Raw genomic sequence first — 57,671 nt, forward strand, 5'->3', positions numbered from 1 at the left:
ACGCCAGGCAATGCGGCCACGGCGGCACCCGCCAGGGAAGCACCCAGCATGGTACGGCGAGAAAGGTAGATACCTTCAGGGGTGATCTCCGACGCTTTGCAGTCGGATGGACGAGCGATCTTGATGAGCATAACGGCTCCACAGTACGGGCAACTGATGTACCCGTAAGACTATGGAGCCGGAAGGTTATTCCGTCATTAAATCAACTTCAGTTTTTTTGCCGACGTACCCGCAGCAGATACTGCACCGGGCCCGACACGGCATAACCGAGGAAGATCAACAGCAGAATGCGCGGCGGGTCGCTGAATACCACGGCAAACACCAGCACCACTGCAAGGATCGCCACGAACGGCACCCGCCCACGCAGGTCGAGTTCCTTGAAGCTGTTGTACTTGACGTTGCTGACCATCAGCATGCCCGCAGCCGCCACCAGCAGCGCCACCAGGAACGACAGCTTCGAGCCCTGAATGCCGAAATCGCTGAAGGCCCATACGGTACCCGCCACCACGCCTGCCGCAGCCGGGCTGGCCAGGCCGATGAAGTAACGTTTGTCAGCAGTGCCGACCTGGGTGTTGAAGCGTGCCAGACGCAGGGCAGCACCAGCGACATAGATGAAAGCAACCATCCAGCCGACCTTGCCCATGTCACCCAGTGCCCAGCCGAATGCCAGCAGCGCCGGCGCCACGCCGAAAGCGACCATGTCCGACAGCGAGTCGTACTCAGCGCCGAATGCGCTCTGGGTGTTGGTCATGCGTGCTACCCGGCCATCCAGGCCGTCGAGCACCATGGCCACGAAAATGGCAATAGCGGCAAAGGCGAAGTACTTGCTCGCCTCGCGCGGGTCACCTGCGCTCATGGCGCTCTGCGCGCTGATCGAGCTGATGATCGAGTAGAAGCCGGCGAACAGGTTGGCCGTGGTGAACAGGTTGGGCAGCAGGTAGATACCGCGGTGACGGACCTTGCGCCCTTCGGCGTCATGCCCTTCTTCAACGTGCTCATCTACAGGTAGCAGGCTTTCGGCGTCGGAGGGCGTGTTCGGCTCTTCGGGACGTTCGCTCATGAAAATTACCTTGATTGGAAAATGTTCGATACAGGCTTGCGAAGCACAAACTGACGGCAAGCCACTGGTCGCTTTATACCAGAAGCGCGCCGCTTAAACGAAAAAACGCGGCCTAAGCCGCGTTTTTCATCTCATCGCAAAGACTCAGTTCTTGGTCTTGTCGACGATTTTGTTGGCCGAGATCCAAGGCATCATGGAACGCAGCTGCTCACCGATCACTTCGATACCGTGGGCGGCGTTGTTACGACGCTTGGCGGTCATCGATGGGTAGTTGGTAGCACCTTCGGAGATGAACATCTTGGCGTATTCGCCGTCCTGGATGCGCTTCAGAGCGTTGCGCATGGCCTGACGCGATTCGGCGTTGATGACCTCAGGGCCAGTCACGTACTCACCGTATTCGGCGTTGTTGGAGATCGAGTAGTTCATGTTGGCGATACCGCCTTCGTACATGAGGTCAACGATCAGTTTCAGTTCGTGCAGGCACTCGAAGTAGGCCATTTCTGGCGCGTAGCCAGCTTCAACCAGGGTTTCGAAACCGGCTTTGACCAGCTCGACGGTACCGCCACACAGAACAGCCTGCTCGCCGAACAGGTCGGTTTCAGTCTCGTCCTTGAAGGTGGTTTCGATGATGCCGGTACGGCCGCCGCCGACGCCTGCAGCGTACGACAGTGCAACGTTCTTGGCGTTGCCCGAGGCGTCCTGGTAGATAGCGATCAGGTCAGGGATGCCGCCGCCTTTGACGAACTCGGAACGCACGGTGTGACCTGGGGCCTTCGGCGCGATCATGATCACGTCGAGGTCAGCACGTGGCACGACCTGGTTGTAGTGGATCGCGAAGCCGTGGGAGAAGGCCAGGGTGGCGCCTTTCTTGATGTTCGGCTCGATTTCGGTCTTGTACAGAGTGCCCTGGAATTCGTCCGGGGTCAGGATCATGACCAGGTCGGCAGCAGCGACAGCCGAAGCCACGTCAGCCACTTTCAGGCCGTGAGCTTCTGCCTTGGCAACGGTAGCCGAACCTTTACGCAGACCGACAGTTACGTCTACACCGGAGTCTTTCAGGTTGCATGCCTGAGCGTGGCCTTGCGAACCGTAGCCGATGATGGCGACTTTCTTACCCTGGATGATGGAAAGGTCGCAGTCTTTGTCGTAGAAAACTTTCATGAAATACCCCTGTTAGATCTCGGCCCCTGCGGAGCCATCGCTATTTGTTTAAGTTAGACGCTGAGCACTTTGTCGCCACGGGCAATGCCGGTAACGCCGCTGCGCACGGTTTCGAGAATCGATGCAGTGCCGATCGCCTGGATGAAGCTGTCCAGCTTGTCACTGGTGCCGCTCAGTTGCACGGTATACACACTGGCGGTGACGTCGACGATCTGCCCACGGAAAATATCCGTGGTGCGTTTGATCTCGGCGCGCTGGGCGCCGGTTGCCTTGACCTTGACCAGCATCAATTCGCGCTCGATGTGCGCGCTCTCCGACAGGTCGACCAGCTTCACCACTTCTACCAGCTTGTTCAGGTTCTTGGTGATCTGCTCGATCACCTCGTCATGACCAACGGTAGTCAGGGTCAGGCGCGAGAGGGTTGGGTCCTCGGTCGGCGCCACGGTCAGGCTTTCAATGTTGTAGTTGCGTTGGGAAAACAGGCCGACCACGCGAGACAAGGCACCGGGTTCGTTTTCCAGCAGCAGGGAAATGATGTGCCGCATATCAGGTACGCTCCGTCTTGCTCAGCCACATGTCGCGCATCGAGCCGTCTTTGATCTGCATCGGGTAGACGTGCTCGGTGCGGTCAATCGCGATATCGATGAACACCAGCCGGTCTTTCATGGCGAACGCTTCTTCCAGCTTGGGCTTGAGGTCCTTGAGGCTGGTGATGCGGATACCGACGTGGCCATAGGCCTCGACCAGTTTGACGAAGTCCGGCAGCGATTCGACATACGAATGCGAGTGACGGCCGTTGTAGGCCATGTCCTGCCACTGGCGAACCATGCCCAGCACACCGTTGTTCATGTTGACGATCTTCACCGGCAGGCCGTACTGCATGCAGGTAGACAGCTCCTGGATGTTCATCTGGATGCTGCCTTCGCCGGTCACACAGGCCACGTCCTGATCGGGGAAGTTGAGCTTGATGCCCATCGCCGCCGGGAAGCCGAAGCCCATGGTGCCCAGGCCACCGGAGTTGATCCAGCGGTTCGGCTTGTTGAAGCGGTAATACTGCGAAGCGAACATCTGGTGCTGGCCGACATCGGAGGTGATGTAAGCATCGCCATTGGTCACTTCACACAGGGTTTCGATCACGGTCTGCGGTTTGATCACGCTGCCGTCGCCCTTGTCGTAAGGGAACAGGCCGCGGTCGCCACGCCATTCGTCGATCTGCTTCCACCAGGCATCCAGCGCGGCCTTTTCAGGCTGCTGACCGATTTCCTTGAAGATCGCCAGCATCTCGCTGAGCACGCTGTCGACTGGACCCACGATCGGCACGTCGGCCTTGATCGTTTTCGAGATGGACGCCGGGTCGATGTCGATGTGGATGATCTTGGCATTCGGGCAGAACTTGGCCGGGCCGTTGATCACACGGTCATCGAAACGCGCGCCGACAGCCAGGATCACGTCGGCATGGTGCATCGCCTGGTTGGCGGTGAAGCTGCCATGCATACCGAGCATGCCGAGGAACTGGCGGTCGGTACCGGGGAAGCCACCCAAGCCCATCAGGGTGTTGGTAACCGGCAGGTTCAGCGACTTGGCGATCTCGGTCAGGGTCTCGGAGCCACCACCGAGGATCACACCACCCCCGGAGTAGACGATCGGACGCTTGGCGGCGAGGATCATCTCGGCTGCCTTGCGGATCTGCCCCGAGTGACCACGTACGGCCGGGCTGTAGGAACGCAGCTTGACCTTCTTCGGATAGACGTACTCGAACTTCTCGGCCGGGTTGGTCATATCTTTTGGAATGTCGACCACGACCGGGCCAGGACGACCGGATTGCGCCAGGTAGAAGGCCTTTTTCATGACTTCGGGGATTTCCGAGGCATGCTTGATCATGAAGCTGTGCTTCACGATCGGCCGGGAAATACCGATCATGTCGGTTTCCTGGAAGGCGTCGGTGCCGACCATGGTGCTAGGCACCTGGCCCGACAGGATCACCATCGGAATCGAGTCCATGTACGCGGTGGCAATACCGGTGATGGCATTGGTTGCACCCGGGCCGGAAGTCACCAGCACTACGCCAGCCTTGCCGGTGGCACGGGCATAGCCGTCAGCCATGTGGGTTGCAGCCTGCTCGTGACGAACCAGGATGTGCTCGACTTCCGGCTCTTTGAACAGCGCGTCGTATACATGAAGGAGAGCACCGCCAGGGTACCCGTAGATGTGCTTAACGCCTTCGTCACGCAAGAAGCGGACGACCATCTCAGCGCCAGATAAAAGCTCCACGTTGTTCACCTCTAAAACGCCAGAATACCGTCCCTGATGGACGGGTCTTAATAGGTTTACTGCCAAGCAGAGCACGAGCGAACGTCAGCACTGACTGAGCAAGTATTGGGAGCGCCCCAGAGTGTTGCGGGGTTTTCCCACCCAGCGCGAGGTAACGCGTTGCGGGGTGTTACAAGTCGGCGCGGGTATGCGCCTCATGATCTGCTTAGCGGGTCTGCTTCTGGCAGTCCCTCTAAAGCGGAACCTGATTCTTGTGATTCGCCGAGGTTATGTCAAGAAAAATTATTGCCAATTTTTCCTCGAGATGAATTTGTTCCACCACGAATACAGTTCACAGCAGCAGAAAACCAAACAAAAACCAAAAAAAGAGCCGCAATCTGCGGCTCTAGTCTGAAAAAGAGCAGAAATCAGGCGGATGTGCCGATCAATTGGTCAAATTCAGCCAATAGTCGGCGCAGCTCGCGACTTTGCTCCGGGCGATCACTGAAAACCGTTTCAGCCATTACCAGAATGCCCGAGGCGTTCGGCAGCGGCTGGGCGTGTTCGAGGATGAACGCCATGCGTGGCAGGAAAATCCACTGCAGCCACTGCTCAAAGCTCATCACATCGACCGCAAACGGCGTGACACTGGCCAGTGCTTCGGCACTGGGTGCCTGCTCGCTCCACCAGCCCTGACTGCGCAACTCGTGCTCGATCAGCAGCAAATGGTCGGCGATGTCGAGAATGCGTTGCTCGACCATTACAGATTGACCCGGGCTTTCTGCCGAGCCAGAGCGGCACCGGCGCTGTCACCCTGCTTCTCACGGGCCTGGGCAATGGTGTTCCACAGCTCCGCTTGTAAGCTTGGGCGACCATTGGCGTAGGTCAGCGCGCGGCGTGCGAGTTGCTCGGCCTGGGCCGAATCACCCTGGGCCAGGCGCACCTGGGCCAGGCGGAACAGCACCTGCGGCTCGCGCGGGGCAATGCGCTGGGCGCGCTCAAGGCTCGACGAAGCGCCATTGAGGTCGCCACCGCCTTGTTGCTGCTGGGCCGTGGTCAACAGCGCCAGTACCGGGCCATCGAGCTGCTCGTCAGCCGACAGGCCGCCAGCTGGAGCGCTGCGCGGGATACCGGTAGGCGCACTGGTCGCCGCCGGTGTGCTGTTCATCGAGGCGATGTCGAACGGCTCGTCGGCAATCGGGTTGGGGTTGGTGGTAATCGGCGTGGTATCGATCGGCGCGCTGCTGATCGGCGCCGCGTTGCCAGCCGGGAAGGTCTGGATCGACGAAGCACCGGCGCCTTGCGGGATCATCACGGTCACGCCGGAGTCCTCAGGCAGCGACTGCGCCTGGCTGGTGCCATTGGCGGTAACCGGCGTGCGCTGGTTGGCGGTGACCCGCTCGCTGTTGGATACCCGGGTGCTCGAGTCGACCACCGGAATGTTGCCGCGTGGAACGCTGGCGCAGCCATGGAGCATGGCCAGCGCGGTCAAGGCAGGAAGCCACCACTTGTTCACTTGTTACCCTCTCTAAATGCGGCTACGGGCCAGTGGGTCATCCCCGCCGGCCCGCAGTGCTCAATTCATCCAACCCTTGACCCAATCCATGACCGAGTCGGCCGGTTGCTGTTCACCACCGCAGGCAGCGCCAGCGGCCGGTTCGCTGCCGCGAATATACGGCATCTGCACTGCTCCCGGACAGCTGCTGTCCGAGCCCTGCCCGCTGTATGGGTCGATCCAGGCCTGGACGATGTTGTCCGGCTGCGGCATGTCCAGTGGCAACGGGTCGGCCTTGCGCATGAAGCTGGTCCAGACCTGCAACGCACCGGTGGCGCCGGTGAACGGTGTCTTGCCGTTGTCGTCGCGGCCGAGCCAGACCACCGCCAGCAGATCCTGGCTGAAACCGGAGAACCAGCTGTCGCGCGAATCGTTACTGGTGCCGGTCTTGCCGGCCAGCGTCAGCGAGCTTGGCAGGACACTGTAGACCGAACGCCCGGTACCTTCACGCATGACCCGCTGCATGGCGTTCTGGACCAGATAAATGGCACCTGGGTCGAAGCTCTGCTGGATCTGGAACGGGTAGCGCTTGAGCGGCTCGCCTTCGGCGGTGAGCACACTGCGAATGCCGCGCATCGGCGTGTTGAAGCCACCGTTGGCGATGGTTTGGTACATGGTGGCGACCTGCATCGGCGACATCCCGCCAGCGCCGAGCAACATCGACGGGAACGCCGGCCAGTCGACATTGACGCCGAGCCGACCGATGGTCTTGAGCACGTTCGGCACGCCGACTTCCAGGCCTAGCTTGGCGGTCGACAGGTTGTACGAGTTGGCCAGGCCTTGATACAGGTAGATAGTGCCATGCGCGCGGCGGTCGTAGTTCTGTGGACGCCAGACCTGGCCATCCGCACCCTTGACCGAGAACGGCTCGTCTTGCAGCCAACTGGTCAGGGTGTACTTGCTCGGTTTTTCCAGTGCACTGAGGTACACCGCCGGCTTCACCAGCGAGCCGATCGGGCGTACTGCATCAATGGCGCGGTTGAAGCCGGCAAAGCCGGACTGGCGGCTGCCGATCAAGGCCTGGACTTCGCCGGTTTCCGGATTGGTCACGACCATCGCCGACTCGACCGCATCCGAGCCCTTGCGCCCGGCCAGACGCTTGAACGTCTCGCTCATGGCAGTCTCGGCCTTCATCTGCAGGATCGGATCGAAGCTGGTGAAGATGCGCAGGCCTTCTTCGGTCAAGTCTTCGTCTCGGTAGTCCTGGCGCAGCTGACGCTTGACCAGATCAAGGAAGGCCGGGAACGAGCTATCGGCGAGGCTGCCGCGCTTGGTCACGCCCAGTGGCATTTTCTTCGCCGCGTCGACTACTTCCTGGCTGGCCACACCCTGCTCGGCCAACAGGTCGAGGACCAGGTTACGGCGCACCAGCGCACGCTCAGGCGAGCGCCGCGGGTTGTAGTAGGACGGGCCCTTGACCATGCCCACCAGCAAGGCGATCTGGTGCAGTTTGAGCTCTTGCAGCGGCTGGCTGAAGAAGAACTGGCTGGCCAGACCGAAGCCGTGCACGGCACGTTGGCCATCCTGACCGACAAAGACCTCGTTGAGGTAGGCCTCGAGAATCTCGCGCTTGTCGTAATGCATTTCGAGCAATACGGCCATCATCGCTTCGGTCAGCTTGCGCGTCAGGCTGCGCTCGCTGGTCAGGTAGAAGTTTTTCACCAGCTGTTGAGTCAGGGTACTACCGCCCTGGCGCATGGCGCCGGACGAAGTGTTGACCCAGATCGCCCGGGCGATGCCCTTGGGTGACACACCAAAGTGGCTGTAGAAGTCGCGGTCTTCGGTGGCAACCAGGGTTTCCAGCAGGTACGGAGGCACCTGATCGATCTTGATCAGGATGCGATCTTCGAGGTTTTTCGGGTAGATGCCGCCGATCATCAGCGGCTCGAGCCGGACCACATCGAGCTTGCCACCATTGGCGCCAGTCATGCCGGCCACATAATCGCCCGAGAAGCGCACACGCACGAACTGCGCAGGTTCCAGGCCTTCATAGAATTGGAAGCCGCGGGTGTTGAGGTCGACATTGTTGCCGTTGACCGACGCCGCGCCTGGGCCATTGGCCGCGGTTTCACGGCGGTAGCCAAGGGCGTCGAGCTCAGTGAGGAAGTCGTCCTTGCTCAACTTCTGGCCGACGAACAGCTCCAGCGGCCGGGCATACACCTTGGCCGGGATGGTCCAGCGCTTGCCGGAGAACTTCTCCTGGACGATGGCATCGAGGTAGATAGCAAAGCCGGCGAGCAGCACCAGGCCGACCAGGCTCAGTTTGAGAGCCCAGCCCAGCCAGACGCGCGAGCGACCAGGCGAGCGTTTTTGCGCAGTACGGGAATTTCGGGATCGAGTCATGGCGGCGGATTATACGCACTTTAATCAAGGCAGGCCCGGCGGTATGCAGGGACGGCACCATTGACCATAATGGCGCATTCGAATTCCCTTATCCCGGAAGGATTGCCCGTGAGCCAAGCCCTCATCAGTGCCCTGCAGAACCCCGCCCTTTACCCGCACCCGGTCAGCGGCTTCCAGCTTATCGAGACGCACATCTCCTGGGTCCTGCTCACCGGTGAGTACGCCTACAAGATCAAGAAACCGATGAACTTCGGTTTTCTCGACTTCACCGGCCTCGACCAGCGTGAACACTTTTGTAACGAAGAACTGCGCCTGAACCAGCGCCTGACCGACGACCTGTACTTGGACGTGCTGCCGATCACCGGCAGCGCCGAGGCGCCGCAACTGGGCGGCGCAGGTGCACCGATCGAGTTCGCCCTGCGCATGCGCCAGTTCCCCCAGAGCAACATGCTCAGCACGCTGCAGGCCAACGGTGAACTGACCGCCAGCCACATCGACCAGATGGCGCGGCAGATTGCCGAATTCCACCAGCAGACGCCAAAAGTCGCCGCCGAGCAGCCATTCGGCACCCCGGACAGCGTGATGGCACCGGTCGAACAGAACTTCGAGCAGATTCGCCCGTTCCTCAGCGACAAGGCCGACCTGCAGCAGCTGGACAATCTGCAAGCCTGGGCCCGCAGCAGCTTCGACCGCCTGCATGGCCTGTTCGAGGCGCGCAAGCGTGACGGCTTCATCCGCGAATGCCACGGTGACATCCACTTGGGCAATGCCACGGTGATCGACGGCAAGGTGGTGATCTTCGACTGCATCGAGTTCAACGAGCCATTCCGCATGACCGATGTCTGGGCTGACACCGGCTTCCTCGCCATGGACCTCGAAGACCGTGGCCTGAAGTGTCTGGCGCGGCGCTTCGTCAGCCAGTACCTGGAACTGACCGGCGACTACCAGGGCCTGGAGCTGCTCAACTTCTACAAGGCCTACCGCGCCCTGGTGCGGGCCAAGGTCGCCCTGTTCAGCATGCCGGCCGACGCAGATGGCGTGCAGCGCGCCACCACCCTGCGCACCTACCGCAACTACGCCAACCTGGCGGAAAGCTACAGCGCCATCCCTTCACGCCTGCTGGCGATCACCCATGGCGTTTCGGCTGTGGGCAAAAGCCACGTGTCGATGCGCCTGGTCGAAGCACTGGGGGCGATCCGCGTGCGCTCCGATGTCGAGCGCAAGCGCCTGTTCGGTGAACAACTGGCTCAGGCTGCCGGCCAACTGCAAGGCGGCATTTACGCCGAAGATGCCAGTGCCGCTACCTATAAGCGTCTGCATCAACTGGCCGACGTGATTCTGCGCGCGGGCTTCCCGGTGGTGCTCGACGCCACCTACCTCAAGCGCGAACAGCGCCAGGACGCCGCCAGCGTCGCCAACCAGACCGGGGTGCCATTGCTGATCCTCGATTGCCACGCGCCGGATGCGGTCATCGAAAGCTGGCTGGCACAGCGTCAGGCTGAGCAGCTTGACCCTTCCGACGCCACCCTTGAAGTGGTCAAGGCTCAGCAGGCCAGCCGCGACCCGCTGGACGATCAGGAGCTGCGCGACAGCACCCGCGTCGACACCCAGCAGGGCGCCGCCATGGACGCCGTGATCGAGCAGATTCGTCAGCGCCTGCCCGGCCTGTAACATCTCCAAAGCGCGGGGCAGCAATTGCCCTGTGCTGCCCTGCCCGCCGCGCACGGCGGGCTTTGCGGGCGAATTCGCCAACCCCCGCTACACTCCTGTCTGACCTGCTCACGATTTTCGATATGCCCCCGTTCAGCCATCGCAAGGAGGCTCGATGAACGATGAGTTGCAGCACCTGAAAAATCTCGGCAAGACCTCTGCGCAGTGGTTGCATGCGGTCGGCATCCACAGTGCATCCGACTTGCGCAGGCTCGGCGCGGTCGGCGCTTATCAGGCAGTGAAGAGTAGAGGCTTTCGCGCGTCCAAGGTCCTGCTGTATGCAATCGAGGGGGCGTTGCTCGACATGCATTGGAATGATTTGCCGGCCGAACGCAAGGAAGCTCTGAATCAGCAGCTGGACGCAAAATGCACGCTGCAGAAAAATCTTAAATAAATTGCAGCGAAGGGATTGACGTAGAAATGAGAATCGTTATGATTATCACAACTGGTCGCGAGACTGGTTGGGTAATTTGAAAGACCTTGGTTCGGACTCTCAGATTATCTCCTCATCAGGCTAATCACGGTTATTGACCCGGCTTTTTGCCGGGTCTTTTTTTGCCTGCGATTCGGGCTCAAGCGCCGCCGCTAGCCGCGGATGATCAGTGCTGGCTGCGTAACTGGGCGCAGTAGTCCTGCTCTGGCAGCGCCGCCGTAAACCAGACATAGTCGGCCATGCCCGGCTGCACTTCGCTGCCGACTTCGGCCAGCAACAAGACTTTGCTCGCGCCCTTGGCGCCGAGATCAGCCAAATGCAGCGGCACGCCGAGGTCGTTGCGCACGTGGGCACTGCCGGCGAACAGTAACGCCGGTTGCGCTGCCGCCAGCAACCGCTCGGCGATACGCCGGTCGCGTTGCTGCTGCACCGCGAGCATTGCCGGCAACTGGCTTTCAGGCAGCAGCCCGCAGTGCCCCTCACGCACTTGCTTGAGCAGTTCGGCTTTGACAGCAGGCGCACTCGAGCGCTGGCCACTCAGCGCAGCAGGCTGCCGGTAGGCCTGGCGCATTTCGCTGGTGGACAGATTGGCCGCCAGCAGCGGGGTCGACTGCTGCAACGCCTGGCGCACGATCGGGCCGTACAGCGCCCAGTCCCAGCCGTCCTGCCAGGCCAGGGCTTTGGCCAGGTCGGCCGGCAGTTGCGCAGCGCCAGCCACCGCGTCGACCCGCGCCTGCTGCTCGGGCTGGAGCATTTCCAACAGCAGGCTGCCTTGCGCTCGGCGCGCCTGCAGCGCCTTTAGCAGCCACAGCTGCAGCGCGTGGTGATCAGGGTTGTCGTGCTTCTCTCCAACCAGCACCCGCGGCGCCTGCGCCAACTCATCCAGCAGTTGCTCAGGGCTGAGCAGGCGGCCACTGGCGAGTTCGCGAATCTGCCCCAGTTGTGCACTGGTGCGGCCCTCGCTGGCTTGCCAGACGGGCAGCGGCGGCAGGCTGGCCTGTCGCGCCTGACAGCCGCCAAATACAACCAGCAAACCAAGCAACAACAGACGACAGATCATGGGCAAGCTCCTTAGCGCATGATGATCAGCGGGTGGCCGCGTTCAGGATGATCCTGCACCAGCACATCGATGCCGAACACAGCCTTCAGCGCCTCTGGCGTCAGGACCTCGCGCGGACTGGCCAGGGCGTGGCAACAGCCGTGCTCGAGCAGCATCAGCTGGTCACAGTAGCGCGCGGCCAGGTTCAGGTCATGCAGGATTACCAGTACCGCCGCGCCGCGGTCGGCAAAGCTGCGCACGGCCTGCAAGGTGGTGTGCTGGTGCAGCGGGTCGAGCATCGAGGTGGGTTCATCGAGCAGCAGCGTCGCGCCCGCCTCGCCTGGCCATAATTGCGCCAGCACCCGCGCCAGATGCACACGCTGGCGCTCACCGCCCGACAACGCCAGGTAACTGCGCGCAAGCAGGTGCTGGGCATCTGCGGCGTGCAGCGCAGCTTCGATGATCTCGCGGTCACGCTGCTGGCCGCTGGCATGGGGCAAGCGGCCAAGACCGACCACTTCTTCAACGCGAAAGGCAAAGCCAAGGCTGGACACCTGCGGCAGCACCGCCAATTGCCGTGCCCGCGCCTGCCCGGCCCATTCGGCCAGGCCCCGCCCGCCAAGGCGCACCTGGCCCTGGCTGGGGATCAGTTCACCACACAGCGCGCCGAGCAGGCTGCTCTTGCCAGCGCCATTGGGGCCCAGCACACCAAGGATCTGCCCAGGCTTCACGCTCAGGCTTATATCGTGCAGCACTTCGGTGCTACCACGCTGCAAGTGCAGGCCTTTGGCTTCGAGCATCAGTGGCGCCCCTTGAGCAGCAACAGCAAAAAGAACGGCGCCCCAATGAACGCAGTAACGATGCCGATCGGCAGTTCGGCGGGCGCCAGCGCCAGCCGTGCGACCAGGTCAGCGAACAGTAGCAGCGAGCCGCCGGCAAGCAATGAAGCGGGCAGCAGCAGCCGGTGATCAGGCCCGGCCAGCAGCCGCACCAAGTGCGGCACCACCAGCCCGATAAAGCCGATCAGGCCGGCGGCGGCCACTGCTGCGCCTACGCCCAAGGCCGTGCAGAACACCAGCTCGCGCTTCAGTGACTCGACCTCGACGCCCAGATGCCGCGCCTCCGACTCGCCCAACAGCAAGGCATTGAGTGCCTGCGCCCGCCTGGGCAGCCACAGCGCCACGGCGAGGGTCACCACCAGCAACGGCCACAGCCGGGCATAGCTGGCGCCGTTAAGGCTGCCCAGGTTCCAGAAGGTCAAGGTGCGCAGGGTGGCGTCATCGGCCAGATAGGTGAACAAGCCCACTGCCGAGCCGGCCAGGGCAGTCAGCGCGATACCGGCCAGCAGCATCGTGGCGACATTGGTTTGACCGTCACGCCGGCCCAGCCGGTAGACCAGCGCGGTGACTCCAAGGCCACCGGCAAAGGCACATACCGACAGCAGATACGGCGCAAACCACTCCGGGATACCGCCCAGCCAACTGCCGCCGACAATCGCAATAGCGGCGCCGAGCGCAGCACCGCTAGCCACGCCGACCAGCCCCGGGTCCGCCAGCGGGTTGCGAAACAGGCCTTGCATGGCCACTCCGGACAACGCCAGCACGGCGCCCACCGCCAGCCCGAGCAAGGTCCGCGGCAGGCGGATCTGCCCCAGGATCAGCTCGGCCTGCTCCAGCCCATCAGCGGCAATCGGCACGCCGAGCAGGCGCAAGCCGGCGCGCAGGGTATCCAGCAATGGCAGGCTGACCGGCCCCAGCGCCAGCGACAGCCATACTGCGAGCAGGCAGAGCAGGCTCAGACCGATGAACAAGGTGCGCGGCTGAACCCTCTGTTTCATGGGGCGAAGCTGGCCTTGGCCTGTGGATAGAACTCACCCGCCAGCTGCTGCAGAGTCGCCGGCAGACGCGGGCCGAGGCCGCCCACCAACAGGGTTGGGTCCAGCGACACCAGGCGGTTCTCGCGCACCGCGCGCGAGCTGGCCAGGCCTGGATTTTCCTTGAGCAGCGCTTGCACCGCCTGCTCACCACTCAAGCTGCGGTCGGCAATCACCACCACGTCGGGGTCGAGCGCTGCCAGTGCCTCGACCGAGAAGTTCTTGTAGCCCTGATGCTCGGCCAGGTTACGCCCGCCGGCCTGGCCCAGCAGCCAGTCCCCTGCCGTACCCGCGCCGGCGATCAATGGCTTGGCACCGGCATGGCCGACCAGCAGCAACACACCGGGCGCTTTCTGCGCAGCCTGCGCCTGTTTGACCTTGGTCTGTACGGCGTCCAGCTCATGATGGAACTGTCCAGCGAGCAGCCCGGCGCGGCCGTCTTCGCCAAGCAGACGGCCCAGTTTCTCAAGGTTGGCATCCAGTGCCGCCAGCTCAGGCTTGCTCGAGAACACCTCCACCCGCACCCCGGCCTGGCGAATCTGCGCCAGCACCGGCGGCGGGCCCATTTCGTCGGTGCCGACCAGCAGATCAGGACGCAGGCTGAGGATGCCCTCGGCCGACAATTGGCGCTGATAGCCGATGCTCGGCAGCGCAGTCAGTGCCTCGGGATGCTGACTGGTGGTATCGACACCGACCAGCCGCTGCTCACCACCCAGCGCGCTGATCCACTCACTCAAGGCACCGCCGGCACTGACCCAGCGCTGCGGTAGTTCGGCAGCCGCCGTCTGAGTGGACATAACAAGTGCAGCGCACAGGGCAAGCAGAGCAGCAGGACGGCGCATAAGCGGATTCCTTTACAGAAGACAGGCCGTGCGCCTTGTGGCACACGACAGAACTGCGCACCATAGTCGGCCAACGCAACAGCGCACAGTTTGATAATTATTCTCATTGAGCGTCAAGCGCTGCCTTGTGCCAACCTTTTACCGCAGGACGATTTCCCGCGATGCAGCTTCTATGTACTTCCGAGCAACTTGCTGAAGGCCACAGCCGTGCATTCAACGTAGCAGGCCAGGCGCTGTTTGCCGTGCGTCGCCACGGCCAGGTGTTTGTCTATCGCAACCGCTGCCCGCACAAGGGCATCCCGTTGAACTGGGCAGACGACACGTTTCTGGATGCCAGTGCCAGCCTGATCCACTGCGCCCAGCATGGGGCGCTGTTTCTGATCGAGAGTGGCGAGTGCGTGGCCGGCCCGTGCGAGGGCGAGCAGCTGCACGCCCTGGCCTGCCATGAAGACAGCCAGGGCATCTGGCTCAGCGCGTGAGCAACACCGGCAGCGGGCGGTCGATGCGAATCTGCTGGGCATCCAGGCAGGTGCCGTAGGCGATCACCTCGACGCCTTCGGCAACAGCTGCGCGCAACGCCGTGGCGTAGGCGGCATCGATTTCTTCGGCAGGCCGCACCGCTTCGATCCCGCTGAGATTGACGCAATACAGCTGCACCGCACGGATCCCCTGGCGGGCCAGTGCCGCCAGCTCGCGCAGATGCTTGGCACCGCGCTGGGTGACGGCATCGGGAAACGCCGCCACTGCGCTGTCCGGGTAGCCGAGGGTGACACTCTTGACCTCGACATAGGCAGGCCCACTGGCAAACTCCAGACGAAAATCAATCCGGCTGCGCTCGCTGCCATAGGCCACCTCGCGCTTGAGTGCGGTAAACCCGGCCAGCTCGCTGATCACCCCGGCGTGCAAAGCCTCTTCAACCAGTGCGTTGGCCCGGCCCGTATTGATGCAGGCCAGCCGGCCCTGTGGCGTCTCGCTGATTTCCCAGGTGCCGGGCAGCTTGCGCTTGGGGTCGTTGGAGCGACTGAACCAGACCTGCCCGCCTTCGCGCATGCAGTTGAGCATCGAACCGGTATTGGGGCAGTGAATGGTCAGCAGCTCGCCGTTGGCCAGTTCGATATCGGCCAGAAAGCGCTTGTAGCGGCGCAGCAGGCGGCCCTGTTCCAGTTGAGGAAACTGCGCCATCAGCCTTGCCAACTACGCAGGCCGCGGGCCAACCGCTCAACCGCCTGTTCCAGCCGCGGCAAGCTCTGGGTATAGGCGAAGCGCACATGGTGCCCAGCCTGATGGCGGCCGAAGTCCAGGCCCGGAGTAAACGCCAGATGCTCGGTTTCGAGGAAGTGCCGGCAGAAGGCGAAGGCGTCGCCACCGAACTTGCTGATGTCGGCATATAGATAGAAGGCGCCTTGCGGCTCGACGGCGATGCCGAAGCCAAGGTTGCGCAACGCCGGCAGCAAATAGTCGCGGCGCTTGGCAAATTCGCCACGGCGCTGGTCGAGAATGGCCAGGGTGTCCTCCTCGAAACAGGCCAGCGCGGCGTGCTGGGCCATGCTTGGGGCGCTGATGTAGAGGTTTTGCGCAAGCTTCTCCAGATCGGCCACCGCCTGCGGCGGCGCGACCAGCCAGCCCAGGCGCCAGCCGGTCATGCCGAAATATTTGGAAAAACTGTTCAGCACAAAGGCGTCATCGGCCACTTCGAGCACACTCGGCGCATCCATACCGTAGGTCAGGCCGTGATAGATCTCGTCCACCACCAGATGGCCATCACGGGCGCGTATCGCTTGCGCCAGGCCGGCCAGTTCATCGCGGTCGAGCACGGTACCGGTGGGGTTGGCCGGCGAGGCCACCAGCACACCGACGCTGTCCTGGTTCCAGTGCTGCGCGACCAACTCGGCGGTCAGCTGATAATTGACCTCTGGCCCGACCGGCACCAACTGCGCGGCGCCCTCGACCAGCCGCAGGAAATGCCGATTGCACGGGTAGCCCGGGTCTGCCAGCAGCCAGTGTTTGCCGGGGTCGACCAGCAAGCTGCTGGCCAACAGCAGCGCGCCCGAGCCGCCTGGCGTAATCAGGATGCGCTGCGGGTCGATGTCCAGCCCGTAGCGCTTGCCATAAAAGGCAGAGATCGCTTCGCGCAGTGCGGGTAGCCCGCGCGCGGCGGTGTAACGGGTATGCCCCGCCGCCAGCGCAGCCTGGCCGGCAGCGACGATCGGCGCGGCGGTGGTGAAATCCGGCTCGCCGATTTCCAGATGGATCACGTCATGGCCGGCGGCCTGCAGCTCGTTGGCGCGGGCCAACAGGGCCATGACATGGAAAGGTTCGATGGCGCGGCTGCGCGCGCTGTAGGACTGAGCCATTGTGGGCCTTCTATGAAATGCATCTAGACTGGTGAATCAAGCGTCAACATGCCACTGAACGCGTAGCGCGGGCCGCTGTCAACAGTGAGATCGGCCGGGGTAGCGCACCCCCGATCTATCTGGTAAGTTCGGCGGCTCGCAGTCGCAGGGCCGGCGGTCGCCGGAGATGGAGCATCCTGCGCATTGGATCAGATGAGTGAGAGGCGGTCTATTCATGTCCACCCTAGAAAAGCAAAAAGCCAGTCAGAACCTTTATGGGGTTGAGCCCTATCAGGAGAGCAAGGGTGAAGAGTACATGGGTGAACCCATGCGCAAGCACTTCACCAAGATCCTGAGTGCTTGGAAGCAAGAGTTGATGATCGGCGTCGACAAGACCGTTGACCATATGAAAGAAGAGGCGGCCAACTTTGCCGACCCAGCGGACCGTGCCTCGCAAGAGGAAGAGTTCGCCCTTGAACTGCGCGCCCGCGATCGCGAGCGCAAGCTGATCAAGAAGATCGACAAGACCCTGCAGTTGATTGTCGACGAGGAATACGGCTGGTGCGAAGCCTGTGGCATCGAGATCGGCCTGCGCCGTCTGGAAGCTCGCCCTACCGCTGACCTGTGCTTCGATTGCAAGGAAGTGGCAGAGAAGAAAGAAAAGCAGGTCGGCAAAGCCTGATCGTGCTTTTCATCGAACGGGGCGCTCAGGCGCCCCGTTTTTCATTGTGAAGATGACGTAAACCATGACTGCCTCCCCCTACGTCGGGCGCTTCGCCCCTACCCCCAGTGGTTTCCTGCACTTCGGCTCGCTGGTGGCCGCCCTGGCCTCGTGGCTGGACGCCCGCGCCGTCAATGGCCGCTGGCTGCTGCGCATGGAAGACACCGACCCGCCGCGCGAGATGCCCGGCGCCCGCGATGCGATCCTGCGCACCCTCGAGGGCTACGGCCTGCACTGGGACGGCCAGGTGGTGTACCAGAGCCAGCGCCATGCTGCCTATGCCGACGTGGTCGAGCACCTGTTCCGTCAGGGGCTGGCTTACGCCTGCACCTGCTCGCGCAAGCAACTGGAGGGCAGCAACGGCATCTACCCTGGCACTTGTCGCAACGCCGGTCACGCCCGCGAGGGCGCGGCGATCCGCTTGCGCGTGCCGGAGCTGAGCTATCGCTTCGATGACCGTGTGCAAGGGCCGTTCGCCCAGCACCTGGGCCGCGAAGTCGGCGACTTCATCATCCAACGCCGCGATGGTTTGTACGCCTACCAGCTGGCGGTGGTGTTGGACGATGCCTGGCAAGGCGTTACCGACATCGTGCGAGGCGCCGATTTGCTCGACAACACCCCGCGTCAGCTGTACCTGCAAGAACTGCTGGGGTTTTGCCAGCCGCGCTACCTGCACATCCCGTTGCTGATCCAGCCCGACGGGCACAAGTTGGGTAAATCGTACCGCTCGCCACCGCTGGCACCTGAGCAGGCCACCCCTCTCCTGCTGCGCGCGCTGCGTGCACTGGGCCAAGCGACCGAGCCTGCGCTTGAGCAGGCCAGCCCGGCTGAGGTGCTGGAGATCGCGCGCCAGCGTTGGCGCCCTGAGGCCATCGCCCGCCAGCTGACCCTGGCCGAGGCTGATCTGCGCTAGTTGCCGGTCCCGCGCCGTGGGCTCGCTGCAGCCCTTGGCGCGCGGTAAAAATCGAGCAAATTCAATTTCTTGCCCACAGCCGTAGAATCCCGCTAGCATCGGCCCGGCCATTGGCGCCGATTTGCGCCAATAATAAGTGCAAATCCGCAGCGCCCACTCATCGAGGCCCGCATGTACATCTATCGCTTGGTCCTGCTGCTGGTGGTCGGGATCTACCTGTTCTCGCCGGCCATCATGGACTGGTGGATCGAGCCCACCGGCGCCTGGTACCGCCCGTACCTGCTGTGGCTGATCCTGATCGTCGTCACCTTCATCCTGCAGAGCCAACGAGATGCCGATGAGCTTTAGCCTGACCCAGATGATCCTGATCAGCGCCGGGTACCTGCTGGTACTGTTCGGCGTGGCCTGGATCAGCGAGCGCGGGCTGATCCCGCGTTCGGTCATCCGTCACCCGCTGACCTATACCTTGTCGCTCGGCGTCTATGCCAGCGCCTGGGCCTTCTATGGCTCGGTCGGCCTGGCCTATCAGTATGGCTACGGCTTTCTTGCCTGTTACCTGGGCGTGTCGGGGGCGTTTCTGCTGGCGCCGGTGCTGCTCTATCCGATCCTGAAGATCACCCGCACCTACCAGCTGTCATCCCTGGCCGACCTGCTCGCGTTTCGCTTTCGCAGCACCTGGGCCGGCGCGCTGACCACCATCTTCATGTTGATTGGCGTGCTGCCGCTGCTGGCCCTGCAGATCCAGGCGGTGGCCGACTCGATCAATATCCTCACCGGCGAGCCGGTCAAGGCTCGGGTCGCGTTCGCCTTTTGTGCGCTGATCACCCTGTTCACCATCTTCTTCGGCTCGCGCCATATCGCCACCCGCGAGAAACACGAAGGGCTGGTGTTCGCCATCGCCTTCGAGTCGGTGATCAAGCTGATCGCCCTCGGCGGGGTCGGCCTGTATGCGCTGTATGGTGTGTTCGGCGGCCCACACGGCCTGGAAGTGTGGCTGCTGCAAAACCAGACCGCCCTCGCCGCGCTGCACACGCCACTGCAGGAGGGCCCATGGCGCACGTTGCTGCTGGTGTTCTTCGCCTCGGCGATCGTCATGCCGCACATGTACCACATGGCCTTTACCGAAAACCTCAGCCCGCGCGCACTGGTCAGCGCCAGCTGGGGCCTGCCGTTGTTCCTGCTGCTGATGAGCCTGGCCGTGCCGCTGATCCTGTGGGCAGGGCTGCGCCTGGGCGCGAGCACCAACCCCGAGTATTTCACCCTTGGCCTGGGCATTGCCGCCAATAATGAAGCACTGGCACTGCTGGCTTACGTCGGCGGTTTGTCGGCTTCCAGCGGGCTGATCATCGTCACCACCCTGGCGCTGTCGGGCATGGCCCTCAACCACCTGGTGCTACCGCTGTATCAGCCACCGGCCGAAGGCAATATCTATCGCTGGCTGAAGTGGACCCGGCGCGCGCTGATCGTCGCCATCATCACCGCCGGCTTCGTCTTCTACCTGACCCAGAACAACCACCAGAGTCTGGCCAACCTCGGCATCGTTGCCTTTGTCGCCACCTTGCAGTTCCTCCCCGGCGTGCTTTCGGTGCTGTATTGGCCGACCGCCAACCGCCGTGGCTTCATCGCCGGCCTGCTGGCGGGCATGCTGGTGTGGATGGTGACTATGCTGTTGCCGCTGCTGGGCAACCTGCAGGGCTTCTATATCCCGCTGCTGGACATGATCTATGTGCTTGACGACACCAGCTGGCACATGGCGGCGATTGCGTCGCTGGCCGCCAACGTCTTGCTGTTCACGCTGATCTCGCTGTTCACCAACGCCAGCAGTGAAGAAGTCAGCGCCGCTGAAGCCTGTGCGGTCGACAACGTGCGCCGGCCACAGCGGCGTGAACTGCACGCCGCTTCGCCGCAGGAGTTCGCCACCCAGCTGGCCAAACCGCTGGGCGCCAAGGCCGCGCAAAAAGAAGTCGAGCAAGCCCTGCGCGACTTGTACCTGCCGTTCGACGAACGCCGCCCTTACGCCCTGCGCCGTCTACGCGATCGCATCGAGGCCAACCTGTCCGGCCTGATGGGCCCAAGCGTTGCGCAGGACATGGTCGAAACCTTCTTGCCGTACAAATCCGGCAACGAAAATTACGTAACCGAAGATATCCACTTCATCGAAAGCCGTCTTGAGGATTACCACTCGCGCCTGACCGGCCTGGCCGCCGAGCTCGATGCGCTGCGCCGTTACCACCGCCAGACCTTGCAGGAGCTGCCCATGGGCGTCTGCTCGCTGGCCAAGGATCAAGAGATCCTGATGTGGAACAAGGCCATGGAAGAGCTGACCGGGATTGCCGCCAAGCACGTGGTCGGCTCGCGCCTGGTCACCATCGCCGAGCCCTGGCGCGGGCTGCTGCAGGGCTTTATCGACCTGCCCGACGAGCACCTGCACAAGCAGCGCCTGGGCCTCGACGGCCAGACCCGCTGGCTCAACCTGCACAAAGCCGCCATCGACGAGCCTTTGGCACCGGGCAACAGCGGCCTGGTGCTGCTGGTCGAGGACCTCACCGATACCCAGGCGCTGGAAGACAAACTGGTGCATTCCGAGCGCCTGGCCAGCATTGGCCGCCTTGCCGCCGGGGTCGCCCACGAGATCGGCAACCCGATCACCGGCATCGCCTGCCTGGCGCAGAACCTGCGCGAAGAGCGTGAGGACGATGGCGAGATCACCGAGCTGTCCAGCCAGATCATCGAGCAGACCAAACGCGTCTCGCGCATCGTCCAGTCATTGATGAGCTTCGCCCATGCCGGCGGCAGCCATCAGAACAACGAAGAACCGGTATGCCTGGCTGAAGTCGCCCAGGACGCGATCGGCCTGCTGGCCCTCAACCGGCGCAATTTCGAGGTGCAGTTCTTCAACCTGTGCGACCCGGATCACTGGGCCGAGGGTGACCCACAGCGCCTCGCCCAGGTGCTCATCAACCTGCTGTCCAACGCCCGTGATGCCTCGCCCGCCGGCAGTGCCGTGCGCGTGCGCAGTGAAGTCAGCGAGCACACCGTCGACCTGGTGGTCGAGGACGAGGGCAGCGGCATTCCGAAAAACATCATGGACCGCCTGTTCGAACCGTTCTTCACCACCAAGGACCCTGGCGAGGGAACCGGACTGGGGCTTGCACTGGTCTATTCCATCGTGGAAGAGCATTATGGGCAAATCACCATCGACAGCCCCGCCGATATCGAACGGCAGCGTGGCACCCGGATCCGCGTGACCCTGCCCCGGCATGTCGTAGCGACGTCCCCTGAAATTCGCGACCGTCGAGAGAATTGAATCAATGCCGCATATTCTGATCGTCGAAGACGAAACCATCATCCGCTCGGCCTTGCGTCGTCTGCTTGAACGCAACCAGTACCAGGTCAGCGAAGCGGGCTCGGTGCAGGAAGCCCAGGAACGCTTCAGCATTGCCACATTTGACCTGATCGTCAGCGACCTGCGCCTGCCTGGCGCCCCCGGCACCGAGCTGATCAAGCTAGGCCAGGGCATCCCGGTGCTGATCATGACCAGCTACGCCAGCCTGCGCTCGGCAGTGGACTCGATGAAAATGGGCGCGGTCGATTACATCGCCAAGCCGTTCGACCACGACGAGATGCTGCAGGCAGTTGCGCGCATTCTGCGTGATCGCCAGAACGCCCCGGCGGCCGCCACCAGCAGCCTCGAGCCGCGCAGCAACGGCAAACCGGCTGTTGCCGACAAGGGCAGCCACAATGCTGCCAACGGCGAGATCGGCATCATTGGCACCTGCGCGCCGATGCAGGACCTCTACAGCAAGATCCGCAAAGTGGCACCGACCGACTCCAATGTGTTGATCCAGGGTGAGTCGGGTACCGGCAAAGAGCTGGTCGCACGCGCACTGCACAATCTGTCGCGACGGGCCAAGGCGCCGATGATTTCGGTCAACTGCGCAGCCATCCCTGAAACCTTGATCGAGTCGGAACTGTTCGGCCACGAAAAAGGCGCGTTCACCGGCGCCAGCGCCGGCCGTGCCGGTTTGGTCGAAGCGGCTGACGGCGGCACGCTGTTCCTCGATGAAATCGGCGAGCTGCCACTCGAAGCCCAGGCGCGCCTGTTGCGCGTGCTGCAGGAAGGCGAGATCCGCCGGGTTGGCGCGGTGCAATCGCAAAAGGTCGACGTGCGCCTGATCGCTGCGACCCACCGTGACCTGAAAAACCTGGCCAAGGTCGGCCAATTCCGCGAAGACCTTTATTACCGCCTGCACGTGATCGCCCTCAAGCTGCCGGCCTTGCGCGAGCGCGGCAGTGACGTCAACGAAATCGCCAGCGCCTTCCTCGCCCGCCAGAGCGCACGCATCGGTCGCGATGACCTGCACTTCTCCAGCGAGGCCGAGCAGGCGATTCGTCATTACAGCTGGCCGGGTAACGTGCGCGAGTTGGAAAACGCGGTCGAGCGCTCGGTGATCCTCAGCGAGAGCCCGGAAATTTCCGCCGAGCTGCTGGGCATCGACATCGAGCTGAGTGACCTGGACGACGATGACCTGCTTGACGGCATGTCCGCCCTGGGCAGCGTCAGTGCCGGTAACGCCAGCCACGAGCCGACCGAGGATCTGTCGCTGGAAGACTACTTCCAGCACTTCGTGCTCGAGCATCAGGACCACATGACCGAGACCGAACTGGCGCGCAAGCTTGGCGTCAGCCGTAAATGCCTGTGGGAGCGGCGCCAGCGCCTGGGCATCCCACGGCGCAAGAGCAACGCCACCAGCGACAATTGATCGGCGCCCAATAACGGGGCAAGCCGTCTACCACGGGGTTACCGTGGCAGAGGGCTTGCCCCGTTTGCGTTTGTGCAGGTAACACCCCAGCGCACCTGCAAAAATCTGTTACCCATCCCCGACCGCCGTAACAGCTACCGAGGCGTACGGTAACGAAATTTCTACATTTGCTCCGCTCTCGACCTGAGCAAAACCCGGAAAACCCCCGTATTTGCTGGGTTTTCAAAAGTTGGCACGGCACCTGCTATATCTTTGGTACAAGAACAATAACAAGCATTGCAACTCAGAATAAGAACAAGACGAAACGGCTCACGCACAATAAAAACAAGACGGCGGAGGCGCAGCTAACTGATTCTTTTGGAGAGGAGTTGTGTTTGGGGCTTGCCCCACGACCAGGCAGAGAACAACAAAAACTGCACTAAAGCAGCGCCTACACTGGTTGGATCGACAGATCAGCATCACCTCAGCGGCCAAAGCAATCCGTTTGCTCTTTACCCCCGGTTTGGGGGTCGTCCACAAGTTTCGCGCTTTGTGGGCAGGGCACTCAACAAAAACAAGAAGCCCAGCAGAAAAACAATAAGAGCACGCAACGACTTCTTGGGGAGCTTAGGCTCCCCTTGTCGTTTCCGCCTCCCGCGCAAGCACCCGTGGCATACCGCCTACACCATCCCCGAAGTAAATGCTAGAATCCCCGCCCATCATGCGGCCATTCTCTATCCCTTGGCCGAACATTCCTTCAAACAGTGCATCCCATGCTGAAGAAGTTGTTCCAGTCGTTCCGTCCTCCCGTTAGTGGTCAACACCACAGGCGCACCACGCCTGAAGTGATCAACAAGAGCCAGCACTCGCTGCAGCGCAGCCAGTTCAGCCGCCATGCGGTGGGCATTGTCGATCGCCTGCAGGCTGCCGGATACCAGGCCTACCTGGTTGGCGGCTGTGTGCGTGACATGCTCCTGGGCATCACGCCCAAAGACTTCGATGTCGCCACCAGCGCCACGCCTGAACAGGTCCGTGCCGAGTTTCGCAATGCGCGAATCATTGGCCGCCGCTTCAAGCTGGTTCACGTGCATTTCGGCCGTGAAATCATCGAAGTGGCCACTTTCCGTGCCCACCACAGCGATGAAGACGAGGGCGACAGCCACCGTTCGTCGCATAATGCCAGCGGTCGTATTTTGCGCGACAACGTCTACGGCACCCTCGAAGACGACGCCCAGCGCCGCGACTTCACGGTCAATGCGCTGTACTACGACCCGGTCAGCGAGCGCATCCTCGACTACGCCAACGGCATGCCCGATGTGCGTAACCGCCTGCTGCGCCTGATTGGCGACCCGGTCCATCGTTACCAGGAAGACCCGGTGCGCATGCTGCGCGCGGTGCGCTTTGCGGCCAAGCTCAACTTCGGCATCGAAAAGCACACGGTGCAGCCGATCCGCGAGCTGGCACCGATGCTGCGCGATATCCCGCCAGCACGGCTGTTCGAGGAATGCCTCAAGCTGTTCCTCTCCGGCCACGGCGCCATCGCCTTCGAAATGCTGGTTGACCTGCATCTGTTTGAACCGTTGTTCCCAGGCAGCAGCCACGCCCTGGAAGAGCGCCCAAGCTACACCCACACGCTGATCAGCAACGCCTTGATGAACACCGACCTGCGCGTCAAGCAGGGCAAACCGGTAACGCCGGCGTTCCTCTTCGCGGCCATGCTCTGGCCGGCCCTGCCGGGCCGTGCACTGTACCTGCAGAGCCAAGGCGTACCGCCGATCCCGGCAATGAACCAGGCCGCCCACGACCTGATCGCCGAACAGTGCCAGCGCATTGCAATCCCCAAGCGTTTCACCCTGCCGATCCGCGAGATCTGGGACATGCAGGAGCGCCTGCCACGGCGCAGCGGCAAACGCGCCGACATGCTCCTGGACAACCCGCGCTTCCGCGCTGGCTACGACTTCCTGCTGCTGCGCGAGAGCGCCGGCGAGGAAACCGAAGAGCTGGGCCAGTGGTGGACCGACTACCAGGACGCCAACGACAGCGAACGCCGCGCCATGATCGCCGAGCTGGGTAGCCGTGATGACGGCAGCGGCGCCGCGCCACGCAAACGCAAGCGCAGCGGTACCAAGCGCAAGCGCAGCGCTGACGAAGCGTTCGACTGAGCATGAGCGTGCGCGTGTACATCGGCCTGGGCAGCAACCTGGCCGAACCTGCCGAGCAACTGCGCAGCGCCCTCGATGCCTTGGACAAGGCCGAGGGCACGCGCCTGGCAGCGGTTTCCGGCTTCTACGCCAGCGACTCGCTGCTGCCCGGCCAGCCGCGCTACACCAATGCCGTAGCCGCGCTCGACACCACGCTCGAGCCGCTGCAGCTGCTCGATGCGCTGCAGGCGATCGAGAACGATCAAGGGCGCGTGCGTCAGGAACGCTGGGGCCCACGCACCCTCGACCTGGATGTACTGCTGTTTGGCCAGCAGGTGCTCGACAGCCCACGCCTGACCGTGCCGCACTACCACATGCACGCGCGCCCGTTCGTGCTCTACCCGCTGGCTGAGCTGGTGCCTGCCGACTTCGTCCTCGCCGATGGTCGCAGCCTTGCGCTAATGCTCGCCGCCTGCCCGTTCAGCGGCCTCGAACGCCTGTAATTCGGGCGATCTTGACGGCGGTAACGCCAGTAACACCCTTGCCGTAACAATGCGGTAACAGGGTGATTGACTTCCCTCCCCTCGCTCACGACTATAGGCATCCCGTGGCCTCGACGCGCCACACTTAACCTATTTGGGCCCGGGCGGGTCTGAACATCACGAACGATGATGTGCCGCTCCGCATGGCACCTGCGCAAGGTTGTACGCAGGTCGATTGCACAGCGCCTGAACGAGGATTTTCTACATGCCTGAAGTAACCCTGACCACCCTGCATGGCCTCAAGGCCAAGGGTGAGAAAATCGCCATGCTGACCTGCTATGACGCCACCTTCGCCAAGGCTGCCAGCCAGGCCGGGGTCGACGTGTTGCTGGTGGGTGACTCGCTGGGAATGGTCCTGCAAGGGCATGACAGCACGCTGCCGGTGACCACTGCAGAAATGGCCTACCACACGGCCTGCGTCAAACGCGGCAACGACGGCGCACTGATCCTCGCCGATCTGCCGTTCATGGCCCACGCCACGCCTGAGCAGGCCTTCGCCAACTGCGCCAGCCTGATGCAGGCCGGCGCGCACATGATCAAGCTCGAAGGCGCGGCCTGGCTGAGCGAGACCATTCGCCTGCTGGCCGAACGTGGCGTGCCGGTGTGCGCGCACATGGGCCTGACCCCGCAGACGGTCAACGTGCTCGGCGGTTACAAGGTGCAGGGCCGGCAGGAAGCCCAGGCGCGGCAGATGCGCGCCGACGCGATTGCTCTGGAGCAAGCCGGTGCGGCCATGCTCCTGCTCGAATGCGTGCCCAGCGAGCTGGCTGCGGAGATCACCCAGGCCGTGGCCATTCCGGTGATCGGCATCGGTGCCGGTAACGCCACCGACGGCCAGGTGCTGGTGCTGCACGACATGCTCGGCCTGTCGCTGACCGGGCGCATGCCCAAGTTCGTCAAGAACTTCATGCTCGGCCAGGCCGATATCCAAGGCGCCCTGAGTGCTTACGTGGCGGCGGTCAAAGACGTCAGCTTCCCGGCTGCAGAACACGGGTTCAGCGCATGAATACCGTCAAGAGCGTCCGTGAACTGCGCGCAGCCGTGGCCCGCGCCCGCAGCGAAGGCAAGCGCATCGCCTTTGTCCCGACCATGGGCAACCTGCACAGCGGCCACGTCGCCCTGGTGACCAAAGCCACCCAGCGCGCCGACTTCGTCGTGGCGAGCATCTTCGTCAACCCGCTGCAGTTTGGCGCCGGCGAGGACCTCGACAGCTACCCGCGCACCCTTGCCGCTGACCAGGAGCGCCTGCTCGAGGCAGGCTGTCATTTGCTGTTCGCGCCGACCGTGGATGAAATGTACCCCGACGGCACCACAGTGCAGACCCGGGTCAGCGTGCCGCAACTGTCCGAAGGCCTGTGTGGCGCCAGCCGCCCGGGGCATTTCGAAGGCGTGGCCACGGTCGTCAGCAAGCTGTTCAATATGGTCCAGCCCGACCTGGCCGTGTTCGGCGAAAAGGACTACCAGCAACTGGCGGTGATCCGCGCCATGGTGCGCGACCTGAACATGCCGATCCAGATCATCGGCGAGCCGACCGTACGCGCCGACGATGGCCTGGCGCTGTCCTCGCGCAACGGCTACCTGACGCCCGAGCAACGCGCTGCAGCGCCGGCGCTGTACCGCGAGCTGAGCGTGATGGCCGACGCCATCCGCCATGGCCAGCGCGACTTTGCCGAGCTGATCGTGGCCGGTCAGGCCCAACTGCTGGCGGCAGGCTTTCGCCCGGACTATCTGGAAGTGCGCCACGCACTGACCCTGCGCCCGGCCATGGCCGATGACCGCGACGTGGTGGTAATTGCCGCAGCGTACCTGGGCACCACACGCCTGATCGACAACTTGTACCTGCATCTGGACGAGCCCACCGCCTGATTGCAACCCGGGGCCGCCACGCGGCCCCAAATTATCCCCGCCCGACCCCATTCCCCCCGCGCCAGCCATGCCTATAATGATCAACTGCCTGCAACTGCCAGCGGCTGCCAGTTGTCCAAGGCCAGATCATGCATCAAGGAAACCCTTCGCAATGGCGTATTACCGTACCCCCCATGATGTGACGACGCTGCCAGCCTGGCAGGCGCTGCAACAACACCGCGACGCCATGCAGGATTTCAGCATGCGCGACGCCTTCGCGGCCAATCCGCAACGCTTCGATCAGTTCTCCCTGAGCAGCTGCGGGCTGTTTCTCGATTACTCGAAAAACCTGATCAACGATGAGACCCGCAAGCTGCTGGTCAACCTGGCCACCGACGTCGACCTGGCAGCAGCCATCAAGTCGATGTTCAGCGGCGAGATCATCAACGCCTCCGAAGGCCGCCCCGTACTGCACACCGCCCTGCGCCGCCCGGTTGGCGACAAACTCAGCGTCAACGGCGTCAACGTGATGCCCGAAGTGCACAAGGTACTCAACCAGATCACCGAGCTGGTCGGCCGCATTCATGACGGGCTGTGGCGCGGCTACAGCGAAAAACCGATCACCGACGTGGTCAACATCGGCATCGGCGGCTCGTTCCTCGGCCCTGAGTTGGTTTCCGAAGCCTTGCTGCCGTACGCCCAGCGCGGCGTGCGCTGCCACTACCTGGCCAATATCGACGGCAGCGAATTCCACGAGCTGTCGGCCAAGCTTGCGGCCGAGACGACCCTGTTCATCGTTTCGTCGAAGTCGTTCAACACCCTCGAAACCCTGAAGAACGCCATGGCCGCCCGCACCTGGTACCTGGCCCAGGGTGGCTCCGAAGCCGAGCTGTACCGTCACTTCATCGCGGTCTCGAGCAACAAGGCCGCAGCCGTCGCGTTCGGTATCCGCGAAGAAAACATCTTCCCGATGTGGGACTGGGTTGGCGGGCGTTACTCACTGTGGTCGGCGATTGGTTTGCCGATTGCGCTGGCCATCGGCACGGCCAACTTCAAGGAGCTGCTGTCGGGCGCCTACACCATGGACCAGCACTTCCAGACCGCGCCGTTCGAGCAGAACATGCCGGTGCTGCTGGCCCTGCTTGGCGTCTGGTACGGCAACTTCTGGGATGCGCGCAGCCACGCGATCCTGCCGTACGACCATTACCTGCGCAACATCACCAAGCACCTGCAGCAGTTGGACATGGAGTCCAACGGCAAGAGCGTGCTGCAGGATGGCTGCCCGGCGCCAACCGCGACCGGTCCGGTGATCTGGGGCGGCGTTGGCTGTAACGGCCAGCATGCCTATCACCAGTTGCTGCACCAGGGCACCCAACTGATCCCGGCCGACTTTATCGTGCCGGTGGTGAGCTTCAACCCGGTGGCCGACCATCACCAGTGGCTGTACGCCAACTGCCTGTCGCAGAGCCAGGCACTGATGCTCGGCAAGACCCGCGAAGAAGCCGAGGCCGAGCTGCGTGGCAAGGGCCTGAACGAAGCCGACGTGGCCAAGCTGGCACCGCACAAGGTCATCCCTGGCAACCGCCCGAGCAACACCCTGGTGGTCGAGCGGATCAGCCCGCGTCGCCTCGGCGCGCTGGTGGCGATGTATGAGCACAAGGTGTTCGTGCAGAGCGTGATCTGGGGCATCAATGCCTTTGACCAATGGGGCGTCGAGCTGGGCAAAGAGCTCGGCAAAGGCGTGTACCAACGCCTGGTCGGCGCTCAGGAAGAAGCCGCTGAAGACGGCTCCACCCAAGGCCTGATCAATTACTTCCGCGGTCGTCACCGCGGCTGATCAAGCCCTGCTGCAAGCCCCGGCGCGGGGCCAGCTTGTCTCCTGCAGTAGCGTTCGATTGAGCGGTACTGCAGGGGGCAAGCTGGCCCCGCGCTTTGCATTGCGCCGGCAACCCCGGAGGAACACCCGCGCCGACTACACTGTCCATCGAATAGCCGTTGCACTTCATCCTGCCTTGCGCGCCGCGGTGAGGTGCAGTCCCTTGCCACGACAAGAGCAGGACCACCCGCCATGTTCGATCTCAGCAAGTATCCCACCGCCCTCGCCGTCAGCCAGGCCGCCGAGCTCAGCGCCGACGACTATCAACGCCTCTATCGACAGTCGATCGATGACCCGGACAGCTTCTGGGCCGAGCAAGCCAAGCGGCTGGACTGGATCAAGCCCTGGAGCAGCGTGCAACAGGCCGACCTTGCCAGCGGCGATGCCAAATGGTTCGCCGGCGGCAAGCTCAACGTCAGCTACAACTGCATCGACCGCCACCTGGCCAAACGGGGTGAGCAGACCGCGCTGCTCTGGGAAGGCGACGACCCCAAGGATTCGCAGGCCATCAGCTACCGCGAGCTGCACCGCCAGGTCTGCCGCCTGGCCAACGCACTGAAGGCGCGCGGGGTGAGCAAGGGCGATCGGGTGTGCATCTACATGCCGATGATCCCTGAGGCGGCTTACGCCATGCTTGCCTGCAGCCGCATCGGCGCGATCCACTCGGTGGTATTTGGTGGCTTCTCGCCCGACGCCCTGCGCGACCGCATCCTGGATGCCGACTGCCGCACGGTGATTACCGCTGATGAAGGCGTGCGGGGCGGCAAACGTGTACCGCTCAAGCAGAACGTCGACAAGGCCCTGGCCAGCTGCCCGGCCGTCAGCAGCGTATTCGTGGTGCGCCGCACCGGTGGTGAAGTGGCCTGGGACAACCAGCGCGACCTCTGGTACCACACCGCCACCGAGCTTGCCGGTGACGAATGCCCACCCGAGCCGATGGATGCCGAAGACCCGCTGTTCATCCTGTATACCTCCGGCAGCACCGGCAAACCCAAAGGCGTGCTGCACACCACCGGCGGCTATCTGCTGCAGGCCGCGATGACCTTCAAGGTGGTATTCGATTACCGCGACGGCGAAGTGTTCTGGTGCACCGCCGATGTCGGCTGGGTCACCGGCCACAGCTATATCGTCTATGGCCCGCTGGCCAACGGGGCGATCTCGCTGATGTTCGAAGGCGTGCCCAACTACCCCGACAGCTCGCGTTTCTGGCAGGTCATCGACAAGCATCAGGTGAATATCTTCTACACCGCCCCTACCGCCCTGCGCGCCCTGATGCGCGAAGGCCCAGGTCCCTTGCAGGACACCTCGCGGGAAAGCCTGCGCCTGCTCGGCAGTGTCGGCGAGCCGATCAACCCGGAAGCCTGGGAGTGGTACTTCCATCAGGTCGGCAAAGAACGCTGCCCGATCGTCGACACCTGGTGGCAGACCGAAACCGGCGGCATCATGCTCAGCCCGCTGCCGGGCAATGGGCAGATCAAACCGGGTTGCGCCACCCAGCCGATGTTTGGCGTGCAACCGGTACTACTCGATGACAAAGGCGCAGTGATCGACGGGCCAGGTTCGGGCCTGCTGGCAATCAAAGCCAGCTGGCCGGCGCAGATCCGCAGCGTCTACGGCGACCAGCAACGCATGGTCGACACCTACTTCAAGCCCTTCGCCGGCTACTATTTCACCGGCGACGGCGCCCGCCGCGACGCCGATGGCGACTACTGGATCACCGGGCGAGTCGATGACGTGATCAACGTCTCCGGCCATCGGATCGGTACGGCAGAAGTGGAGAGCGCGCTGGTGCTGCACGACGGCATCGCCGAGGCGGCCGTGGTCGGCTATCCGCACGACCTCAAGGGCCAGGGTATCTATGCCTTCGTCACGCCGATGAATGGCGTGAGCGCAGACGACGCCCTCAAGGCTGAACTGCTGGCGTTGGTCAGCAAGGAGATCGGCAGCTTCGCCAAACCGGAGATGATCCAGTGGGCACCGGCCCTGCCCAAGACCCGCTCGGGCAAGATCATGCGGCGTATACTGCGCAAGATCGCCTGCAACGAGCTGGACTCGCTGGGTGACACCTCGACCCTGGCCGATGCCAGCGTCGTGCAGGGCTTGATCGATACTCGCCTCAACCAATAGCTAGAGGTGGCCCATGGCGGGCTGCCGCGCATTGCAGGTCGCCATGGAAGCCTTACGCCGTCGTATCGAAACCCAGGTCATGAGCCTGACTGGCCTGGCCCTCGGCCAGCTTGACCTGGAGTCACCCAAGGGTGACCCCGGCCTGTTTGGCCCCGACAGCGTCAGCTGGCAGGTCCACGGCGACTTCCCGAGCATGCTGGTCGGCGGTATCAGTGCCTTGATGCTGCAACTGCTGCACCCGCTGGCCCTCGCCGGGGTGTGGGATCACTCCAACTTTCGCGAAGACCTGCTCGGGCGCCTGCGCCGCACCAGCCAATTCATCTCCGGCACCACCTTTGGCTCGACCCGCGACGCCAACTGGTTGATCGAGAAGGTACGCACCATCCACCTCAGAGTCGTCGGCACCGCCGCCGATGGCCGGCCTTATGCCGCCAGTGACCCGGACCTGCTGACCTGGGTGCACGTTGCCGAAGTCAGCAGCTTCATGGCCGCCCACCTGCGTTACCGCAACCCGCATCTGGCGCAGTCTGATCAGGACGCGTACTACAACGAAATCGCCCTGATCGCCGAGCGCCTCGGCGCGCGCGACGTGCCACGCTCCTGTGCGCAAATCGAGGCCTACCTGCAACGCATGCGTCCGCAGTTGCACTGCGATGCGCGCAGCCTGGAGGTGATCGATATCCTGCTCAAGGCACCGGCGCCAAGCCGCTTGGCAGCCCCCGTGGGCAAGCTGATGCTGCGGGCAGGCATCGAACTGTTACCAGGCTGGGGCCGGGATATGCTTGAGCTGCAGCAAGGGCCGCTGAGTCGGCGCTTGATCCGGGCAGGTATCGAGCGCACCGCGCCAGTCCTGCGCTGGGCCATGCGCGACAGCTCGGCGCACCGCGCGCGGAGGCGAATGGGCATCGAATAAGGTAATTCGGCTGATTCTGCGGAACCGATGTAACGTGCCATACTCCAAGCACTCCCGCTCGGACAGACGATGCTGCACATGCCCAAAGGATTGACTCGCGCCCTCGGCGCCATGCTGGCCCTCGTGGCCTTGTACAGCCTGCTCGGCTTCTTCATCCTTCCAGGCATTGGCCTACGCATTGCCAATCAACAGCTGGCCCAATACGCGACGGTGCCGGCGCAGCTGCAACGCATCGAATTCAACCCGTTCAGCCTAGAGCTGACCCTGTGGGGTTTGCAGGTCGGCGAGCCGGGCAAAGAGCAACTGGGTTTTGAGCGTTTGTACGCCAACCTGTCGCTGGACAGCCTGTGGAGCGGCGCCCTGCACCTGGATGCAGTGGAGCTGGACAAACCGCGCAACGAAATCCTCTTCGGCAAAAACGGCAGCCTCAACCTGACTCAGCTGTTCAAACTGCCGCCCAGCGAAGCCAAGCCAGACGAGCCAGCCAGCGACCCGTTCCCGCTGCGTATCGGCAGCATCAAGCTCACGGAAGGCTACCTGCACTTCCAGGACCTGCGCCCGAGCGAGCCGATCGAGTTTCTTTACGACTCGATGAATTTCGAGCTCAAGAACCTCAGCACCCTCCCCGACGACAGCGCCGACATGACCTTGGTCGCCATCGGCCCCGCCGGTGGGCGGATCGATTGGAAAGGCACACTCGGCCTGGCGCCGATCAGCTCGCAAGGCACCCTGAAAATCACCGACGGCAACATGAAGGCGTTCTGGCCTTACGTGCGTGACGCGGTGCCGCTGGTACTGGAAGAAGGCGTGATCAGCCTCGATACCCACTACACGCTCAACCTGTCGAAACAGACCGAGCTGCTGCTCGACAACACACAGGTACGCATCGCGCCGTTCGCCATCAAGGCACCGGACGGCAGGCAACTGGCGCGGCTGGCCAGTCTCGAAGTCAGCGAAACCTCGATCGATCTGGCCAAGCAACTGGTCACCGTAGGCAAGATCCGCAGCAGCAAGCTGGAGACCTGGGCCGCCTTGGAAAAAGACGGCCAGCTCGACTGGCAGACGCTGTTCGCCAGCCAGCCAGCCAAAGCTACCCCCCAGGAGAAAGCCGAACCTGCCGCGGCCGAGCCGACAGCGCAGGAAAAAGCAGCCGCCGCGCCGAGCAAGCCGTGGCAAGTACTGCTCAAGGACGTTCAAGCGCGTGATTACATGATTCACCTGGCAGACCGCAGCCAGAAAGAACCGGTCACCCTGGATGTCGGCCCGCTCAACCTCGACATGCAGGGCTATGACAGCCTCAACAAGTCGCCGTTTACCCTCAAACTGGATACCGCCGTCGGCAAGCAAGGCAAACTGCAAGCCTCCGGCCAGGTCAACCTGGCCCCGGTCACCGCCAAGCTCGATGTCAGCACCCGCGACATCGACCTGCGCATCGCCCAGGCCTACATCAGCCCGTTCATTCAGCTTGAACTGCGCAGCGGCATGCTCGCCAGCGAGCTCAAGGTCGATCTGCAAAATACGGCGCCGCTGGCCTTTACCGTCACCGGTACCGCCACCGTCAACCAGTTGCATACCCTCGACACGATCAAGGACCGCGACTTCGTCAAATGGCAGCAGCTCGACCTCAATGGGTTGTCATACGTGCACGGCGATGCGCTGACCATCGACCAAGTCAAGCTGCTGCAGCCATATGCGCGTTTCATCATCAACGAAGACCGCACCACCAACGTTGATGACCTGCTGATTCCGCAGCCAGCCGGTGCTACCAAAAGCACCGCAGAAAAACCGGTGACTCCTAGCAACAGCAAGCCACTGGGCATTCGTATCGGCAAGATCGACATCAACGACGGCTCGGCCAACTTTGCCGACCTGACCCTGACACCAAACTTCGCCACAGCCGTGCAGCAGCTCAATGGCCAGGTCGGCACCATCGACAACCGCCAGCCAGCGCCGGCCAAGGTCGATATCAAGGGCAAGGTCGACCGCTATGCACCGGTCACCATCAAGGGCGCGCTCAACCCGTTCAACCCAATGGCCAGCCTGGACATCGCCACCAGCTTCAAACGCGTCGAGCTGACCACACTGACGCCCTACTCCGGCAAGTTTGCCGGCTTTCGCATTCGCAAGGGCCGGCTCAACCTGGACGTGCACTACCTGATCACCAATGGCCAGCTCAAAGCAGAAAACAAGCTGGTGATCGAGCAACTGCAACTGGGTGAGAAGGTCGACAGCCCCGACGCCGTCGACCTGCCGATCCGCCTGGCGGTGGCGCTGCTCAAGGACACCGACGGCACCATCTCGATCGAGCTGCCGGTGACCGGCGACCTCAACAACCCGCAGTTCAGCGTCATGCCGATCGTTTGGCAAACCCTGCGCAATCTGGTCCTGCGTGCCGCCCAGGCGCCGTTCAAGTTCATTGGCGGGCTGGTCTCCGGCGGCAGCTCGCAGGACCTGGGTACGGTCGCGTTCAGCGCCGGCTCCAGCGACCTCAGCGGCGATGCCCAAGCGGCCCTGGACAAACTGGCGACCGCGCTCAACGAACGCCCTGAATTGCGCCTGGAGATCGAAGGCACCAGCGCCCAGACCAGCGATGGCCCGTTGATCGCCGAGCAGCGCCTGGAGCGTGAGTATCAGTCGATCTGGTACAAGATCCTGCAGCGCCGCGGCGACAAGGTGCCGGCCAATGCGTCGATGCTGGTGGTGGATGCTGACGACAAGCCGGCGATGCTCGAAGGTATCTACCGCACCCGCCTGAAACAACAGCCGCCTGCTGAATGGCAGCAGCTGGGGCGTGAAGAGCGTAGCGCCAAGCTGCGTGAGGCGGTGATCAAGTCCTGGGCCGAGAGCGCTGCGCTGCTGCGCCAGTTGGGCCAGGCGCGGGCCGGTAATATCAAGGATTACCTGGTCGACAAAGGCAAGTTGGCGGATGACCGGGTGTACTTCATCGATACCACGCTGGGCCAGGCCGAATCGGATGGGCGCGTGATCACGCCGATGCACCTGGATGCTGAATAAGCGTCTGCATTGAGCGCAACAACGAAAAAGCCCCGGCATGTGCCGGGGCTTTTCGTTATGCGTTGGCCAGATCCATCTGGCCTGCGCAGCAATCCTTATTCGGCTTTCAGACCAGCAGCCGAGACGTCTTTAACGCCTTTGATAGCCTTGGTGATTGCTACTGCACGCTCTTTTTGCGAATCGGTGACTTTCACATCGGACGACAGCGAAACTACGCCTTGATTGGTTTCGACTTTGATATCGCCGCCTGGGATGCCTTTCTCGGTCAGCAGATCAGCTTTGACCTTGGTGGTGATCCAGGTATCGGAGCCATCTTGCTTGGCGCTGTCGACAGTGTTGGCAGCCAGCATAACTGGAGCCTGAACGGCTTGCTGAGCGAAAGCAGCGTTAGCCATGGTCAGAGTCAGAGCGGTAGCAGTAGCGGCAGCAATAGCGAACTTCTTCATACGGGTCACTCCTGTTGTCGAAAGGTCTGCGCCGAGTCAGTTGGCGTCAGATGAATAGACTATTGCAGGGGCTGTGCCAACTTTTCAAAGGCCATAAAACCAATATAAATCAGTAACTTATCAATTTGCTGGAATCCACTCTCTCGTGCATTTTGCAAGCCGGAGCAAATTCCTGCATGCAAGATGCATGTACCCCAGAGTTTTCGCTATCTCGAAATGGGCGCGGAAAATGTAGGAGCGGCCTTGTGTCGCGAAAGGGCTGCGTAGCGGCCCTACGATTTAGGCAACGCCGCAGAACTGCCGGGGGCGCTGCGCACCCCTTTCGCGACACAAGGCCGCTCCTACACGGGGCAGTGTTTGACAAATAAAAAGGGCCTCTGTGTGACCCATCGCGACCCAAGATCGCAATGGGCCGCACAGCGGCCCCTATGCGCTGAACATCAGCGCAACCCCAAAGGGTTTATTTCATACCACTACAGCTGGCTTAAACGCCGGAAGCCTTGGCTGCCGCAACGTCTTTGATCGACAGCTTGATACGGCCGCGGTTGTCCACGTCCAGTACCAGTACTTCAACCTCTTCGCCTTCTTTCAGCACGTCGGTGACCTTCTCTACGCGCTCATTGCTGAGCATCGAGATGTGCACCAGGCCGTCTTTGCCAGGCAGGATGTTGACGAATGCGCCGAAGTCGACGATGCGCTCAACCTTGCCGACGTAGATCTTGCCGATCTCGGCCTCGGCAGTGATACCCAGGACGCGCTGGCGAGCTGCTTCAGCGGCTTCTTTGGTTTCGCCGAAGATCTTGATCGAGCCGTCGTCTTCGATATCGATCGAAGCCTTGGTCTCTTCACAGATACCACGGATGGTCGCGCCGCCTTTACCGATAACGTCACGGATCTTGTCGGTGTCGATCTTCATGGCGATCATGGTCGGCGCGTTGGCCGACAGCTCGGTACGCGAAGTACCAATGATCTGGTTCATCTGGCCGAGGATGTTCAGGCGCGCTTCCAGGGCCTGGCCCAGGGCGATTTCCATGATCTCTTCGGTGATGCCGTTGATCTTGATGTCCATCTGCAGCGCGGTAACACCTTTGGCGGTACCGGCTACCTTGAAGTCCATGTCGCCGAGGTGGTCTTCGTCACCGAGGATGTCGGTGAGGATGGCGAACTTGTCGCCTTCCTTGACCAGGCCCATGGCGATACCGGCAACTGGCGCCTTCATCGGCACACCAGCGTCCATCAGGGCCAGGGAAGCACCGCAGACCGACGCCATCGAGCTCGAACCGTTCGACTCGGTGATTTCCGATACCACACGGATGGTGTACGGGAACACGTCAGCAGCAGGCAGCATGGCCTGAACCGAACGACGGGCCAGACGGCCGTGACCGATTTCGCGTCGGCCAGCACCACCCATACGACCACACTCACCTACCGAGAACGGTGGGAAGTTGTAGTGCAGCATGAACGGGTCTTTCTTCTCGCCTTCGAGGGTGTCGAGCAGCTGAGCATCACGCGCAGTACCCAGGGTCGCAACGACCAGGGCCTGGGTTTCGCCACGGGTGAACAGTGCCGAACCGTGGGTCTTCGGCAGAACGCCGACTTCGATGTTCAGCGGGCGTACAGTCTTGGTGTCGCGACCGTCGATACGTGGCTTGCCGTTGACGATGTTTTCGCGCACGGTGCGGTATTCGATTTCGCCAAAGATTTCTTTGACCACGGAAGCCGAAGGCTGGCCTTCTTCACCGGAGAACTTGGCGATCGCCTGATCACGCAGCTCGCCCAGACGCGCATAGCGGTCGGCCTTGACGGTGATGGTGTAGCCCTGCGAGATGCCTTCGCCGAATTCAGCGCGGATGGCGTTGAACAGCTCGGTGTTGGCAACGGCTGGTTTCCAGTCCCAGGTCGGCTTGGCAGCTTCGGCAGCCAGCTCTTTGACAGCCTGGATGACCGACTGGAATTCGTCGTGGGCGAACAGTACGGCGCCCAGCATCTGGTCTTCGGTCAGCTCTTTGGCTTCCGATTCAACCATCAGCACAGCGCTGTCGGTACCGGCTACGACCATGTCCAGGCTCGAGGCAGCCAGTTGCTCGTAGGTTGGGTTCAGCAGGTAGCCGGTGCTTTCATGGAAGGCAACACGGGCGGCGCCGATCGGGCCTTCGAACGGGATGCCGGAGATTGCCAGGGCAGCCGAAGTACCGATCATCGCAGCGATGTCCGGATCGGTTTTCTTGCTGGTCGACACGACGGTGCAGACAACCTGCACTTCGTTCATGAAGCCTTCTGGGAACAGCGGACGGATCGGACGGTCGATCAGGCGCGAGGTCAGCGTCTCTTTCTCGGAAGGACGGCCTTCACGCTTGAAGAAACCACCAGGGATCTTGCCAGCGGCGTAGGTTTTTTCCTGGTAGTGCACGGACAGCGGGAAGAAGCCTTTGCTTGGGTCTGCGTGCTTGGCACCGACCACGGTCACCAGCACGGTGACATCGTTATCGACGGTGACCAGGACTGCGCCGGTGGCCTGACGGGCAATGCGGCCCGTTTCGAGGGTAACGGTCGATTGACCGAACTGGAATTTCTTGATTACCGGGTTCACGGTTTCCTACCTTTTCAATGGCTCTGGGGGAACTGGTTTCTTGCGAATTCTTGGGCAGAACGGGGAATCGGCCCCATTGACCGTCCAGATACAACTCGAGGCTGGGAGCCTGGTTGCCGGGCGGATAAACCGCTCGGCAACACCAGGCTGCCAACCTCGAAGATACGCATGACGAGCCCGTCGGCAACGCTGAAGCAGCGCTGCCAAAGCTTGCGACCCGCCACGCCCACCACTAGCCAGGCCGCTATTAGCGACGCAGGCCCAGACGACCGATCAGGGTGCTGTAACGGGTGGTGTCTTTGCCCTTCAGGTAGTCCAGCAGCTTACGACGCTGGTTAACCATACGGATCAGGCCACGACGCGAGTGGTGGTCTTTACCGTTGATCTTGAAGTGACCTTGCAGTTTGTTGATGTTGGCAGTCAGCAGTGCAACCTGCACTTCTGGGCTACCGGTGTCGCCGACGGCTTGCTGGTAGTCGGTAACGATTTGTGCTTTTTCTTCAACGCTGAGGGCCATTTGGCATCTCCAGTTAAACGGATCCCGCAAGCGGGGTCCAATAGGCCAGGGACGAACCCTGTATTAATAAAAGAGCTGTGACCGTGCCTACTGACAGCCACCCTCGTGTCTTGCGCTGTCGGCTCATGCCGGCAACGCAAGTATCGGTCATTCCGACCGAATCAAGCGACGTGGCGCAACGCGCCCGTCTTCGCTCACTTCACCGATACCGATGAAGCGACCATTGTGATCCTGCACCCGGACCATGCCGAATTGCGGCGCATCCGGTGCACGTACTGCCTGGCCATGCAGCCAGTAGAACGAGCTGTGCTCTGACAACTGCACCACAGGCCAGTCGAGCAGACCGCTGTCGGACGGCATCAGGAAGCGATCGAGCGCTTCGTTGCCACCGTCGGCGTGGGCTTGCTCGAGCTCTTCGAGCGTCACTGTCTGTGCCAGCTCGAAGGGCCCAGCCTGGGTCCGACGCAGCTCGGCAACATAAGCGCCACAGCCCAACACTTCACCGATATCCTCCACCAGGGTGCGGATATAGGTGCCTTTGGTGCAATTTACCGTCAGACGCGCACGGGTGCCTTCGCACTCGAGCAGCTCCAAGCGGTTAATAGTAACAGAACGCGCCTCGCGCTCCACTACCTCTCCCGCACGGGCCAGTTTGTACAAGGGCTGGCCATCACGCTTGAGGGCCGAGTACATCGGCGGTATCTGGCTGATCGGGCCGCGAAATTGAGGCAGGGCTGCCTCGATGTCGGCGCGACCAACGGTCACCTCACGGGTCTGCAGGACCTCACCTTCGGCGTCTGCCGTGGTGGTGGTCTGCCCCATCTGCATGACAGTTTCGTAGCCCTTGTCGGAATCGAGCAGGTACTGCGAAAACTTGGTCGCTTCGCCAAAGCACAGCGGCAGCACGCCACTGGCCAGTGGGTCGAGGCTGCCGGTGTGACCGGCCTTCTCGGCATTGAGCAACCAGCGGACCTTTTGCAACGCTGCGTTGGAGGTAAACCCCAACGGTTTGTCGAGCAGGATGATGCCGCTGACGTCGCGGCGGATTCGTTTGACCTGGGCCACCGATTACTCCTTGGTGTCCGGCTCGACGGGATCCTGGTGCTGGCGGTCTTCTGCCACGGCACGCTCGATCAGTGCCGACAGGTGAACCCCGCGGCTGACGCTCTCATCGTAATGGAAGTGCAGTTGCGGCACGCTGCGCAGCTGCATCGAGCGGCCCAGGTGCAGACGCAGGAAGCTCGCCGCGTTGTTCAACGCCTTGACCGACTGCTTGACCGCATCAGGTTCCTCTTCCTGGCCCATGACGGTGATGAACACCTTGGCATGGCCCACGTCGCGGCTGACGTCGACGGCGGTGATGGTCACCAGGCCGACGCGTGGATCTTTCACTTCACGGCGGATCAGCTCGGCAAGCTCGCGCTGCATCTGATCGCCAATGCGTTGGGTACGGCTGTATTCTTTTGCCATTCGTTGCTACCTGTAACTTAAAGCGGCAAACGCCCGGCCAGGCGTGAAGCCTGACCGGGCGCTACCTGCAGAGGCGTTGCCAACCGCCCTGGGGCGGGGCATCTGCCAGCTCGACCCTTACAGGGTACGAGCCACCTGGACTTTCTCGAAGACTTCGATCTTGTCGCCGACCTTGACGTCGTTGTAGCTCTTGACGCCAATACCGCACTCCATGCCGGCACGAACTTCGGCAGCGTCGTCCTTGAAGCGACGCAGCGATTCCAGCTCGCCTTCGAAGATCACAACGTCTTCGCGCAGAACGCGGATCGGACGGTTGCGGTACACGGTACCTTCGATGACCATACAGCCAGCGACGGCGCCGAACTTCGGCGAACGGAACACATCACGTACTTCTGCAACGCCCAGGATGTTCTCGCGAACATCACTGCCGAGCATGCCGGTCAGGGCTTTCTTGACGTCTTCGATGATGTCGTAGATCACGTTGTAGTAACGCATATCCAGACCTTCCTGCTCGACGATCTTGCGCGCGCCGGCATCGGCCCGCACGTTGAAGCCGAACAGCACCGCGTTGGACGCCAGGGCCAGGTTGGCATCGCTCTCGGTGATACCACCGACACCGCCACCAATCACACGGACCTGCACCTCGTCGTTGCCCAGACCGCCGAGCGAACCCTGCAGTGCTTCCAGGGAGCCACGAACATCGGTCTTGAGGACGATGTTGAGGGTCTTCTTCTCTTCCTGACCCATGGTCTCGAAGATGTTTTCCAGCTTGCCGGCGTGAGCACGGGCCAGCTTGACCTCGCGGTATTTGCCTTGACGGAACAGGGCAACTTCGCGGGCTTTCTTCTCGTCGCCAACTACCGACAGCTCGTCACCGGCTTCCGGAGTGCCATCGAGGCCGAGGATCTCGACCGGGATCGATGGGCCGGCTTCTTTGACTGGCTTGCCGTTCTCGTCAAGCATGGCACGCACGCGGCCATAGTTGGAGCCGACCAGGACCATGTCGCCCTGACGCAGCGTACCGTCCTGAACCAGGATGGTAGCGACCGGGCCGCGGCCCTTGTCCAGACGCGATTCGACGACCACACCACGACCAGGCGCGGTTGGGGTAGCCGACAGCTCGAGGATCTCGGCCTGCAACAGAACGGCTTCAAGCAGTTCGTCGACGCCGGTACCCATCTTCGCCGAAACCTTGACGAATGGAGTGTCGCCACCCCAGTCCTCGGAGGTCACGCCTTCTACCGACAGTTCGTTACGAATGCGGTCGAGGTCAGCGCCTGGCTTGTCGATCTTGTTCACTGCAACAACCAGTGGCACGCCAGCGGCTTTCGCATGCTGAACAGCTTCACGGGTCTGCGGCATCACGCCGTCGTCCGCCGCCACCACCAGGATGACGATGTCGGTCGCCTTGGCACCACGGGCACGCATCTGAGTAAACGCGGCGTGACCAGGGGTGTCGAGGAAGGTGACCATGCCACGGTCGGTTTCGACGTGGTAGGCACCGATGTGCTGGGTGATACCACCGGCTTCGCCAGCAGCAACCTTGGCACGACGGATGTAGTCGAGCAGCGAGGTTTTACCGTGGTCGACGTGGCCCATTACGGTCACGACCGGAGCACGCGAGGTGACTTCACCTTCGAACTTCAGCGATTCGGCCAGGGAATCTTCCAGCGCGGTGTCGCTGACCAGCGTGACCTTGTGGCCCAGCTCTTCAGCTACCAGCTGTGCAGTTTCCTGGTCGAGGACCTGGTTGATGGTGACCGGAGTACCCATTTTGAACATGAACTTGACCACTTCAGCGCCTTTGACGGACATCTGGTTGGCCAGCTCGGAGACGGTGATGGTCTCGCCGATGCTCACGGCACGGATAACCGGGCCGGTAGGGCTCTGGAAACCATGCTGGTTGCGCTTCTTCAGCTTGCCCTTGCCACGGCCACCGCGTCGGAAGCCATCGCTTTCTTCTTCGGTGGTACGCGGAGCAGCACGCGGAGTCGGGGTCTTTTCTTTCTCTTTGACCTTGACCTTGACCGACACGCGCGGCGCTTCGCCACGGCCGCGACGGTCTTCGTTGCGGGCACGGTCTTCGGTGCGGCGCACTTCTTCTTTCTTGCGCTCGGCGGCGCGAACCGCTGCCTCCTCGGTCAGAGGCTCTTGCGGCGCAGCTGCCGGGGCCGGTGCAGCGGCTGCAGGAGCAGCGGCGGCAACAGGCTCAGGCTTGCTCGCAACAGCACCCTGCGGGGCGTCACGCTCGGCGATACGCTGACGCGAATCGATGTTGGCTTTTTCGCGTGCGGCGTTTTCAGCCACGCGACGCTCTTCCAGCTCACGCGCCTGCTCAGCCTGGATTTCTTCCGGGCTGCGCTGAACGAAAACTTTCTTCTTGCGTACTTCTACGCTGATGCTCTTGCTACCGGCTACACGCAGGGTGCTAGTGGTTTTGCGCTGCAAGGTAATCTTGCGCGGCTCTTCCGCTTTAGCCTTGTGGCTGCTCTTCAGATGAGTCAGCAAAGCCTGCTTCTCATTGTCGGTCACTACCTGACCGGCGTCGGTGTGCGGCAAACCCGCCTCACGCATCTGCTGCAGCAGGCGCTCAACCGGTGCAGCGACCTCTTGGGCCAATTCTTTCACCGTGACTTGCGTCATGCACTTCTCTCCTCAGGCCGCGCCTAATTACTCGAACCAGTGGGCTCGGGCGGCCATGATCAACTTGCCGGCACGCTCTTGGTCGATGCCGTCGATGTCGAGCAGGTCGTCAATCGACTGCTCGGCCAGGTCTTCGCGGGTAACCACGCCGCGCACCGCCAGTTCAACCGCCAGGTCATTGTCCATACCCTCAAGAGAGAGCAGGTCTTCGGCCGGATGGGCGTCTGCCAGTTTTTCCTCGGTAGCGATGGCTTTGGTCAACAGGCGGTCCTTGGCACGAGCGCGAAGCTCGTTGACGATATCCTCGTCAAAGCCATCGATGTTGAGCATTTCTTCCAACGGTACGTAGGCAATTTCTTCCAGGCTGGTGAAGCCTTCGTCGACCAGCACCTGGGCGAGTTCTTCATCGACTTCCAGCTCGTCGACAAAGTTGCGCAGGATGTCGCCAGTCTCGGCTTGCTGCTTGGCCTGGATGTCCTTCTCGGTCATCACGTTCAGGGTCCAGCCGGTAAGCTGGCTTGCCAGACGAACGTTCTGACCACCACGACCGATGGCCTGGGCCAGGTTGTCCTCGCCAACAGCGATGTCCATGGCGTGGGCATCTTCATCGACGATGATCGCCGCGACTTCAGCCGGCGACATGGCGTTGATGACGAACTGCGCTGGGTTCTCGTCCCAGAGGACGATATCCACACGCTCACCGCCCAACTCGCCGGACACCGCCTGCACACGCGAACCGCGCATGCCGATACAGGCACCTTGCGGGTCGATGCGCTTGTCCTTGGAGCGAACGGCGATCTTGGCGCGCGAACCCGGGTCACGGGAAGCGGCCATGACCTCGATGAGGCCTTCGGCAATTTCCGGCACTTCGATAGTGAACAGTTCGATCAGCATCTGTGGCGCAGTGCGCGACAGGATCAGCTGCGGACCGCGGTTCTCGGTGCGGATTTCCTTCAACAGTGCGCGCAAGCGCACACCGACACGGAAGGTCTCACGTGGAATGATGTCTTCACGAGCCAGCAATGCTTCGGCATTGTTGCCCAGGTCGACGATAACGTTGTCGCGGGTGACCTTCTTGACGGTGCCGGAGATGATCTCGCCCACGCGTTCGCGGTAAGCGTCGACCACCTGGGCGCGCTCGGCCTCGCGGACTTTCTGCACGATGACCTGCTTGGCGGTCTGAGCGGCGATACGACCGAACTCGATCGAGTCGATCTTCTCCTCGATCACGTCACCAACCTTGGCTTCAGGGTGGGTCTCGTGGATCTTGTCCAGCCAGGTTTCGATCGCCGGATCATCAAGATCCTGCTCATCGACCACGGTCCAGCGACGGAAGGTCTCGTAGTTACCGGTGTGGCGGTTGATTTCCACACGCAGGTCGACTTCGTCTTCAAAACGTTTTTTGGTTGCAGTGGCCAGAGCCACTTCCAGCGCTTCGAAGATCACGCCCGGTGGGACGCCCTTCTCGTTGGATACCGATTCAACAACCAGCAGTACTTCTTTGCTCATCGTACGCCTCGCCTTGCGCAAGCCATTGGGTCCGGTCTAGTCACCGGGCCCGGCACGTCTCAGTCAAAACTGGGAATAATATTGGCCTTTTCGATCGAGTCGATCGGTAGCAGGAACTCTTGATCATCGACCTGGACGATCACATCCTGTTCCTCCACGCCGCGGAGAAGGCCCTGGAAGTTGCGACGACCCTCGAAGGGTGAACGCAGCTTGATCTTCACTTGTTCGCCGGCATGCGAGGCATACTGTTCAAGCGTGAACAGTGGGCGTTCCATGCCAGGAGAGGACACCTCGAGGGTATATTCGGAAGTGATCGGGTCTTCGACATCGAGAACACCGCTGACCTGACGACTGACAATTGCGCAGTCATCCACCAGCACGCCGCCTTCCTTGTCGATATAGACACGCAAGACCGAATGCTTGCCCTGGGCGATGAATTCCACCCCCCAGCATTGATAGCCCAGACCCTCGACAACCGGGGCCAACAAGGCCTGCAACTGTTCTAGCTTGCTCGACACCTGAACCCCCTCGTGCATGCTGTGCAAATAAAAAATGGGCGAAGCGCCCATCCCTGAAAGCGCCGTTGGACAACGACGCCAAAACTGTTCGGCTAGCAAAAAGCCCCTGAAAAGGGGCTCCGCTCAAAACTGGTTGCGGGGGCTGGATTTGAACCAACGACCTTCGGGTTATGAGCCCGACGAGCTACCAAGCTGCTCCACCCCGCGACAAAGCTGGGGCGAAAGTATAAGACTGAACCCCTGGCGGGGTCAATCAGACTTCCACCGACAAGAAAGCCCGCTAAAGCGGGCTCTCTTGCTTCAATTGGTACCGAGAAGGGGACTCGAACCCCTACACCCTATGGGCACAACCACCTCAAGGTTGCGTGTCTACCAATTCCACCACCTCGGCAATACTACAATTTGAAACCCGTTACTTCTGCTCTTCGGTTGGAGGAACTACATCACCCGCTGGGGCAGTGTTGCTCTTCTGTTCCTGGAGCACCGGTACATCATCATTAACTGCCGGCTTAGGCTGCTGAACTTCCAATACTGCTGGATTTGGCAAACCTGCTTGAGTCAGCTCGTGAGCCTTCTCCTTTGCGAAGTATCCTAACCCAAGTGCAGTTAAAAAGAAAGTGGCAGCGAGTACAGCAGTGAATTTACTTAGGAAGGTTGCCGAGCCCTGGCTTCCGAACACAGTGTTTGAGGCCCCTGCGCCGAAAGATGCTCCTGCTTCTGCACCCTTACCTTGTTGCAACAAGACCAACGCTACCAACGACAGCGCAGCCAACAGATGAAAAACAACTACGACGGTTTCAATCATTTGATCAGTGTCCTGCGGCGCGACAAATTGCACCGAATTCGTCTGCGTTCAGGGAAGCTCCACCAATGAGCCCCCCATCGATGTCCGGCATGCCGAACAGTTCGGCCGCATTGGCCGCTTTCACGCTACCGCCGTAGAGAAGTCGCATATTATCAGCAACTTCCGCGTCCAGCACCTGCAATTGAGCGCGGATGGCAGCGTGCACATCCTGAGCTTGTTGCGGCGTGGCCGTCAAACCTGTGCCAATCGCCCAAACAGGCTCATAAGCAATTACCGCATTGGCCAAAGCCTTAACACCGCACGCGTCGATGATACTGCTTAGTTGACGCCCAACAACTTCAAGCGTCTTGCCCGCTTCACGCTCTTCGAGGGTTTCCCCTACACAGAGCACTGGCGTTAAACCACCAGCCTGTGCCGCTGCAAACTTGCGATTGAGCACTTCATCTGTTTCGCCAATGATCTGACGACGCTCCGAGTGACCAATCAACACCAACTTGCAACCGACTTCAGCCCACTGACTCGGTGCAACTTCGCCGGTCAGCGCGCCTTGCTCAGGCTGTATAGCAGAATTCTGTGCACCTACGGTAATCCCTTTACCCTGCAGGCCGTTAATCACCTCAGTGACAAACAGCGCGGGTGGAAATACCGCAACTTCGACACCGGCTGGCAGGGACAAATTGCCCAGGCCTTCGGTCAGCTCAGCGACGCTAGCGCGGGTACCATGCATCTTCCAGTTACCAGCTACCATGGGGCGACGCATGCTTTACCTCGTCGGTCAAAGTGGGCGCAGATCTTACCCAACCAGATCTGCGCTGGCAAGAGCCTTTCAAGCACAAACTTCAGCAACCACCTTGGCCAGGGCTTCGGCATGGCCGCGGACCTGACTTTCGTCGTCACCTTCGACCATGACCCGCACCAGCGGCTCGGTGCCGGACTTGCGCAGTAACACACGGCCACGACCAGCCATCGCCTCGGTCGCCTTGGCACTGGCTTCGATCACTGCCGGGTGCTCCAGTGGGTCGGCCTGGCCAGCGGCAAAGCGCACGTTGATCAACACCTGTGGGCACTTGCGCAGGGCCTGACGGGTTTGCGCCAGGTTCTCGCCGCGGCGCTTGAGCGCCATCAGTACCTGCAGCGCTGCGATGATCGCGTCGCCAGTGCTGGTGTGGTTGCAGCACACCACGTGACCGGAGTTTTCGCCGCCGATCAGCCAGTCGCGCTCGGTCAGCTCGGCCATCACGTAACGGTCACCGACCTTGGCCCGCACGAACGGGATGTCCAGGTCCTTGAGGGCCAGCTCCAGGCCGAGGTTGCTCATCAGGGTACCGACAACTCCGCCCTGCAGCTTGTTACGCTCCTGCAGGTCTCTGGCGATGATGAACAGCAACTCGTCGCCATCGACGATGGCCCCGGTGTGGTCGACCATCAGCACGCGGTCGCCGTCACCATCGAAGGCAATGCCCAGATCGGCATGACCGACCAGCACCGCCGCCTGCAGCGACTCGATGTGCGTCGAGCCGCAGTTGAGGTTGATGTTGAGCCCGTTTGGCTCGGCATGCAGCACGGTGACATCCGCCCCCAGCTCACGGAACACGCTTGGCGCGACTTTGTAGGTGGCACCGTGGGCGCAGTCGATGACCAGCTTGAGGCCTTCGAAACTGGTGCTGCTGGGCACGCTGCTCTTGCAGAATTCGATGTAGCGACCGGCAGCGTCGTTGATGCGCGAAACCTTGCCCAGCTTGCTCGACTCGACTACCTGCATCGGCTGATCGAGCAGCTCTTCGATCATCAGCTCGACTTCGTCAGGCAGCTTGGTGCCCTGGCCGGAGAAGAACTTGATGCCGTTGTCGTCGTGCGGATTGTGCGAAGCACTGATGACGATCCCCGCCTCGGCGTGGAACGTGCGGGTCAGGTAGGCGATGGCCGGAGTCGGCATCGGCCCGAGCAGCATCACATCGGCGCCGGCCGCAGACAACCCGGCCTCCAGCGCAGACTCGAACATGTAACCGGAAATCCGCGTGTCCTTGCCCACCAGCACGCGGCAGGCGCCCTGCTTGCGGAAGGCCATGCCGGCTGCCCAGCCAAGCTTGAGCATGAAGTCAGGAGTAATCGGAGCGACGCCAACGCGACCGCGGATACCATCGGTACCAAAGTATTTTTTGCTCATAGGAACTCCAATGTTCTTATTCGGCGTTTTGCACGGCAGCGATCATGCGCACCACGTCGACGGTCTCAGCCACATCATGCACACGCAGGATGCTTGCACCCTTGGTCATGGCCAGCGCGGCCAGGGCCAGGCTGCCATACAAGCGCTCACCGACCGGGCGATTCAAGGCCAGGCCGATCATGCTCTTGCGCGAGACACCGACCAGCAACGGCCGCCCCAGGCGATAGAGCGCTTCCATGTGCTTGAACAGGCTGAGGTTGTGATCCAGCGTCTTGGCGAAACCGAAACCGGGGTCGAGCACGATGCGCTCGGCACTGATTCCAGCCGCGGCACAGGCGGCCATACGCTGCTCAAGGTAACGCGTCACGTCGACGGTCACGTCGTCGTAATGCGGGTTGTTCTGCATGTTGTCCGGGTCGCCGCGCATGTGCATCAGACACACCGGCAGGCCGGTCGCGGCGGCAGCATCGAGTGCCCCATCACGCTCCAGCGCGCGCACATCGTTGATCAGCCCGGCACCAAGCCTGGCTGACTCACGCATCACTGCGGGCGTTGAGGTATCGACCGAGATCACCACATCGAGGCGGCTGCTGATTGCCTCGACCATGGGCGCAACGCGCTCGAGCTCTTCGGTAACCGATACCGCACGGGCACCCGGACGAGTCGACTCGCCACCGATGTCGATCAGGCTTGCGCCGGCGGCGACCATGGCTTCTGCATGACGCAGGGCCTCGTCACGCCGACTGAAGCGACCGCCATCAGAGAACGAATCAGGGGTGACATTGAGGATACCCATGACATGGGTATGCGACAAATCAAGAACCCGGTTGCCGCAAGGCAACCGGGTCGGGTACAGCTGTGAGGTCATGATAAACCTTAGATTTGAGCCGCTGGACCGCCGATCGGCGACTCCGGACGATCATCCTGGGAGGCCGACGTACCCGATGGACCGGTATCGTTGTTATCCCAATCACGAGGTTCACGCGGGGTACGGCCATTCATGATGTCGTCGATCTGATCGGCATCGATGGTTTCGTACTTCATCAAGGCCTCGGCCATGGCGTCGAGCTTGTCGCGATTGTCGGTGAGGATCTGCTTGGCCGTGGCGTAGCAGTGGTCGATGATGCTGCGCACTTCAGAGTCGATCAGCTTGGCGGTTTCGCCGGAAACGCTGGTCTGCTGTGCACCGGCACTGCGACCAAGGAACACTTCGCCGTCTTCTTCGGCGTACATCAGCGGGCCGAGTTTTTCCGACAGGCCCCACTTGGTAACCATGTTACGAGCGATCTGGCTGGCACGCATGATGTCGTTGGAGGCACCGGTGGTGACGCCATCGAAGCCCAAGGTCATCTCTTCGGCGATACGGCCGCCGTACAGCGAGCAGATCTGGCTGATCAGGGCACGCTTGGACAGGCTGTAACGGTCTTCCTCGGGGAGGAACATGGTCACACCCAGGGCACGGCCACGCGGAATGATCGAGACCTTGTAGACCGGGTCATGCTCAGGCACGACGCGACCAACGATGGCGTGACCGGCTTCGTGGAAGGCCGTGTTGCGCTTTTCTTTCTCGGACATGACCATGGTTTTGCGCTCGGCGCCCATCATGATCTTGTCTTTGGCCAGCTCGAATTCTTTCATCTCGATGACGCGCTTGCTCGAACGTGCGGCAAACAGCGCGGCTTCGTTGACCAGATTGGCCAGGTCGGCACCGGAGAAGCCTGGAGTACCACGGGCAATCACAGCGGCATTGACGTTGTCGCCAATCGGCGCTTTGCGCATGTGCACCTTGAGGATCTGCTCACGACCACGGATGTCTGGCAAACCAACCACGACCTGACGGTCGAAACGACCAGGACGCAGCAGCGCCGGGTCAAGCACGTCAGGGCGGTTGGTTGCAGCAATGACGATGATGCCATCGTTGCCTTCAAAGCCGTCCATCTCGACCAGCAATTGGTTGAGGGTCTGCTCACGCTCGTCGTGACCACCACCCATGCCGGCGCCACGGTGGCGACCGACGGCATCGATTTCGTCGATGAAGATGATGCACGGCGCGTGCTTTTTAGCTTGTTCGAACATGTCGCGAACGCGGCTTGCACCGACACCCACGAACATTTCGACAAAGTCGGAACCGGAAATGGTGAAGAACGGCACCTTGGCTTCGCCGGCAATGGCCTTGGCCAGCAGGGTTTTACCGGTACCTGGTGGGCCTACCATCAGCACGCCACGCGGGATACGGCCGCCCAGGCGCTGGAACTTGCCCGGATCGCGCAGGAACTCGACCAGCTCGCCGACTTCTTCCTTGGCCTCGTCGCAACCGGCGACGTCAGCCAAGGTGGTTTTGACCTGATCTTCCGACAGCAGCCGCGCCTTGCTCTTGCCAAAGCTCATCGGCCCGCCCTTGCCACCGGCACCGCCCTGCATCTGGCGCATGAAGAACATGAACACCGCAATGATCACCAGGATCGGGAAGCTGGCAACCAGCAGTTGAGTCCAGATGCTTTGCTGCTCAGGCTGCTTGCCTTCAACAACCACGTTGTTGTTGACCAGGTCACCGATCAGGCCGTTGTCGGCGATGGCCGGACGCACGGTCTTGAAGGTGTCGCCGTCAGAGCGTTTGCCGGTAATGATGGCGCCGTCGACGGTGACGCGCTCGACCTTACCGTCCTTGACCTGCTGAATGAAGTCAGAATAGTTGAGGGTTTGCGGCTCGTTCGGGCTGGAGAAGTTGTTCATCACTGTCACAAGGACAGCAGCGATGATCAACCACAGGATCAGATTCTTTGCCATGTCGTTCAATTAGCTACCCTCTGAGGCCGGCGCAACGACGCAGCCGTGCCTCGCATGATATTCATCGCCCTAACTTACTACATTACCTGCGCAACCGCAGGCACCGTCTGTAACCCTTTGTGAAACCAGACTACACGAAGTTCGGACGATCCTGACGCAGCGGCTGATTGGATTTACCTATCGGCAGCTGCTCAAGCCGCTATCTCACGCCCCTTTGAAGCCTTTAGCCACCATGTATTGCTCACGGGAGCGATCTCGGGACGAGCTCGGCTTGCGCATCTGTACCTTGTCGAATTTGCGACGCACGTCTTTGAGGAACACATCAAAACCTTCACCCTGGAAGATCTTGATCACGAAATCTCCGCCTGGGCGCAACACCCGAGTGCTCAGATCAAGTGCCAACTCGCAGAGGAACATGGCTTTGGGCATGTCTACCTCAGGCGTACCACTCATGTTGGGGGCCATATCGGAAATCACAAGGTCCACATGCGAATCACCTACCGCGGCAAGAATGCTCTGCAGTACCGAATCCTCGGTAAAATCGCCGTGAATGAAGGTGACATCCGGGATCGAGTCCATCTCGAGAATGTCGGACGCGATCAGGCGGCCCTTGCCACCAATCAGACGACTGGTCACCTGCGACCAGCCACCTGGCGCTGCGCCGAGGTCGATCACGCTCATGCCAGGACGGATCAAACGGTCCTTTTCCTGGATCTCCAGCAGTTTGTAGCTCGCACGCGAGCGGTAGCCGTCCTTCTGCGCCTGTTTGACGAAAGGATCGTTGAAATGCTCTGTCAGCCAGTTCTGGCTGCTTTTGGAACGCTGTACCAAGGGGCACCTCGATGAATAGCTTCGTGATTGACTGGGCGCAGCCACGGGCGCTCGGGTAAAATGGCTTCCAATTTTACAGAATCAGACGAAAAGGGTCAGATTATGCCGCTCAACAACGAGCAGAAGAAGCAGTACAAGTCTATTGGTCACGACCTCAAGCCGGTCCTGATTGTCGCCGGCAACGGTCTTAATGAAGGCGTGATCGCCGAACTGGATCGTGCTCTGGCTGACCATGAGCTGATCAAAGTCGAAATTCGCTCGGAAGATCGCGAAGAACGCAAAGCCGCGATCGCCGGGCTGTGCAAGGCTGGCCGTGCTGAACTGGTGCAGACCATCGGCAAAAAAGCGCTGATCTACCGCAAGAACCCACAGCCAAACAAGCAACTCTCGAACATCCACCGCAACAAGTGACGGTGGCTCCGCTCAGCGGCGCGCCTGGCGCGCCCTGACCGGGACGGGCTGGGCTACCAGCACGATGCCGGAAAAGCCCAATACCAAAAAGCAGAACATCTGCCAGCGCTCACCTACGGATATACCGTAGCGTAGCGTGTAATAGCTGACGCAGGCAGCAAAGCCGAGCAACAACATCTGCCCGCGAAACTGCCGCCACCAGGCCGGCAGGCCATCGACCCTCGCCAGCACCGCCAGCTGCACCATCAAACCCAACCAGGCCACGCCGACCAACCAACGGTCGATCTGCGTTGCGACGTCCTGCACCAGCAACGGCGCAAGCCCGGTGACCTTGAGTGCGGGCACCAGCCCTACATGGAATACCCACAGGCCGCCGACCCAGAAAACCTGGGACAGCTGCCAGAGAATCCCTTCGAGGGAAGGCGCCCGCAGGCGCCGATCAGATGTGTTTGACTTCGACAATCTCGTACTCGACCGTGCCGCTAGGCGTCTTGATCACGACAGTATCGCCTTCTTCCTTGGCGATGATGGCGCGAGCGATAGGTGCACCGACCGAGAGTTTGCCGAGTTTCACGTTGGCTTCATCTTCACCAACGATCTGATACGTCACACGCTCGTCGGTTTCGGTGTTGGCCAGCTCGACGGTGGTGCCGAAAATGACCTTGCCCGTATGCGGGATGGTCGTCACGTCGATCACCACGGCGTTTTGCAGACGGCCTTCGATGTCGCGGATACGCGCCTCGACCATGCCCTGCTCCTCACGGGCGGCATGGTACTCGGCGTTTTCCTTGAGGTCGCCCAGCTCGCGCGCTTCACCAATCGCTTGGCTCAGGCGTGGACGCTCGGTCTTGCTCAGAAACAGATGCTCTTCTTCCAGGGCGCGAGCGCCCTGGACGGTCATCGGGTATTTGGTAATGCTCATGCTTTGAGTCCTGCATGCAGATCCTGCAAGCGCCGCACGGTCTTTTCAGGGCCGAACTTCAGCGCTTCACAGATGGCTTCACCGGCCGCAATGGTAGTGGTGCAGTAAATCTTGTGCTGCAGCGCATTGCGACGAATCGAATAGGAGTCGGCGATCGACTGGCGGCCTTCGGTGGTGTTGATGATCAGCGACACTTCGTCGTTCTTGATCATGTCGACCACGTGCGGGCGACCTTCGGTCACTTTGTTCACGCGACGTACTTTCAGGCCAGCGGCTTCGATGAGCTTGGCGGTGCCAACGGTGGCAACCAGCTCAAAGCCGAGGTTGATCAGGTCGCGGGCAACGCCAGCCACTTGTGGCTTGTCGTCGTCACGTACGCTGATGAACGCAGTGCCGCCGGTTGGCAGTACTTCGCTGGCACCCATCTGGGCCTTGGCGAAGGCTTCACCGAAGCTGTCGCCGACACCCATGACTTCACCGGTGGATTTCATCTCAGGGCCGAGGATCGGGTCAACCCCTGGGAACTTGGCGAACGGGAACACCGCTTCCTTGACGCTATAGAAGTTAGGAATGATCTCCCTGGTGAAGCCGATTTCCTTGAGGGTCTTGCCGGCCATGACGCGGGCGGCAATCATCGCCAGCGAGGTGCCGATGCACTTGGACACGAACGGTACGGTACGCGAGGCGCGCGGGTTGACTTCGATCACGTAGATCTTGTCGCCCTGCAGGGCCAGCTGCACGTTCATCAGGCCAACCACGCCCAGTTCCAGTGCCATCTTCTTGACCTGCTCGCGCACTTCGTCCTGCACATGAGCCGGCAGCGAGTACGGTGGCAGCGAGCACGCCGAGTCACCGGAGTGAACGCCGGCCTGTTCGATGTGCTGCATGATCGCGCCGATAACCACGTCGGTGCCGTCGCAGACCGCATCCACGTCCATCTCGATGGCGCAGTTGAGGAAGTGGTCGAGCAGCACCGGGCTGTCGTTGGACACTTGCACCGCTTCACGCAGGTAGCGCTTGAGCTCGTCCAGTTCGTAGACGATTTCCATGGCGCGGCCGCCGAGCACGTACGAAGGACGTACCACCAGCGGGTAACCGATCACGCCGGCAGCGCGGATCGCTTCTTCTTCGCTGCGCACGGTAGCGTTAGGCGGCTGCAGCAGGTTCAGGCGCTGCACCATCTGCTGGAAGCGCTCACGGTCTTCGGCGCGGTCGATGGCGTCAGGGCTGGTACCGATGATCGGCACGCCGGCTTCTTCCAGAGCGCGAGCCAGTTTCAGCGGAGTCTGGCCACCGTAGTGGACGATCACGCCTTTTGGCTTCTCAACGCGGCACACTTCCAGCACGTCTTCCAGGGTCAGCGGCTCGAAGTACAGGCGGTCGGAGGTGTCGTAGTCGGTGGAGACGGTTTCCGGGTTGCAGTTGACCATGATGGTCTCGTACCCGTCTTCGCGCAGCGCCAGGGCTGCGTGTACGCAGCAGTAGTCGAACTCGATGCCTTGGCCGATACGGTTCGGGCCGCCACCGAGGATCATGATCTTGTCACGGGTCGACGGGTTGGCCTCGCACTCTTCCTCGTAGGTCGAGTACAGGTAGGCGGTGTCGGTGGCGAACTCGGCGGCGCAGGTGTCAACGCGCTTGTACACCGGGAACACTTCCAGCTTGTGGCGGTGGCGACGCAGGGTCTTGTCGGTAACACCCAGCAGCACAGCCAGGCGCTGGTCGGAGAAGCCCTTGCGCTTGAGGCGCAGCATCAGGTCTTTGTCGATGGCCGACAGGGCCAGGGTCTTGACCCTCTCTTCGTCCTTGATCAGGTCTTCCATCTGCACCAGGAACCAGTGGTCGATACCGGTCAGGGCGAAGATTTCGTCGCAGGTCATGCCCGAGCGCATGGCGTCGGCGACGTACCAGATACGCTCGGCGCCTGGCACGGTCAGCTCGCGCTTGAGGATGCTGGCGGCTTCAGGGCTGCTCAGGTCGACTTTCGGGTCGAGGCCGCACGCGCCGACTTCCAGGCCGCGCAGGGCTTTCTGCAGGGATTCCTGGAAGGTCCGGCCGATGGCCATGACTTCACCGACCGACTTCATCTGCGTGGTCAGGCGGGCGTCGGCTTTCGGGAATTTCTCGAAGGCAAAGCGCGGCAGCTTGGTCACTACGTAGTCGATCGACGGTTCGAACGACGCTGGGGTACGGCCGCCAGTGATGTCGTTGGTCAGCTCGTCGAGGGTGTAACCGACAGCCAGCTTGGCGGCGATCTTGGCGATCGGGAAGCCGGTGGCTTTCGAGGCCAGCGCCGAGGAGCGGGAAACCCGTGGGTTCATCTCGATCACGACCATACGGCCGGTGTCCGGGCAGATACCGAACTGAACGTTGGAACCGCCGGTTTCGACACCAATTTCACGCAGCACCGCCAGCGAGGCGTTGCGCATGATCTGGTATTCCTTGTCGGTCAAGGTCTGTGCTGGCGCCACAGTGATCGAGTCACCGGTGTGCACGCCCATCGGATCGAAGTTTTCGATCGAGCAAACGATGATGCAGTTGTCCTTTTTGTCGCGGACAACTTCCATCTCGTACTCTTTCCAGCCGATCAGCGATTCGTCGATCAGCAGCTCTTTGGTCGGCGACAGGTCGAGGCCGCGAGCGCAGATTTCTTCGAACTCTTCACGGTTGTAGGCGATGCCGCCGCCAGTGCCGCCCATGGTGAACGACGGGCGAATGATGCACGGGAAGCCGAGTTTCTCGAGCACTGCGTTGGCTTCGTCCATGCTGTGGGCGATACCCGAACGCGGGCACTCAAGGCCGATGGCCTTCATGGCCTTGTCGAAACGCGAGCGGTCTTCAGCCTTGTCGATGGTGTCGGCGTTGGCACCGATCATCTCTACGCCGAACTTTTCCAGAACGCCTTCGCGCTCCAGGTCCAGGGCGCAGTTCAGAGCGGTCTGGCCGCCCATGGTTGGCAGCAGCGCGTCCGGACGCTCGGTCTCGATGATCTTGGCAACGGTCTGCCACTTGATCGGCTCGATGTAGGTGGCGTCGGCCATGGCCGGGTCGGTCATGATGGTGGCTGGGTTGGAGTTCACCAGGATGACGCGATAGCCTTCCTCGCGCAGCGCTTTACACGCCTGGGCGCCGGAGTAGTCGAATTCGCAGGCCTGGCCGATAACGATCGGGCCAGCGCCGAGAATCAGGATGCTTTTAATGTCTGTACGTTTTGGCATTGGGTGCTCACTCAAATCCGCGGGTCAGTCGGCAAGCCGGCTTGAACATGCTCAGGTCAGGCGCTGCCGGACGCAGCCAGGGCTGGTCCGGGGCCTGGATGGCGAATGCTCAGCGGCGCTTGGCCATGGCATCGATGAAACGATCGAACAGCGGCGCGACGTCAGTCGGGCCAGGGCTTGCCTCAGGGTGACCCTGGAAGCTGAAGGCGCTCTTGTCGGTGCGCTCGATGCCCTGCAGGGTACCGTCGAACAGCGACTTGTGGATCGCCCGCACGTTGCCTGGCAGGGTCGCTTCGTCAACAGCAAAACCGTGGTTCTGGCTGGTGATCATGACAACGCCGGTGTCGAGGTCTTGCACTGGGTGGTTGGCACCGTGGTGGCCGTGACCCATTTTCACCGTCTTGGCGCCGGAGGCCAGGGCCAGCAGCTGGTGGCCGAGGCAGATGCCGAACACCGGAATCTCGGTCTCGAGCACTTCCTTGATCGCCTGGATGGCGTAGTCGCATGGCTCAGGATCGCCTGGGCCGTTGGACAGGAACACGCCGTCCGGATTGAGCGCGAGGACTTCGCTGGCTGGCGTTTGCGCAGGAACCACGGTCACGCGGCAGCCACGCGCAACCAGCATGCGCAGGATGTTCAGCTTGACGCCATAGTCGAAGGCAACCACGTGGTAAGGCAGGTCGGCAGCGGCGATTTCGGCATGGTCGTTGGTTTTCAGGTCCCACACGCTGGAGCGCCACTCGTAACGCGCTTTGGTGGAAACTTCTTTGGCCAGGTCCATGCCCTTCAGGCCCGGGAAGCCGCGGGCAGCTGCGATGGCGGCTTCTTCGCTGATGTTGTCACCGGCCAGGATGCAGCCGTTCTGAGCGCCCTTCTCACGCAGGATGCGGGTCAGGCGACGGGTGTCGATGCCAGCGATGGCAACCACGTTGTGCTCTTTCAGGTACTCGGACAGCGACTGGGTCTTGCGCCAGTTGCTGGCAACCAGCGGCAGGTCACGGATGACCAGGCCAGCCGACCAGACGCGGTCGGATTCTGCGTCGCCCGGGTTGGTGCCGGTGTTACCGATGTGCGGGTAAGTCAGGGTAACGATTTGCTGGGCGTAGGAAGGGTCTGTAAGAATTTCCTGGTAGCCGGTCATAGCGGTGTTGAACACCACCTCTCCAACAGTCTGGCCGTCGGCACCGATGGCTTCACCGCGAAAAATGCTGCCATCAGCAAGGGCGAGTATGGCTGGCTTAGTCAAGAAGACCTCCCGTAAATAAAGCCTGAAAGGGCGATCGCAGGTTGCAAAAAAGCGGAGTGACGTATGGACACGTCACCCCGCTTCATGTGCTGAATATCTCTGCGCGCTTTTAGTGAACACACTAAAGCTGTAGCTTACAGAAATTGATGATTTTGGT

At 61.7% G+C, this 57,671-nt stretch carries 49 protein-coding genes and 2 tRNA genes (1 of these 51 cut by a window edge); 17 read left to right on the plus strand and 34 right to left on the minus strand.

Annotation, left to right across the window (positions count from 1 at the left end; translation table 11 throughout):
- The 8 genes from msrP to mrcB all read right to left on the minus strand — a co-directional run.
- A protein-coding gene (gene msrP, locus CXQ80_RS20045) for a protein-methionine-sulfoxide reductase catalytic subunit MsrP (protein WP_101322123.1) crosses the window boundary here: on the minus strand, positions 1-131 show its 5' portion. The gene continues 883 nt to the left of window position 1, outside the view; only the first 131 of its 1,014 coding nucleotides appear in the window; its start codon is at positions 129-131; its stop codon lies beyond the left edge, outside the window.
- 77 nt (positions 132-208) lie between these two features.
- The gene (gene pssA, locus CXQ80_RS20050; RefSeq protein ID WP_101322124.1) at positions 209-1,060 is read right to left on the minus strand and encodes a CDP-diacylglycerol--serine O-phosphatidyltransferase; all 852 of its coding nucleotides are present in this window, start codon (positions 1,058-1,060) and stop codon (positions 209-211) included.
- Positions 1,061-1,204: 144 nt separating this feature from the next.
- A complete protein-coding gene (gene ilvC / locus CXQ80_RS20055) occupies positions 1,205-2,221 on the minus strand; it encodes a ketol-acid reductoisomerase (RefSeq protein WP_101322125.1) in 1,017 nt (338 codons plus the stop codon).
- A 53-nt stretch (positions 2,222-2,274) separates the two neighbouring features.
- Positions 2,275-2,766: an acetolactate synthase small subunit gene (gene ilvN, locus CXQ80_RS20060; RefSeq protein WP_101322126.1), complete on the minus strand. Its 492-nt coding sequence runs from the start codon at positions 2,764-2,766 to the stop codon at positions 2,275-2,277.
- A gap of 1 nt (position 2,767) precedes the next feature.
- A complete protein-coding gene (locus tag CXQ80_RS20065; protein ID WP_101323108.1) occupies positions 2,768-4,492 on the minus strand; it encodes an acetolactate synthase 3 large subunit in 1,725 nt (574 codons plus the stop codon).
- A 407-nt stretch (positions 4,493-4,899) separates the two neighbouring features.
- Positions 4,900-5,232 (minus strand): YqcC family protein, encoded by a 333-nt coding sequence (locus CXQ80_RS20070; protein WP_101322127.1) that lies wholly within the window; start codon positions 5,230-5,232, stop codon positions 4,900-4,902.
- Positions 5,232-5,987, minus strand: coding sequence for a M48 family metallopeptidase (locus tag CXQ80_RS20075; protein WP_101322128.1), 756 nt, complete (start codon positions 5,985-5,987; stop codon positions 5,232-5,234). Before CXQ80_RS20075 ends, CXQ80_RS20070 begins: the two co-directional genes overlap by 1 nt.
- 60 nt (positions 5,988-6,047) lie before the next feature.
- On the minus strand, positions 6,048-8,369 hold the full coding sequence (gene mrcB, locus CXQ80_RS20080; RefSeq protein WP_101322129.1) for a penicillin-binding protein 1B: 2,322 nt from the start codon (positions 8,367-8,369) through the stop codon (positions 6,048-6,050).
- 108 nt (positions 8,370-8,477) lie between these two features.
- On the opposite strand from mrcB, the gene CXQ80_RS20085 reads away from it, so the two are divergent.
- Both CXQ80_RS20085 and CXQ80_RS20090 read left to right on the plus strand, forming a co-directional pair.
- On the plus strand, positions 8,478-10,040 hold the full coding sequence (locus CXQ80_RS20085; protein ID WP_101322130.1) for a bifunctional aminoglycoside phosphotransferase/ATP-binding protein: 1,563 nt from the start codon (positions 8,478-8,480) through the stop codon (positions 10,038-10,040).
- A gap of 154 nt (positions 10,041-10,194) precedes the next feature.
- Positions 10,195-10,473, plus strand: coding sequence for a TfoX/Sxy family protein (locus CXQ80_RS20090; RefSeq protein WP_101322131.1), 279 nt, complete (start codon positions 10,195-10,197; stop codon positions 10,471-10,473).
- A gap of 205 nt (positions 10,474-10,678) precedes the next feature.
- Here CXQ80_RS20090 and CXQ80_RS20095 read toward each other — a convergent pair whose 3' ends face one another.
- The 4 genes from CXQ80_RS20095 to CXQ80_RS20110 are packed head-to-tail and all read right to left on the minus strand — an operon-like array spanning position 10,679 to position 14,266.
- Positions 10,679-11,572 (minus strand): ChaN family lipoprotein, encoded by an 894-nt coding sequence (locus tag CXQ80_RS20095; RefSeq protein WP_101322132.1) that lies wholly within the window; start codon positions 11,570-11,572, stop codon positions 10,679-10,681.
- An 11-nt stretch (positions 11,573-11,583) separates the two neighbouring features.
- The gene (locus CXQ80_RS20100; protein ID WP_101322133.1) at positions 11,584-12,351 is read right to left on the minus strand and encodes a heme ABC transporter ATP-binding protein; all 768 of its coding nucleotides are present in this window, start codon (positions 12,349-12,351) and stop codon (positions 11,584-11,586) included.
- Complete coding sequence (locus tag CXQ80_RS20105; protein WP_178080846.1) at positions 12,351-13,334, minus strand: iron ABC transporter permease; 984 nt, start codon at positions 13,332-13,334, stop codon at positions 12,351-12,353. Before CXQ80_RS20105 ends, CXQ80_RS20100 begins: the two co-directional genes overlap by 1 nt.
- Positions 13,335-13,384: 50 nt before the next feature.
- Complete coding sequence (locus CXQ80_RS20110; RefSeq protein ID WP_101322135.1) at positions 13,385-14,266, minus strand: hemin ABC transporter substrate-binding protein; 882 nt, start codon at positions 14,264-14,266, stop codon at positions 13,385-13,387.
- 161 nt (positions 14,267-14,427) lie between these two features.
- Here CXQ80_RS20110 and CXQ80_RS20115 point away from each other — a divergent pair, with 161 nt between their 5' ends.
- Positions 14,428-14,745 (plus strand): Rieske 2Fe-2S domain-containing protein, encoded by a 318-nt coding sequence (locus CXQ80_RS20115; protein WP_101322136.1) that lies wholly within the window; start codon positions 14,428-14,430, stop codon positions 14,743-14,745.
- Here the strand turns inward: CXQ80_RS20115 and sfsA are convergent.
- A complete protein-coding gene (sfsA, locus tag CXQ80_RS20120) occupies positions 14,735-15,448 on the minus strand; it encodes a DNA/RNA nuclease SfsA (protein ID WP_101322137.1) in 714 nt (237 codons plus the stop codon). The genes CXQ80_RS20115 and sfsA overlap by 11 nt on opposite strands.
- The gene (locus tag CXQ80_RS20125) at positions 15,448-16,620 is read right to left on the minus strand and encodes a pyridoxal phosphate-dependent aminotransferase (RefSeq protein WP_101322138.1); all 1,173 of its coding nucleotides are present in this window, start codon (positions 16,618-16,620) and stop codon (positions 15,448-15,450) included. Before CXQ80_RS20125 ends, sfsA begins: the two co-directional genes overlap by 1 nt.
- 214 nt (positions 16,621-16,834) lie before the next feature.
- Here CXQ80_RS20125 and dksA point away from each other — a divergent pair, with 214 nt between their 5' ends.
- The 13 genes from dksA (at position 16,835) to CXQ80_RS20195 (ending at position 35,434) form a co-directional block, all read left to right on the plus strand.
- Positions 16,835-17,281, plus strand: a complete 447-nt coding sequence (dksA, locus tag CXQ80_RS20130; RefSeq protein WP_101322139.1) for an RNA polymerase-binding protein DksA — start codon at positions 16,835-16,837, stop codon at positions 17,279-17,281.
- A gap of 64 nt (positions 17,282-17,345) precedes the next feature.
- Positions 17,346-18,233 (plus strand): tRNA glutamyl-Q(34) synthetase GluQRS, encoded by an 888-nt coding sequence (gene gluQRS / locus CXQ80_RS20135; protein WP_101322140.1) that lies wholly within the window; start codon positions 17,346-17,348, stop codon positions 18,231-18,233.
- A gap of 171 nt (positions 18,234-18,404) precedes the next feature.
- The gene (locus CXQ80_RS20140; protein ID WP_003250005.1) at positions 18,405-18,581 is read left to right on the plus strand and encodes a hypothetical protein; all 177 of its coding nucleotides are present in this window, start codon (positions 18,405-18,407) and stop codon (positions 18,579-18,581) included.
- A complete protein-coding gene (locus CXQ80_RS20145) occupies positions 18,565-21,540 on the plus strand; it encodes a sensor histidine kinase (RefSeq protein WP_178080795.1) in 2,976 nt (991 codons plus the stop codon). Before CXQ80_RS20140 ends, CXQ80_RS20145 begins: the two co-directional genes overlap by 17 nt.
- A 4-nt stretch (positions 21,541-21,544) precedes the next feature.
- Positions 21,545-22,996, plus strand: coding sequence for a sigma-54 dependent transcriptional regulator (locus tag CXQ80_RS20150; RefSeq protein ID WP_101322142.1), 1,452 nt, complete (start codon positions 21,545-21,547; stop codon positions 22,994-22,996).
- 752 nt (positions 22,997-23,748) lie between these two features.
- Positions 23,749-25,137 carry a polynucleotide adenylyltransferase PcnB gene (locus CXQ80_RS20160; RefSeq protein WP_101322144.1) on the plus strand — a complete coding sequence of 463 codons (1,389 nt, stop codon included), beginning with the start codon at positions 23,749-23,751 and terminating at the stop codon, positions 25,135-25,137.
- A 2-nt stretch (positions 25,138-25,139) separates the two neighbouring features.
- Positions 25,140-25,619, plus strand: a complete 480-nt coding sequence (gene folK / locus CXQ80_RS20165; protein ID WP_101322145.1) for a 2-amino-4-hydroxy-6-hydroxymethyldihydropteridine diphosphokinase — start codon at positions 25,140-25,142, stop codon at positions 25,617-25,619.
- Positions 25,620-25,863: 244 nt separating this feature from the next.
- Positions 25,864-26,664, plus strand: a complete 801-nt coding sequence (gene panB / locus CXQ80_RS20170) for a 3-methyl-2-oxobutanoate hydroxymethyltransferase (RefSeq protein ID WP_101322146.1) — start codon at positions 25,864-25,866, stop codon at positions 26,662-26,664.
- Positions 26,661-27,524, plus strand: coding sequence for a pantoate--beta-alanine ligase (gene panC / locus CXQ80_RS20175; RefSeq protein WP_101322147.1), 864 nt, complete (start codon positions 26,661-26,663; stop codon positions 27,522-27,524). The genes panB and panC overlap by 4 nt, the downstream gene beginning before the upstream one ends.
- Positions 27,525-27,675: 151 nt before the next feature.
- Positions 27,676-29,340 carry a glucose-6-phosphate isomerase gene (gene pgi, locus CXQ80_RS20180; protein ID WP_101322148.1) on the plus strand — a complete coding sequence of 555 codons (1,665 nt, stop codon included), beginning with the start codon at positions 27,676-27,678 and terminating at the stop codon, positions 29,338-29,340.
- A 231-nt stretch (positions 29,341-29,571) separates the two neighbouring features.
- Positions 29,572-31,506: an acetate--CoA ligase gene (gene acs, locus CXQ80_RS20185; protein WP_101322149.1), complete on the plus strand. Its 1,935-nt coding sequence runs from the start codon at positions 29,572-29,574 to the stop codon at positions 31,504-31,506.
- 43 nt (positions 31,507-31,549) lie between these two features.
- Entirely contained in the window at positions 31,550-32,419 is an 870-nt protein-coding gene (locus CXQ80_RS20190) for an oxygenase MpaB family protein (protein WP_101323109.1), read from the plus strand.
- A 78-nt stretch (positions 32,420-32,497) separates the two neighbouring features.
- On the plus strand, positions 32,498-35,434 hold the full coding sequence (locus CXQ80_RS20195; protein ID WP_101323110.1) for a DUF748 domain-containing protein: 2,937 nt from the start codon (positions 32,498-32,500) through the stop codon (positions 35,432-35,434).
- A 95-nt stretch (positions 35,435-35,529) separates the two neighbouring features.
- On the opposite strand, the gene CXQ80_RS20200 is transcribed toward CXQ80_RS20195, so the two are convergent.
- The 16 genes from CXQ80_RS20200 to rlmE all read right to left on the minus strand — a co-directional run bounded on the left by CXQ80_RS20200 (position 35,530) and on the right by rlmE (position 51,717).
- Positions 35,530-35,880: a BON domain-containing protein gene (locus tag CXQ80_RS20200; RefSeq protein WP_101322150.1), complete on the minus strand. Its 351-nt coding sequence runs from the start codon at positions 35,878-35,880 to the stop codon at positions 35,530-35,532.
- A gap of 484 nt (positions 35,881-36,364) precedes the next feature.
- Positions 36,365-38,470: a polyribonucleotide nucleotidyltransferase gene (gene pnp / locus CXQ80_RS20205; RefSeq protein ID WP_101322151.1), complete on the minus strand. Its 2,106-nt coding sequence runs from the start codon at positions 38,468-38,470 to the stop codon at positions 36,365-36,367.
- A 247-nt stretch (positions 38,471-38,717) separates the two neighbouring features.
- A complete protein-coding gene (gene rpsO, locus CXQ80_RS20210) occupies positions 38,718-38,987 on the minus strand; it encodes a 30S ribosomal protein S15 (protein ID WP_101322152.1) in 270 nt (89 codons plus the stop codon).
- Positions 38,988-39,134: 147 nt separating this feature from the next.
- Positions 39,135-40,052 carry a tRNA pseudouridine(55) synthase TruB gene (gene truB, locus CXQ80_RS20215; protein ID WP_101322153.1) on the minus strand — a complete coding sequence of 306 codons (918 nt, stop codon included), beginning with the start codon at positions 40,050-40,052 and terminating at the stop codon, positions 39,135-39,137.
- A 3-nt stretch (positions 40,053-40,055) separates the two neighbouring features.
- The gene (gene rbfA / locus CXQ80_RS20220; RefSeq protein WP_101322154.1) at positions 40,056-40,457 is read right to left on the minus strand and encodes a 30S ribosome-binding factor RbfA; all 402 of its coding nucleotides are present in this window, start codon (positions 40,455-40,457) and stop codon (positions 40,056-40,058) included.
- A gap of 117 nt (positions 40,458-40,574) precedes the next feature.
- Positions 40,575-43,100, minus strand: coding sequence for a translation initiation factor IF-2 (gene infB, locus CXQ80_RS20225; RefSeq protein ID WP_101322155.1), 2,526 nt, complete (start codon positions 43,098-43,100; stop codon positions 40,575-40,577).
- Between the two features lie 27 nt (positions 43,101-43,127).
- Positions 43,128-44,609 carry a transcription termination factor NusA gene (gene nusA, locus CXQ80_RS20230; protein WP_101322156.1) on the minus strand — a complete coding sequence of 494 codons (1,482 nt, stop codon included), beginning with the start codon at positions 44,607-44,609 and terminating at the stop codon, positions 43,128-43,130.
- A 59-nt stretch (positions 44,610-44,668) separates the two neighbouring features.
- Complete coding sequence (rimP, locus tag CXQ80_RS20235; protein ID WP_150571338.1) at positions 44,669-45,127, minus strand: ribosome maturation factor RimP; 459 nt, start codon at positions 45,125-45,127, stop codon at positions 44,669-44,671.
- Positions 45,128-45,257: 130 nt separating this feature from the next.
- A tRNA-Met gene (locus tag CXQ80_RS20240) sits at positions 45,258-45,334 on the minus strand.
- 98 nt (positions 45,335-45,432) lie between these two features.
- Positions 45,433-45,518 (minus strand) — tRNA-Leu (locus CXQ80_RS20245).
- 21 nt (positions 45,519-45,539) lie between these two features.
- Entirely contained in the window at positions 45,540-45,932 is a 393-nt protein-coding gene (gene secG, locus CXQ80_RS20250; protein ID WP_101322157.1) for a preprotein translocase subunit SecG, read from the minus strand.
- Positions 45,933-45,936: 4 nt separating this feature from the next.
- Positions 45,937-46,692: a triose-phosphate isomerase gene (gene tpiA, locus CXQ80_RS20255; RefSeq protein WP_101322158.1), complete on the minus strand. Its 756-nt coding sequence runs from the start codon at positions 46,690-46,692 to the stop codon at positions 45,937-45,939.
- Between the two features lie 66 nt (positions 46,693-46,758).
- Positions 46,759-48,099, minus strand: a complete 1,341-nt coding sequence (glmM, locus tag CXQ80_RS20260; protein WP_101322159.1) for a phosphoglucosamine mutase — start codon at positions 48,097-48,099, stop codon at positions 46,759-46,761.
- A 16-nt stretch (positions 48,100-48,115) separates the two neighbouring features.
- Positions 48,116-48,967, minus strand: coding sequence for a dihydropteroate synthase (gene folP / locus CXQ80_RS20265; protein WP_101322160.1), 852 nt, complete (start codon positions 48,965-48,967; stop codon positions 48,116-48,118).
- 8 nt (positions 48,968-48,975) lie between these two features.
- Positions 48,976-50,886: an ATP-dependent zinc metalloprotease FtsH gene (gene ftsH, locus CXQ80_RS20270; protein ID WP_101322161.1), complete on the minus strand. Its 1,911-nt coding sequence runs from the start codon at positions 50,884-50,886 to the stop codon at positions 48,976-48,978.
- A 204-nt stretch (positions 50,887-51,090) separates the two neighbouring features.
- On the minus strand, positions 51,091-51,717 hold the full coding sequence (rlmE, locus tag CXQ80_RS20275; protein WP_101322162.1) for a 23S rRNA (uridine(2552)-2'-O)-methyltransferase RlmE: 627 nt from the start codon (positions 51,715-51,717) through the stop codon (positions 51,091-51,093).
- A 102-nt stretch (positions 51,718-51,819) separates the two neighbouring features.
- Here rlmE and yhbY point away from each other — a divergent pair, with 102 nt between their 5' ends.
- Positions 51,820-52,128, plus strand: a complete 309-nt coding sequence (yhbY, locus tag CXQ80_RS20280) for a ribosome assembly RNA-binding protein YhbY (RefSeq protein WP_101322163.1) — start codon at positions 51,820-51,822, stop codon at positions 52,126-52,128.
- A gap of 12 nt (positions 52,129-52,140) precedes the next feature.
- Here yhbY and CXQ80_RS20285 read toward each other — a convergent pair whose 3' ends face one another.
- The 4 genes from CXQ80_RS20285 to carA form a co-directional block, all read right to left on the minus strand.
- Positions 52,141-52,590, minus strand: coding sequence for an MFS transporter (locus CXQ80_RS20285; protein ID WP_101322164.1), 450 nt, complete (start codon positions 52,588-52,590; stop codon positions 52,141-52,143).
- Positions 52,568-53,050 (minus strand): transcription elongation factor GreA, encoded by a 483-nt coding sequence (gene greA / locus CXQ80_RS20290; protein WP_178080796.1) that lies wholly within the window; start codon positions 53,048-53,050, stop codon positions 52,568-52,570. The genes CXQ80_RS20285 and greA overlap by 23 nt, the downstream gene beginning before the upstream one ends.
- Complete coding sequence (gene carB, locus CXQ80_RS20295) at positions 53,047-56,268, minus strand: carbamoyl-phosphate synthase large subunit (protein ID WP_101322165.1); 3,222 nt, start codon at positions 56,266-56,268, stop codon at positions 53,047-53,049. The genes greA and carB overlap by 4 nt, the downstream gene beginning before the upstream one ends.
- 109 nt (positions 56,269-56,377) lie before the next feature.
- Complete coding sequence (gene carA / locus CXQ80_RS20300) at positions 56,378-57,514, minus strand: glutamine-hydrolyzing carbamoyl-phosphate synthase small subunit (protein ID WP_101322166.1); 1,137 nt, start codon at positions 57,512-57,514, stop codon at positions 56,378-56,380.
- Positions 57,515-57,671 lie beyond the last annotated feature (157 nt).

The sequence above is a fragment of the Pseudomonas sp. 02C 26 genome, from assembly GCF_002843585.1.
Classification (GTDB): Bacteria; Pseudomonadota; Gammaproteobacteria; order Pseudomonadales; family Pseudomonadaceae; genus Aquipseudomonas; species Aquipseudomonas shirazensis.

Bases quoted from the DNA above. Each gene is read 5' to 3' on its own strand.
- pssA (WP_101322124.1), bottom strand. From the start codon at position 1,060: ATGAGCGAACGTCCCGAAGAGCCGAACACGCCCTCCGACGCCGAAAGC.
- ilvC (WP_101322125.1), bottom strand. From the start codon at position 2,221: ATGAAAGTTTTCTACGACAAAGACTGCGACCTTTCCATCATCCAGGGT.
- ilvN (WP_101322126.1), bottom strand. From the start codon at position 2,766: ATGCGGCACATCATTTCCCTGCTGCTGGAAAACGAACCCGGTGCCTTG.
- CXQ80_RS20070 (WP_101322127.1), bottom strand. From the start codon at position 5,232: ATGGTCGAGCAACGCATTCTCGACATCGCCGACCATTTGCTGCTGATC.
- mrcB (WP_101322129.1), bottom strand. From the start codon at position 8,369: ATGACTCGATCCCGAAATTCCCGTACTGCGCAAAAACGCTCGCCTGGT.
- CXQ80_RS20090 (WP_101322131.1), top strand. From the start codon at position 10,195: ATGAACGATGAGTTGCAGCACCTGAAAAATCTCGGCAAGACCTCTGCG.
- CXQ80_RS20095 (WP_101322132.1), bottom strand. From the start codon at position 11,572: ATGATCTGTCGTCTGTTGTTGCTTGGTTTGCTGGTTGTATTTGGCGGC.
- CXQ80_RS20100 (WP_101322133.1), bottom strand. From the start codon at position 12,351: ATGCTCGAAGCCAAAGGCCTGCACTTGCAGCGTGGTAGCACCGAAGTG.
- CXQ80_RS20110 (WP_101322135.1), bottom strand. From the start codon at position 14,266: ATGCGCCGTCCTGCTGCTCTGCTTGCCCTGTGCGCTGCACTTGTTATG.
- CXQ80_RS20115 (WP_101322136.1), top strand. From the start codon at position 14,428: ATGCAGCTTCTATGTACTTCCGAGCAACTTGCTGAAGGCCACAGCCGT.
- sfsA (WP_101322137.1), bottom strand. From the start codon at position 15,448: ATGGCGCAGTTTCCTCAACTGGAACAGGGCCGCCTGCTGCGCCGCTAC.
- CXQ80_RS20125 (WP_101322138.1), bottom strand. From the start codon at position 16,620: ATGGCTCAGTCCTACAGCGCGCGCAGCCGCGCCATCGAACCTTTCCAT.
- dksA (WP_101322139.1), top strand. From the start codon at position 16,835: ATGTCCACCCTAGAAAAGCAAAAAGCCAGTCAGAACCTTTATGGGGTT.
- gluQRS (WP_101322140.1), top strand. From the start codon at position 17,346: ATGACTGCCTCCCCCTACGTCGGGCGCTTCGCCCCTACCCCCAGTGGT.
- CXQ80_RS20140 (WP_003250005.1), top strand. From the start codon at position 18,405: ATGTACATCTATCGCTTGGTCCTGCTGCTGGTGGTCGGGATCTACCTG.
- CXQ80_RS20145 (WP_178080795.1), top strand. From the start codon at position 18,565: ATGCCGATGAGCTTTAGCCTGACCCAGATGATCCTGATCAGCGCCGGG.
- CXQ80_RS20150 (WP_101322142.1), top strand. From the start codon at position 21,545: ATGCCGCATATTCTGATCGTCGAAGACGAAACCATCATCCGCTCGGCC.
- CXQ80_RS20160 (WP_101322144.1), top strand. From the start codon at position 23,749: ATGCTGAAGAAGTTGTTCCAGTCGTTCCGTCCTCCCGTTAGTGGTCAA.
- folK (WP_101322145.1), top strand. From the start codon at position 25,140: ATGAGCGTGCGCGTGTACATCGGCCTGGGCAGCAACCTGGCCGAACCT.
- panB (WP_101322146.1), top strand. From the start codon at position 25,864: ATGCCTGAAGTAACCCTGACCACCCTGCATGGCCTCAAGGCCAAGGGT.
- panC (WP_101322147.1), top strand. From the start codon at position 26,661: ATGAATACCGTCAAGAGCGTCCGTGAACTGCGCGCAGCCGTGGCCCGC.
- pgi (WP_101322148.1), top strand. From the start codon at position 27,676: ATGGCGTATTACCGTACCCCCCATGATGTGACGACGCTGCCAGCCTGG.
- acs (WP_101322149.1), top strand. From the start codon at position 29,572: ATGTTCGATCTCAGCAAGTATCCCACCGCCCTCGCCGTCAGCCAGGCC.
- CXQ80_RS20190 (WP_101323109.1), top strand. From the start codon at position 31,550: ATGGAAGCCTTACGCCGTCGTATCGAAACCCAGGTCATGAGCCTGACT.
- CXQ80_RS20195 (WP_101323110.1), top strand. From the start codon at position 32,498: ATGCCCAAAGGATTGACTCGCGCCCTCGGCGCCATGCTGGCCCTCGTG.
- CXQ80_RS20200 (WP_101322150.1), bottom strand. From the start codon at position 35,880: ATGAAGAAGTTCGCTATTGCTGCCGCTACTGCTACCGCTCTGACTCTG.
- rpsO (WP_101322152.1), bottom strand. From the start codon at position 38,987: ATGGCCCTCAGCGTTGAAGAAAAAGCACAAATCGTTACCGACTACCAG.
- rbfA (WP_101322154.1), bottom strand. From the start codon at position 40,457: ATGGCAAAAGAATACAGCCGTACCCAACGCATTGGCGATCAGATGCAG.
- infB (WP_101322155.1), bottom strand. From the start codon at position 43,100: ATGACGCAAGTCACGGTGAAAGAATTGGCCCAAGAGGTCGCTGCACCG.
- nusA (WP_101322156.1), bottom strand. From the start codon at position 44,609: ATGAGCAAAGAAGTACTGCTGGTTGTTGAATCGGTATCCAACGAGAAG.
- secG (WP_101322157.1), bottom strand. From the start codon at position 45,932: ATGATTGAAACCGTCGTAGTTGTTTTTCATCTGTTGGCTGCGCTGTCG.
- tpiA (WP_101322158.1), bottom strand. From the start codon at position 46,692: ATGCGTCGCCCCATGGTAGCTGGTAACTGGAAGATGCATGGTACCCGC.
- glmM (WP_101322159.1), bottom strand. From the start codon at position 48,099: ATGAGCAAAAAATACTTTGGTACCGATGGTATCCGCGGTCGCGTTGGC.
- folP (WP_101322160.1), bottom strand. From the start codon at position 48,967: ATGACCTCACAGCTGTACCCGACCCGGTTGCCTTGCGGCAACCGGGTT.
- ftsH (WP_101322161.1), bottom strand. From the start codon at position 50,886: ATGGCAAAGAATCTGATCCTGTGGTTGATCATCGCTGCTGTCCTTGTG.
- yhbY (WP_101322163.1), top strand. From the start codon at position 51,820: ATGCCGCTCAACAACGAGCAGAAGAAGCAGTACAAGTCTATTGGTCAC.
- greA (WP_178080796.1), bottom strand. From the start codon at position 53,050: ATGAGCATTACCAAATACCCGATGACCGTCCAGGGCGCTCGCGCCCTG.
- carB (WP_101322165.1), bottom strand. From the start codon at position 56,268: ATGCCAAAACGTACAGACATTAAAAGCATCCTGATTCTCGGCGCTGGC.